Annotated in this window: 52 protein-coding genes (2 of these 52 running past the window's edge); 39 read left to right on the top strand and 13 right to left on the bottom strand. The window is 63.3% G+C overall.

The window, feature by feature from the left end:
- From AC1ROT_RS04695 to AC1ROT_RS04635, 13 genes are all read left to right on the top strand, one after another.
- Positions 1-75 carry the 3' portion of a hypothetical protein gene (locus AC1ROT_RS04695; RefSeq protein ID WP_492997464.1) on the top strand. The gene continues 492 nt to the left of window position 1, outside the view, so 75 of the gene's 567 nt are visible here — the last part of the coding sequence; the start codon falls outside the window, past its left edge; its stop codon occupies positions 73-75.
- The gene (locus AC1ROT_RS04690; protein ID WP_492997462.1) at positions 8-820 is read left to right on the top strand and encodes a response regulator transcription factor; all 813 of its coding nucleotides are present in this window, start codon (positions 8-10) and stop codon (positions 818-820) included. Before AC1ROT_RS04695 ends, AC1ROT_RS04690 begins: the two co-directional genes overlap by 68 nt.
- A gap of 1 nt (position 821) precedes the next feature.
- Positions 822-2324: a sensor histidine kinase gene (locus tag AC1ROT_RS04685; protein ID WP_492969794.1), complete on the top strand. Its 1503-nt coding sequence runs from the start codon at positions 822-824 to the stop codon at positions 2322-2324.
- A gap of 118 nt (positions 2325-2442) precedes the next feature.
- Positions 2443-3906 (top strand): mannose-1-phosphate guanylyltransferase/mannose-6-phosphate isomerase, encoded by a 1464-nt coding sequence (locus AC1ROT_RS04680; protein ID WP_492997459.1) that lies wholly within the window; start codon positions 2443-2445, stop codon positions 3904-3906.
- Positions 3893-4906 carry a UDP-glucose 4-epimerase GalE gene (galE, locus tag AC1ROT_RS04675; RefSeq protein ID WP_492997457.1) on the top strand — a complete coding sequence of 338 codons (1014 nt, stop codon included), beginning with the start codon at positions 3893-3895 and terminating at the stop codon, positions 4904-4906. The genes AC1ROT_RS04680 and galE overlap by 14 nt, the downstream gene beginning before the upstream one ends.
- Positions 4907-5090: 184 nt before the next feature.
- Positions 5091-6233 carry an outer membrane beta-barrel protein gene (locus tag AC1ROT_RS04670; RefSeq protein WP_492997456.1) on the top strand — a complete coding sequence of 381 codons (1143 nt, stop codon included), beginning with the start codon at positions 5091-5093 and terminating at the stop codon, positions 6231-6233.
- Between the two features lie 117 nt (positions 6234-6350).
- Positions 6351-7010, top strand: a complete 660-nt coding sequence (locus AC1ROT_RS04665; RefSeq protein ID WP_492969798.1) for a polysaccharide biosynthesis/export family protein — start codon at positions 6351-6353, stop codon at positions 7008-7010.
- Positions 7010-9307, top strand: coding sequence for a GumC family protein (locus AC1ROT_RS04660; RefSeq protein ID WP_492997454.1), 2298 nt, complete (start codon positions 7010-7012; stop codon positions 9305-9307). The genes AC1ROT_RS04665 and AC1ROT_RS04660 overlap by 1 nt, the downstream gene beginning before the upstream one ends.
- A gap of 4 nt (positions 9308-9311) precedes the next feature.
- Positions 9312-11771, top strand: coding sequence for a glycosyltransferase (locus tag AC1ROT_RS04655; RefSeq protein WP_492997453.1), 2460 nt, complete (start codon positions 9312-9314; stop codon positions 11769-11771).
- A 103-nt stretch (positions 11772-11874) separates the two neighbouring features.
- Positions 11875-13434, top strand: a complete 1560-nt coding sequence (locus AC1ROT_RS04650) for an undecaprenyl-phosphate glucose phosphotransferase (protein ID WP_492997451.1) — start codon at positions 11875-11877, stop codon at positions 13432-13434.
- Positions 13435-13453: 19 nt separating this feature from the next.
- The gene (locus AC1ROT_RS04645) at positions 13454-14644 is read left to right on the top strand and encodes a glycosyltransferase (protein ID WP_492997449.1); all 1191 of its coding nucleotides are present in this window, start codon (positions 13454-13456) and stop codon (positions 14642-14644) included.
- Positions 14641-16011, top strand: a complete 1371-nt coding sequence (locus AC1ROT_RS04640; protein WP_492997447.1) for a hypothetical protein — start codon at positions 14641-14643, stop codon at positions 16009-16011. Before AC1ROT_RS04645 ends, AC1ROT_RS04640 begins: the two co-directional genes overlap by 4 nt.
- 2 nt (positions 16012-16013) lie before the next feature.
- On the top strand, positions 16014-17258 hold the full coding sequence (locus tag AC1ROT_RS04635; protein WP_492997445.1) for a glycosyl hydrolase family 28-related protein: 1245 nt from the start codon (positions 16014-16016) through the stop codon (positions 17256-17258).
- A gap of 22 nt (positions 17259-17280) precedes the next feature.
- On the opposite strand, the gene AC1ROT_RS04630 is transcribed toward AC1ROT_RS04635, so the two are convergent.
- Genes AC1ROT_RS04630 through AC1ROT_RS04615 form a run of 4 tightly spaced genes read right to left on the bottom strand, consistent with a single transcriptional unit; the run spans position 17281 to position 22034 of the window.
- The gene (locus AC1ROT_RS04630) at positions 17281-18786 is read right to left on the bottom strand and encodes a lipopolysaccharide biosynthesis protein (RefSeq protein ID WP_492997443.1); all 1506 of its coding nucleotides are present in this window, start codon (positions 18784-18786) and stop codon (positions 17281-17283) included.
- Positions 18783-19754 (bottom strand): GDP-L-fucose synthase, encoded by a 972-nt coding sequence (fcl, locus tag AC1ROT_RS04625; RefSeq protein WP_492997441.1) that lies wholly within the window; start codon positions 19752-19754, stop codon positions 18783-18785. The genes AC1ROT_RS04630 and fcl overlap by 4 nt, the downstream gene beginning before the upstream one ends.
- Positions 19747-20823, bottom strand: a complete 1077-nt coding sequence (gene gmd, locus AC1ROT_RS04620; protein ID WP_492969807.1) for a GDP-mannose 4,6-dehydratase — start codon at positions 20821-20823, stop codon at positions 19747-19749. Before gmd ends, fcl begins: the two co-directional genes overlap by 8 nt.
- A 38-nt stretch (positions 20824-20861) precedes the next feature.
- A complete protein-coding gene (locus AC1ROT_RS04615; protein ID WP_492997439.1) occupies positions 20862-22034 on the bottom strand; it encodes a glycosyltransferase family 4 protein in 1173 nt (390 codons plus the stop codon).
- A 267-nt stretch (positions 22035-22301) separates the two neighbouring features.
- On the opposite strand from AC1ROT_RS04615, the gene AC1ROT_RS04610 reads away from it, so the two are divergent.
- A complete protein-coding gene (locus AC1ROT_RS04610) occupies positions 22302-23510 on the top strand; it encodes a glycosyltransferase family protein (protein WP_492997438.1) in 1209 nt (402 codons plus the stop codon).
- 9 nt (positions 23511-23519) lie between these two features.
- Here AC1ROT_RS04610 and AC1ROT_RS04605 read toward each other — a convergent pair whose 3' ends face one another.
- Positions 23520-24299 (bottom strand): FkbM family methyltransferase, encoded by a 780-nt coding sequence (locus AC1ROT_RS04605; protein WP_492997436.1) that lies wholly within the window; start codon positions 24297-24299, stop codon positions 23520-23522.
- Positions 24300-24520: 221 nt separating this feature from the next.
- Between AC1ROT_RS04605 and AC1ROT_RS04600 the strand changes: the two genes are divergently transcribed.
- The 9 genes from AC1ROT_RS04600 to AC1ROT_RS04560 all read left to right on the top strand — a co-directional run bounded on the left by AC1ROT_RS04600 (position 24521) and on the right by AC1ROT_RS04560 (position 33052).
- Positions 24521-25255, top strand: coding sequence for an IclR family transcriptional regulator (locus AC1ROT_RS04600; RefSeq protein WP_492997434.1), 735 nt, complete (start codon positions 24521-24523; stop codon positions 25253-25255).
- Complete coding sequence (locus tag AC1ROT_RS04595) at positions 25252-26994, top strand: hypothetical protein (protein WP_492997432.1); 1743 nt, start codon at positions 25252-25254, stop codon at positions 26992-26994. The genes AC1ROT_RS04600 and AC1ROT_RS04595 overlap by 4 nt, the downstream gene beginning before the upstream one ends.
- The gene (locus AC1ROT_RS04590; RefSeq protein WP_492997430.1) at positions 26991-27734 is read left to right on the top strand and encodes a hypothetical protein; all 744 of its coding nucleotides are present in this window, start codon (positions 26991-26993) and stop codon (positions 27732-27734) included. The genes AC1ROT_RS04595 and AC1ROT_RS04590 overlap by 4 nt, the downstream gene beginning before the upstream one ends.
- Positions 27735-27743: 9 nt before the next feature.
- Complete coding sequence (locus AC1ROT_RS04585; protein WP_492969814.1) at positions 27744-28727, top strand: membrane dipeptidase; 984 nt, start codon at positions 27744-27746, stop codon at positions 28725-28727.
- 68 nt (positions 28728-28795) lie between these two features.
- Entirely contained in the window at positions 28796-29872 is a 1077-nt protein-coding gene (locus AC1ROT_RS04580) for an ABC transporter substrate-binding protein (RefSeq protein WP_492969815.1), read from the top strand.
- 26 nt (positions 29873-29898) lie between these two features.
- The gene (locus tag AC1ROT_RS04575) at positions 29899-30771 is read left to right on the top strand and encodes an ABC transporter permease (protein WP_492969816.1); all 873 of its coding nucleotides are present in this window, start codon (positions 29899-29901) and stop codon (positions 30769-30771) included.
- A gap of 4 nt (positions 30772-30775) precedes the next feature.
- Entirely contained in the window at positions 30776-31549 is a 774-nt protein-coding gene (locus AC1ROT_RS04570; RefSeq protein ID WP_492997429.1) for an ABC transporter permease, read from the top strand.
- On the top strand, positions 31546-32664 hold the full coding sequence (locus tag AC1ROT_RS04565) for an ABC transporter ATP-binding protein (protein ID WP_492997427.1): 1119 nt from the start codon (positions 31546-31548) through the stop codon (positions 32662-32664). The genes AC1ROT_RS04570 and AC1ROT_RS04565 overlap by 4 nt, the downstream gene beginning before the upstream one ends.
- A gap of 4 nt (positions 32665-32668) precedes the next feature.
- On the top strand, positions 32669-33052 hold the full coding sequence (locus AC1ROT_RS04560) for a RidA family protein (RefSeq protein ID WP_492997425.1): 384 nt from the start codon (positions 32669-32671) through the stop codon (positions 33050-33052).
- A 6-nt stretch (positions 33053-33058) separates the two neighbouring features.
- Here AC1ROT_RS04560 and AC1ROT_RS04555 read toward each other — a convergent pair whose 3' ends face one another.
- Positions 33059-33733 (bottom strand): GntR family transcriptional regulator, encoded by a 675-nt coding sequence (locus tag AC1ROT_RS04555; protein WP_492997424.1) that lies wholly within the window; start codon positions 33731-33733, stop codon positions 33059-33061.
- A 201-nt stretch (positions 33734-33934) separates the two neighbouring features.
- Here AC1ROT_RS04555 and AC1ROT_RS04550 point away from each other — a divergent pair, with 201 nt between their 5' ends.
- Genes AC1ROT_RS04550 through AC1ROT_RS04525 form a run of 6 tightly spaced genes read left to right on the top strand, consistent with a single transcriptional unit; the run spans position 33935 to position 38973 of the window.
- Positions 33935-34954 (top strand): TRAP transporter substrate-binding protein, encoded by a 1020-nt coding sequence (locus AC1ROT_RS04550; protein WP_492969821.1) that lies wholly within the window; start codon positions 33935-33937, stop codon positions 34952-34954.
- A gap of 30 nt (positions 34955-34984) precedes the next feature.
- Positions 34985-35494: a TRAP transporter small permease gene (locus AC1ROT_RS04545; protein WP_492997422.1), complete on the top strand. Its 510-nt coding sequence runs from the start codon at positions 34985-34987 to the stop codon at positions 35492-35494.
- A gap of 11 nt (positions 35495-35505) precedes the next feature.
- The gene (locus tag AC1ROT_RS04540) at positions 35506-36783 is read left to right on the top strand and encodes a TRAP transporter large permease subunit (protein WP_492969823.1); all 1278 of its coding nucleotides are present in this window, start codon (positions 35506-35508) and stop codon (positions 36781-36783) included.
- Between the two features lie 32 nt (positions 36784-36815).
- Positions 36816-37298, top strand: coding sequence for a type II 3-dehydroquinate dehydratase (aroQ, locus tag AC1ROT_RS04535; RefSeq protein WP_492997421.1), 483 nt, complete (start codon positions 36816-36818; stop codon positions 37296-37298).
- Between the two features lie 11 nt (positions 37299-37309).
- A complete protein-coding gene (locus tag AC1ROT_RS04530) occupies positions 37310-37957 on the top strand; it encodes a hypothetical protein (RefSeq protein ID WP_492997419.1) in 648 nt (215 codons plus the stop codon).
- Positions 37954-38973: a Gfo/Idh/MocA family protein gene (locus AC1ROT_RS04525; protein WP_492997417.1), complete on the top strand. Its 1020-nt coding sequence runs from the start codon at positions 37954-37956 to the stop codon at positions 38971-38973. Before AC1ROT_RS04530 ends, AC1ROT_RS04525 begins: the two co-directional genes overlap by 4 nt.
- A gap of 13 nt (positions 38974-38986) precedes the next feature.
- On the opposite strand, the gene AC1ROT_RS04520 is transcribed toward AC1ROT_RS04525, so the two are convergent.
- The 3 genes from AC1ROT_RS04520 to AC1ROT_RS04510 form a co-directional block, all read right to left on the bottom strand.
- Positions 38987-39475, bottom strand: coding sequence for a helix-turn-helix domain-containing protein (locus tag AC1ROT_RS04520; protein ID WP_492997415.1), 489 nt, complete (start codon positions 39473-39475; stop codon positions 38987-38989).
- A 10-nt stretch (positions 39476-39485) separates the two neighbouring features.
- Entirely contained in the window at positions 39486-40187 is a 702-nt protein-coding gene (locus AC1ROT_RS04515; protein ID WP_492997413.1) for a hypothetical protein, read from the bottom strand.
- 83 nt (positions 40188-40270) lie between these two features.
- A complete protein-coding gene (locus AC1ROT_RS04510; RefSeq protein ID WP_492969829.1) occupies positions 40271-41032 on the bottom strand; it encodes a hypothetical protein in 762 nt (253 codons plus the stop codon).
- A 297-nt stretch (positions 41033-41329) separates the two neighbouring features.
- Here AC1ROT_RS04510 and AC1ROT_RS04505 point away from each other — a divergent pair, with 297 nt between their 5' ends.
- A complete protein-coding gene (locus AC1ROT_RS04505; RefSeq protein ID WP_492997412.1) occupies positions 41330-42301 on the top strand; it encodes a magnesium and cobalt transport protein CorA in 972 nt (323 codons plus the stop codon).
- 168 nt (positions 42302-42469) lie between these two features.
- On the top strand, positions 42470-42739 hold the full coding sequence (locus AC1ROT_RS04500) for a hypothetical protein (RefSeq protein WP_492969831.1): 270 nt from the start codon (positions 42470-42472) through the stop codon (positions 42737-42739).
- A 123-nt stretch (positions 42740-42862) separates the two neighbouring features.
- On the opposite strand, the gene AC1ROT_RS04495 is transcribed toward AC1ROT_RS04500, so the two are convergent.
- Positions 42863-44815 (bottom strand): methyl-accepting chemotaxis protein, encoded by a 1953-nt coding sequence (locus tag AC1ROT_RS04495; RefSeq protein WP_492969832.1) that lies wholly within the window; start codon positions 44813-44815, stop codon positions 42863-42865.
- Positions 44816-44959: 144 nt separating this feature from the next.
- Positions 44960-45787, bottom strand: a complete 828-nt coding sequence (locus AC1ROT_RS04490; protein ID WP_492969833.1) for an SDR family NAD(P)-dependent oxidoreductase — start codon at positions 45785-45787, stop codon at positions 44960-44962.
- A gap of 186 nt (positions 45788-45973) precedes the next feature.
- Here AC1ROT_RS04490 and AC1ROT_RS04485 point away from each other — a divergent pair, with 186 nt between their 5' ends.
- From AC1ROT_RS04485 to AC1ROT_RS04475, 3 genes are all read left to right on the top strand, one after another.
- Positions 45974-46645: a hypothetical protein gene (locus AC1ROT_RS04485; RefSeq protein ID WP_492997410.1), complete on the top strand. Its 672-nt coding sequence runs from the start codon at positions 45974-45976 to the stop codon at positions 46643-46645.
- A gap of 236 nt (positions 46646-46881) precedes the next feature.
- Positions 46882-49125: a hypothetical protein gene (locus tag AC1ROT_RS04480; protein ID WP_492997409.1), complete on the top strand. Its 2244-nt coding sequence runs from the start codon at positions 46882-46884 to the stop codon at positions 49123-49125.
- Positions 49126-49175: 50 nt separating this feature from the next.
- A complete protein-coding gene (locus AC1ROT_RS04475; protein WP_492997407.1) occupies positions 49176-49880 on the top strand; it encodes a hypothetical protein in 705 nt (234 codons plus the stop codon).
- On the opposite strand, the gene AC1ROT_RS04470 is transcribed toward AC1ROT_RS04475, so the two are convergent.
- Both AC1ROT_RS04470 and AC1ROT_RS04465 read right to left on the bottom strand, forming a co-directional pair.
- The gene (locus tag AC1ROT_RS04470; RefSeq protein ID WP_492997405.1) at positions 49871-50371 is read right to left on the bottom strand and encodes a flavin reductase family protein; all 501 of its coding nucleotides are present in this window, start codon (positions 50369-50371) and stop codon (positions 49871-49873) included. The genes AC1ROT_RS04475 and AC1ROT_RS04470 overlap by 10 nt on opposite strands.
- 32 nt (positions 50372-50403) lie before the next feature.
- Positions 50404-52098 (bottom strand): tetratricopeptide repeat protein, encoded by a 1695-nt coding sequence (locus AC1ROT_RS04465; protein WP_492997403.1) that lies wholly within the window; start codon positions 52096-52098, stop codon positions 50404-50406.
- A gap of 179 nt (positions 52099-52277) precedes the next feature.
- On the opposite strand from AC1ROT_RS04465, the gene AC1ROT_RS04460 reads away from it, so the two are divergent.
- The 5 genes in view from AC1ROT_RS04460 to AC1ROT_RS04440 are tightly spaced (at most 24 nt apart) and all read left to right on the top strand, a layout consistent with a single transcriptional unit that may run on beyond the window.
- Entirely contained in the window at positions 52278-52742 is a 465-nt protein-coding gene (locus AC1ROT_RS04460) for an SUF system Fe-S cluster assembly regulator (protein ID WP_492969839.1), read from the top strand.
- Positions 52743-52760: 18 nt separating this feature from the next.
- Positions 52761-54221, top strand: coding sequence for a Fe-S cluster assembly protein SufB (sufB, locus tag AC1ROT_RS04455; RefSeq protein ID WP_492969840.1), 1461 nt, complete (start codon positions 52761-52763; stop codon positions 54219-54221).
- 24 nt (positions 54222-54245) lie between these two features.
- The gene (gene sufC, locus AC1ROT_RS04450) at positions 54246-54995 is read left to right on the top strand and encodes a Fe-S cluster assembly ATPase SufC (protein ID WP_492997401.1); all 750 of its coding nucleotides are present in this window, start codon (positions 54246-54248) and stop codon (positions 54993-54995) included.
- 10 nt (positions 54996-55005) lie between these two features.
- Positions 55006-56307, top strand: a complete 1302-nt coding sequence (sufD, locus tag AC1ROT_RS04445; RefSeq protein ID WP_492997400.1) for a Fe-S cluster assembly protein SufD — start codon at positions 55006-55008, stop codon at positions 56305-56307.
- On the top strand, positions 56304-56606 hold the start of the coding sequence (locus AC1ROT_RS04440; protein WP_492997398.1) for a SufS family cysteine desulfurase. The gene runs 942 nt beyond the window's last position; only the first 303 of its 1245 coding nucleotides appear in the window; it begins with the start codon at positions 56304-56306; its stop codon lies beyond the right edge, outside the window. The genes sufD and AC1ROT_RS04440 overlap by 4 nt, the downstream gene beginning before the upstream one ends.

Raw genomic sequence — 56606 nt, 5'->3', positions numbered from 1 at the left:
AATGGCCATGACGGCACTGAACAGGGAAGACGTAATTGCAGCGCCGATCTGCGATCCCGCACCGGCAGCAAATGAGCTCGCCCAGCAGGGTGATGGCGCACGCATCGTTCTGGTCGACGACGATGACGACTTTCGAGAGGCCATCGGCGGCGAGCTGAGGGATATTGGCTTCAACGTCGTGGATTTCCGCGACGGTGCCGGCATGTTCGAATACTTCGCCAGTGGCAAGACCAGCGATGTTCTGGTGCTGGACTGGCGTATGCCGGGTGTCACCGGGCTGGAACTACTCGGGCAGGCGCGGCGACGCGGTGTCAATGTACCGGTGATCTTCCTCACCGGCATGCTGGCAGCGACCTATGAAAATGCCGCGCTGGAAAACGGAGCGATGGACTTTGTCAACAAATCGCGTGGCGCAGCAATCCTAGCCAAGCGCGTGAACCTGATCGTTCGTGCCGGCAAGATTCCGGCCGAACAGCGGCAGGAGGAAAATATAGAATGCGGCGCGCTCACTTTGCGTCCGCAGATCAGTCGGGCCTGGTGGCGCGGCACCGATGTCAACCTTACTGTGGTGGAGTTCAATATCGTCCACATGCTGGTCAGAAATGCCGGCGAATATGCAACCTATCGTGCGATTTATGATTGCGTGCACCATGCCGGATTCATCGCCGGCGCGGGGGAAGATGGCTATCGCACCAATGTGCGTTCGTCGATTAAGCGTATTCGCAACAAATTCCGGTCCATCGATGTCGACTTTGCTGAAATCGAGAACTTTCTCGCCTTCGGATACCGCTGGCGCACCATCCCGGCCGAGTCAGCCTGATATGCTGCAGCGGGTGCGCCGGCTTGGCGCCTCGCTGACGCTCAAGCTTGTTCTGCTGATTGCGGTGTTTGTCGCCCTGCCGATCGTGCTCTACGGCCAGTTCGAGGGTGCCGACAAGCAGCGGCGCGAGCTGGTGAGCCGTGGCATCCAGCAACGCAGCTGGCTGATCGCACAGGCCCTGGTGCCGATCCTGAACCGGCCCGAGGGCGTGCCGCATAAGACGCTGAATGCCGAGCTGCAACGGTTCAACGACGGCCGCACGCTGCTGAAACTGATGTTCCGCCCGGCCAGTGGTGGCGACAGCGGCAATTTCTATTTCATTGCCTCGACCCCGGAAGTGCGGCCGGACCGGATCGGCACCGAGCTGGAAAGCCTGGCCGAACGGGGGATTCTGCGCCAGCTCTCGGATCGTTGCGCCTGGGACGAACCCATCGATATCCGCTACCGCCAGCCCGACGGCCATGAGGAAATCATGACGTCGCTGCTGCCGATCCAGTCGCGCTGGGGCTGCTGGATTCTGATCTCGGCCCATCCAACCACTGAATTCCTCAACATTTCGATTGGCCGTTCTTACTGGCAGACGCGCGAAGTGCGCATCGCCGCGGCGATTTATTTCGCCTTTGCTCTTCTGGCGATCCTGATTGCCCTCAGTGTCTGGCGCAGCCTGCATCACTTTCGCAAGGTGGCGCGCGAGGTGCGGCAGGGACGCACGGCAGATTACTCCTTCACCGACCGCAATGTGGTACCTGAGCTGACCAGTGTGGCGATGGATTTCGATCATCTGGTGCATGACCTGCGCAATATCGCCCAGGATATCCGCCAGACCGCCGAAGATAATGCGCATTCTTTCAAGGGGCCGCTCAGTACGATCCAGGCCTCCCTCGATCCCATCCGTCGCGTACTGCCTGCTGATAATGTTCGTGCCGGCCGGGCCGTCAGCCTGATTGAGTCCTCGCTGGGGCGCCTCAACGCCCTGGTCAATGCCACCCAGCGGCTGGATCACAATACTGCCGATCTGATCGACGCACCGCGACCACGGGTCGATCTTACCCGCATAGTGGCCGATATCCTGCTGCGGTATCGCGATGTCATGGGAGAGCGCCACATCCGCCTGATCCGCACCCTAGAAGAGGACATGATCGTGCGTGCCGGTCTCGGCGTGATCGATATCGCATTCGAGAATGTACTGGACAACGCCATCAGCTTCTCTTCCTCCGGGGGGACCGTGGCGGTCTATCTGTTCCGCGAGAACAGCACGATACATTTGCATGTTGACGATGAGGGACCTGGCATCGATCCGCGCAAGGTGGAGCATATTTTTGATCGCTACTTCTCCTTGCGTCCGAAAACCGCTGTTCTGACGGCCGAGAATGGCGGCGCTGGACATGCTGGACTCGGCCTGTGGATCGTTCGCCGCAACATCGAGGCGGTGGGCGGCAGCATCAGTGCAGTCAACCGCATCGGCGGTGGCCTGAGCGTGCGTATCGCTTTGCCGGCTGCGTAAAGAATTCTGTCATTTCTGTGTCTGCTGTCTGCGCCGCAGAACCACAGTTTGATCACTGGTCGCTTCACGGGTGCATCGACATAGTCGCAGCATCCTAGTCATCCCCGTGAGGTCGACCATGAATGCCGCGATTGAAGCCAGCGCTACGCTGGACCAGGCCGCTTTCCGGATTCACCCTGTTGTGCTTGCGGGCGGTTCGGGCACCCGGTTGTGGCCGATGTCACGTGCCGCTTACCCCAAGCAACTGCTGCCGCTCATGTCGCAGCGCAGCCTGCTGCAGGAAACGGTGTTGCGAAATTCGTCGGATCTGGGCTTTGCGGCGCCGATCCTGATCTGCAATGACGAGCACCGTTTTCTGATCGACGATCATCTGCGCGAACTCGGGATTGAGGCGCGAAAAATTCTGCTGGAACCGAAGGCGCGTAATACGGCTCCGGCTCTTGCTGCCGTCGCGCTCTGGCTAACTCGCGAAGATCCCAATGCGATCATGCTGGTGCAGCCCGCGGACCATGCCATTGGCATGCCGGAAGAATTGCATCGTGCTGTGCAAGCCGGCCTTGGTGCGGCTGTCGATGGCCGCATGGTGACCTTTGGCATCCGTCCGACGCGGCCGGAACCGGGCTATGGCTATATCAAAACCGGCCCGCTGCTGGAGGGTTCGGACCATGTCCGCGGTGTCGACCGCTTTGTCGAAAAGCCCGATGTCGCCACCGCCGAGCGCTATCTGCAGAGCGGCAGCTATGTTTGGAATAGCGGTATCTTCCTTCTGTCGGCGCGGCATTTCCTTGACGAGGTGCGGCGTCTCCATCCGGAAATGTACGCGGCCTGCGAACGTGCAGTGGCTGATGGCCGTGAGGACCTCGGTTTCTTCCGCCTAGATGAGGACGCCTTTGGCGCCGCGCCGGCCCTTTCCATCGATCATGCGGTGATGGAGCATGCCAGACAGGTGGCGGTGGTGCCGGTTGACATGGCCTGGAGCGATCTGGGCTCGTGGCAGGCGCTGCGCGAAAGCGGTGCGGCCGATCAGGAGGGCAATGTCACCATCGGCGATGTGGTCAGTCGCGATGTGCATAATTCCTATCTGCGCACCGAGGACAAATTGGTCGTGGTGATTGGCCTGGATGACGTGGTGGTGGTCTCCACCGACGACGCCGTGCTGGTCGCAGCGGCGAATCGCGTCGACGAAGTCAGCCGTGTGGTCGATCAGCTCAAGAAGGGCAACCGATCCGAACCGCAGTCGCACAGCACCTGCTATCGGCCCTGGGGTTCGTATCGTTCGGTCGACACCGGCGAGCGGTTCCAGGTCAAACGCCTGACAGTGAAGCCGGGTGCCAAGCTGAGCCTGCAGAAGCATTACCATCGCGCCGAACACTGGGTGGTGGTACATGGCACGGCGCTGGTGCAGCGTGACGAGGAAAGCATCCTGCTGCGCGAGAACGAGTCGGTCTATATCCCGATCGGTGCGGCGCATCGGCTGGAGAATCCCGGCAAGCTGCCGCTGCATCTGATCGAGGTGCAGTCGGGCTCCTATCTGGGCGAAGACGATATCGTGCGCCTGGTGGACTCCTATGGTCGCTGCTGATCCCAGGCCGGCACTTTTGATTACCGGAGGCGCCGGTTATATCGGCAGCCATGTCTGCAAGGCGGTGGCCGAAGCCGGCTACTTGCCGGTCGCCTATGACAGCCTGGTTTCCGGCCATGCCTGGGCGGTGCAGTGGGGGCCGCTGGAAGGCGGTGATCTGATCGACAGCGTGCGGCTGGACGAGGTGATCCGCAAATACAATCCCGTTGCTGTGATCCATCTAGCCGGCCTGATCGTGGTTGGCGAATCGGTCACCGATCCGGCGCAGTATTACGCCAGCAATGTCTGCGGCAGCATCGCGTTGCTGGATGCCATGCGGCGCAATGGCATCGAACGCATCGTCTTTTCCTCCAGTGCTGCAGTTTATGGCGAGCCGGAAACCACGCCGATGCCGGAAAGCCATCCCACCCAGCCGCTCAATCCCTATGGTACCAGCAAGCTGATTATCGAGCGTGCCCTGCAGGATTATGCCCGGGCCTATGGGCTGCATTCGGTGTCTTTACGGTATTTCAATGCCGCCGGGGCCGATGCGGATGCGGGGATCGGCGAGGCCCATCCGGTGGAGACTCATCTGATCCCGCTGGTGCTGGAGGTGGCTGCAGGTCGTCGCCACCAGATAGCGATCTATGGCGATGACTACCCAACTCGTGATGGTACGTGCATCCGCGATTATATCCATGTCTCTGACCTGGCAGATGCCCATGTCCTGGCCCTCCGGTATCTCACCAGCGCCGTTGGCGCCCATGCCTTCAATCTTGGCAACGGGGCCGGTACGACTGTGCGGGAGGTGATCGCCGTAGCCCGTCAGATCACCGGTCACAGTATCCCGGTCCGTATCGAACCGCGGCGGCCCGGCGATCCAGCGATTCTGCTGGCTGATGCTGGCCGCGCCATACGACAACTCGGATGGCAGCCGGGCCTGTCCGGCCTGGAAAGCATGGTGACAACCGCCTGGGACTGGCATCGCCGGGTTCCATCCGCGCGTCAGGTTGTGTTATAAGCGTCGGGATTCCATAGCTTTAGTGGGGGCCCGGCCTATGCGGCGGTTTTCTGGTTCGGTCAGCGCGCTGACGCTCTATGCTTTTGTTGTCGGAGTGATGCCGGCATCAGCTATCGCCCAGCAGCCGGTACGCGCATCGCAGGATGTGCAAAGCCCGGCCGAGCCACAGCGCGGTGAAACAGTCATGAATCGGCCGCGGCCGGACTACGATCCGGTCGGTGTGCGGCTGGGCGGCTTTATGCTGTTCCCCGATCTGGCGCTGCAGGAAAGCTACAACAGCAATATCTTCGCCACGGCGACGAACGAGAAGAGCGACTTCATCACCAGCATCGAGCCGACGCTCGACCTGCGCTCGAACTGGAACAATCATGCGCTGAACCTGCATGCCGATTCCCGTGTCGTGCGGTATGCCGATAACAACGACGAGGATTACACCGACTATACGCTTTCGACCGATGGCCGCATCGATGTGCTACGCGATTTCCGCCTGTTCGCCGGTGCGGGCTATCAGGTGCGCCATGAACCGCGTTCTTCACCGGACAATCAGGGCGGTACCGAACCGACCGAATATTCTGTCTATGGCGGCAATGCCGGCGCCGAGAAGGAGTTCAACCGCTTCTCGCTGCGTGCCGACGGCAAGGCCGAGCGCTATCGCTATGACAATGTGCGCAATGCTGCCGGCGCCGTGCTGGACCAGAGCGGTCGCGATCGCGATCAGTATGAAGCAGGCCTGAAGGCCGGTTACGAGATCGCACCATTGCGCAAGGTCTATCTGCTCAGCACTTACAACACCCGCGAATATGAGCGCCTGACTGGCGGTTTTAACCGTGACTCCGATGGCTACCTGATCGGTGCCGGTACGCAATACGATCTGACCGGCCTGATCTTCCTCGATGCCTATGCCGGCTATCGCCGCCAGGAATACCGCGATGCCCGGCTCGGATCGATCGACGGTTGGGCCAGCGGAATCAAACTCACCTGGAACGTGACGCGCCTGACCACCATCACCGGTACGCTCGACCGCGACATCCAGGAAACCACACTTGCGAACTCGCCCGGCTATTTCCAGACCCGGGGCGAAGTGCGGGCCGATCACGAGTTGCTCCGCAACCTGATCCTCAATGCCTCGCTGGGCTATCAGAATGACAGCTTCGAACGTATCACCCGTGACGATGATTATTATCTGGCCGGCGTTGGTGCCAAGTATCTCATCAACCGCAATTTCTCGCTGTCGGGCGGCTATACCTACCGTACCCGCGAGTCCAATGTGGCCGGTAGTGATTTCGACGAAAATGTGGTGATGCTGCGGCTCAGCAGTCATCTTTGAGCCCTGGATAAAACCCCGTTTGGTCACACCGGTGCGGGGCCTTTGTTGCTAGCGTGATGTGAATGGTTGCCCTCAGGCGGCCATGTCTGATCCCGCCACCAGCAGAGGTGCCCGGCCATGTGGACCGTCTCTGGCATCACAGCCATTCGTTCGTCTGTCTCGCCTGCGCCTGCCCTTGCGGTCGTGGCGCTTGGTTTCATTCTTGTTGCCTTGCCAGCCATGGCGCAGAGCCAGCAAACGGCTGCCCAGCCGGTGCGGCAGATGCAGCCCGATGCGCAAACCGCGTCGCGCGGTCCCGGCCCCCTGCCGGCTACTGATGGCTATCGTCTCGGTTCGGGCGACCGTGTGCGCATCACCGTCTTCGGTCAGCAGGAGTTGACGGGCGAATACGCCGTTGACGGCGGCGGCCAGCTGTCTTTCCCGCTGATCGGGCAGGTGAAGGCTGGCGGCATGAGCGCCTCCGACCTGGAGCGCGAGCTGGTCTCGAAGCTTTCTCCTGACTACCTGAAAAATCCGAGCGTCAGCGTCGAAGTGCTCACTTACCGACCCTTCTATATCGTTGGCGAGGTCCGCACCCCTGGCAGTTATCCCTTTGTCAGCGGCATGACCGTTCTCAATGCCATCGCGTTGGCTGGCGGTTTCACCTATCGCGCCCGCGAAAGCTCGTTTTATGTCACGCGCCCGGCAGAGGGGGGCGGCAAGTCCAAGCTCGATGCAAACGCCGATACCCAGATTCTGCCCGGTGACATCATCACTGTCCGAGAGCGGTATTTCTGATGGCTTTGCCCGATCGCTATAATCCCGCCACCCGCCTGCAGCCTGCCGCGCCGATGGCGCCGGTTTATGCGGCGCCGCCGATCTACGCGCCGGCGCCGCAGGACGGCGGCGATTTCATCGAAACGCTGCGCAAGCTGTGGCGCAATCGCGGTCTGATCGCGCTGTGCACACTTGTCTGCGCGGTTATCGCCCTGCTGGTCGCCAGGCAGATTCCGGCCCACTATGTGGCCGATACGCGCGTGCTGGTCGGTGTGCCGGCCACCCGCGCCCTGAATATCGAAGCGATCATTGCCGATATCAGCCCCGACGCCGAGCGCATCCAGAACGAGGCCTATATCGTGCAGTCGCGCGAAGTGGCACAACAGGTCGTGGACAGGCTGAAGCTTGCGCAGAATCCGGAATTCAATCCGGCGCTGCGTCCCGAATCGGGCTGGACAGGCTATCTCAATCCGCTGCGCTACCTCCCCGAAACCGCACGAGCCTATATTCCCGGTTTGGGTAATCCGACACCGGCCGAAGATCTGCCGCCGCAGGTCAAGGCCGAGCGCGAAATGAATGCGGTGATCGACACCGTTTTGGCCAAGATCGAGACGACGACCCTTGGCCGCTCGCATGTTCTCAATATCCAGGCTCGTGCCCTGACCCCGGATATGGCGGCTGGCCTCGCCAACGGCTTTGCCGATGCCTATCTGGCGCGGCAGCGCAGCGACAAGATGGAGGCGAGTGCCGAGGTTGAGAAATTCCTCTCTGACCGCATCGCCGTCTTGCGCGACCAGGTGGAGAAATCCGATCAGGCGGTGGAAACCTATCGCCGACAGAATAACCTGTATCGAGGCACTAGTGCAGGCATCAATGCCCAGCAGCTGACCGAACTGAACACCCAGCTGATCACCGCGCAGACCGCCAAGGCCGAAGCCGATTCCCGTCTGGGCGAAGCGCAAACCCTGCGTCGCACCGGGGTGGATAACCAGAGCGTGCCCGAAGTGCTGCGCTCCCCGCTGATCCAGTCTCTGAAGACCCAGCAGGCCGAAGCCGACCGGCGCCTGGCCGAACTGTCCGGCAGCTTTGGTCCTCAGCATCCGCGCGTGCTGGCGGCGCGGGCCGAGGTGAATGATATCCGCAACAAGGTGAATGCCGAGGTTGGCCGCACCATCGAAAGCCTGCGCCACGAGGCGCGCACCGCCGCCGCGCGTTATGAAGCGCTGCGGCAGAATTTCGACCGTCTGCAGAACCAGACCGGCAATGTGAATGACAAGTCGATCCGGCTGGATGCGCTGGAGCGCGAGGCGACGGTCAATCGCAACCTGCTGGAACAGATGATGAGCCGCTCGAAGGAGACCATCGGACAGGACCAGTTGCAGAAGCCGAATGCCAAGCTGATTTCTTCGGCGGCTCCGCCCAGCAAGCCGAGCTTCCCGCCGAAGACCCTGCTGGTCTTCCTGGGCGCGGTTGGCGGCATCCTGCTGGGTATCGTTGTGGCGCTGCTGCGCGACAGCGCGGATCGCACCTTCCGTCGCGCCGACCAACTGGAGACGCTCACCGGTCTGCCGGTGCTCTCCCTGGTGCCGGTTCTGCGCGGTGGCATGACGCCACTGGCTCATGTCCTGCGCAAACCGGTTTCGCCATACAGCGAAGCGCTGCGCAAATTGCATATCGGCCTTGAGCTTTCCGAAGCGGCCCAGTCTCCGAAGACCGTGCTGTTCGGCTCGGCCGTGCCGGGGGAGGGCAAGTCGGTTCTGGTCGGCTCGCTCGGGCGTCTGCTGGCCAGCCATGGCCGGCGCGTGTTGCTGATCGACTGCGACTGGCGCAATCCACGCCTGCACAAGCTGTTCCAGTGCCAGAACCGTAACGGCCTGGCCGAACTGCTTTGCGATGAACCCGAGACCATAGATCAATGCATCTATACCGATACCCTGTCGGGAGTTGACATCATTCCGGCCGGAGTCTTCACGCCGCAGGCGATGCGACATCTGACATCCGATCGCATGCGACTGATCCTGCAGGCGCTGGCCCCGCGCTACGACATGATTCTGCTCGACAGCGCCCCGGTCCTGGTTGGCGCGGAGGTGCTCACATTGTCGCGTATGGTCGAGAAGGTGGCCTTCCTGGTGCGCTGGGGCGATACCAAGCGCGACGCCGTGATGGAAGCCTTGAAGGATCTGCTCGAAGTGCAGGCTGACATCGCCGGTCTGGTGATGACCCGCGTCGATCCGAAGGGCTATCGTAATTACGGCTATGGCCAGATGAGCTACGGATACGACCGTGCAGTCTTGGCCAAACCCGCCGAATGGAACTGATCGCATGGCTAGGATCGACGACCGCGATGCGGTTTTGCGCGAATCCGTGCTCTTCGTTACCCAGAATTATGCGCCCGAGGTCATCGGCTCGGCGCCCTATTGCGTCGATCTGGCTGAAGGTCTGGTGCGACACGGACGCAATGTCACCGTCCTGACCGGCCTGCCGCATTACCCGGACCCGGCGGATTTCGCAGCGTTCAACCATGCTGCGCCCCGTCATGGCCTTGCAAACGGCGTAACAGTCGAGCGTCTGCATAGCTGGTTGCCGAAGCGACGCTCGGCCATGATGCGGATTGCCAGTGAGCTGATGTTCCTGCTGGCCGGACTCCGGGCCTTGCTGACCCAGCGGATCGTCCGCCATGAGCTGGTGATCTCGCTCTGCCCCTCGATCTTCTGCGTGCTATTGGGGGTGTTTGCGACACGACGCGGCGGGCGCCATGTCGCCCTGGTGCATGATATCCAGTCCGGCCTGGCCCGCGGGCTTGGCATGGTGAAGTCCGGCCTGCTGATCCGTCTGATGCGGCTGTGTGAACGGATCACCCTCAACCGGCTCGATACGATATTTGTCCTGTCCGAGGAGATGGCGGCGGAGTTGCGCGCCATCGGTGTATCGGCTCCGATCGAGCTGTTGCCAATCTGGGTCGATATCGCAGCCATCACGCCACGTCCGGCGCCGCCGGGACGGCCGCCGACCTTGCTCTACAGCGGCAATTTCGGACGCAAGCAGGGGTTGGAGCAGATCATCGCCCTGGCGGCCGAACTGCAGAATCTGCGGCCTGAGGTGCGTATCCTGCTGCGCGGTGCCGGTGGCGAGGCTGCCGGACTGGCGACCGAAATCGCCAGCCGCGGCCTGAACAATCTGCAGATGGAGGGACTGCTGCCGCGCGAGCGGCTGGCCGAAGGCCTGGCCGCCGGCGATGCCCATCTGGTGCCGCAGAAGCCCGATGGGGCCAATTTCGCGGTTCCGTCGAAAATCTACAGCATCATGGCGGCAGGACGCAGTTTTGTTACCACGGCTCTGCCCGGCGGCGCTTTGTGGAATCTGCAGGCTGAAACCGGAGCGTTTCTCTGCGTGCCGCCAAACGATGCACCGGCCTTGGCTGCTGCCGCCTTGCGGCTGCTGGACGATGAGACCTTGCGCAATCAGATGGCTGAGCAGGGCCGCCGCCATGTCGAGCGGCATCATGCCCGGGACCGGCTGATCGACCGCGTGGATGCGACGCTCACGATGTTGTGCCGCGAAGGCCAGCCACAGGCGCGACGGCAGGATATTCTGGTCTTCGAACCGGACCCGCATGGCCATGCGGAGGAATGGCTCGGCCATCTTCTGGCCTGCGTCGACCGCCAGACCGCTGTTGATCGCATCTGGCTTGCGGTGGCGCCGGAATTGCAGGTGGCTCTGGATGTGGCCTTGCCGGCAGCCCTGCGCGGCCGTGTGCGGTTGCTCGCACTGACGCCCTCCGAGCAGAAATACTGCACGCACCGCATTCTGGTGGTCAGTGGCTTTGCCCGCTGGTGGGTGATGCGGCGCTACCTGCGTCGCACCGGTGCGGGCATCGGCCATTTCCTTGCGCTCGACCATCTGACCCTGCCGTTGGCCTGCGGGCTTGGGGCAGGCAAGGCGGTGCTGGGCGGCATCCTGTTCCGGCCCTCGGTGCATTACCATGCCATCGGCCCTTACAAGCCCGACTGGAAGGAAAAGCTGCGCGACCTGCGCAAGGATCTGCTCTATCGCCTGATGTTGTGCAATCCAGCCGTCGGCGCGGTGCTGACGCTGGATCCGTTCTTCCCTGAATATGCCGTGCAGCGCTATGACCGCGGCGACAAGGTCAGTGCCGTACCGGATCCGGCCTTTCCGCCACCACCGGCCAATGATGCGGGACTACCCGTGGCCCTGCCGCCAGGCCGCATCATGCTGCTGCTGTTCGGGATGCTGACCGAACGCAAGGGCGTCCTGCAGCTGGTCGATGCCCTGCATCTGCTGCGGCCCGAAACGGCGGCGCAGATTGCCGTAGTGGTGGCCGGGCAGGTGGCACCCGACATCCTGCGCGAGGTCACCCTGCGGCGGCAGCGTCTGGCGAAAGATCAGCCAGCGCTGTGGATGCATATCGAGAACCGCCGGCTCGCCAGTGCCGAGATCGCTGCCCTGGTGCAACAGGCTGGTGTGGTACTGGCGCCGTATCAGCGGTTTGTTGGCTCCAGCGGCGTGCTGTTGTGGGCGGCGCGCGCCGGCAAGCCGTTGCTGACCCAGGATTACGGCCTGCTTGGCCGCCTCGTGCGGGACAATCGTCTCGGTCTGGTTGCCGATGTGACAGATCCGCGGCAACTGGCGAAGGCGATCGCACGGATGGTGGAGATCGATCCGCAGCGCTTTCGCGATCCAGTTGCATCGGCGGCTTTCATTGCCGGCCGTACGCCAGAAGCCTTCGCCGATCAGGTCTTCGGTAGTCTGCGTCAATCCTAGGCACGGCGGCGGCGATATTGCGCCGCAGCAACCCCGGCATGGTCACAAGCGCCTGCACAGGTCGCATGCCATATCAGAGGTCCCCAGAATTGGAGCTGCTAGCATGTCACTCGACGTCCTCCCAGGCTCTCGCTCATCTCGTTCTTCTGCTGCCGTGCAGTCGGCTGTTGCCTATGCGCCGATGCGGCCCGAGATTCGCCACCGCGGCCGGCCGGCCGAGCCGGTTGCGCATCTGCGTCATATCGAAAAAGGCGTGACGCCGCCGGTTTCGCTCGAAATCGTCAGCGGTATTCTGCGTGGCTTCGATGCCATCGTTGCCCTGGCCTCAGGGCTGGTGGCGCTGCTGCTGGCAGCGCCCGACCTGCCGATGTCGGCTTCCTACTATGTGGCGATGTCGATGTTCGGCGCCTTGGTTGCCGTCAATGCGCTGCATCTGGCCGGCGCCTATGACATCGGCCGTCTGCGCCACGGCCATGTGCATCTGCTGCGCATGCTGATGGCCTGGTGTGCCACCGGCGTGGCCATGGCGCTGGCCATGGCCGTCAGCGGTGCGGATCTGCTGCAAAACTGGAGTTGGCTGGGCCTGTGGTTCACCATTGGCCTGTTTCTACCTTCGGTGGCTCGGGTCGGCTTGACCCTGCGCATCGATCACTGGCGTCAGAATGGGCGTCTGCGCCGCCGGGTCGCCATTCTCGGCGCCGGGCCGGATGCCCAGACGCTGCTGCGGCATTTCCGCGATCGTGCCGATGCGGATGCGGTGGTGGTTGGCCTCTATGACGAGCGGGCCGGCGACCGCCCCAGCGGCTGGCGTGGCCATAGCGTGCGCGGCAACTGCGACGACCTGGTGGAGGATGTGCGCCGCCAGCGTGTGGATGCCGTGATTGTGGCGTTGCCCTATGCGGCTCAGGGCCAGCTGGATGGCATCCTGGCCAAGCTGCGCTGTGTGGCCGTTGATATCTGCCTCTGTCCCGATCCTTATGGCCTGCGGCTGGGCGAGGGCGTGGCCGACCGCATCGGCGATGTGCCGCTTCTGATGGTCGACCGGCGGCCCTATCGCGACTGGAACGGTGTGGCGAAGATGCTGGAAGACCGGCTATTCGCCGCCGCCATCCTGTTGCTGATCTCGCCGGTTCTGGCTGTGATCGCCTTGGCCATCCGGCTCGATTCGCCGGGACCGGTGATGTTCAAGCAGAAGCGCTATGGCCGGAACAACCAGCTGATCGAGGTGCTTAAATTCCGCACCATGTATCACCATGCCCGTGACCCGAATGCCGAGACGCTGACTAAGCGTAACGACCCGCGCGTCACCCGCGTGGGGGCTTTCCTGCGCCGCACCAGCATGGATGAGCTGCCGCAGTTCATCAACGTGCTGCGTGGCGAGATGTCGGTCGTGGGTCCGCGGCCTCATGCCCTGCTGTGCAAGGCTGGCGGCGTGCTCTACCACGACGCGGTGGAAAACTATCACTGGCGCCATCGGGTCAAGCCGGGAATCACCGGATGGGCCCAGGTAAACGGGTGGCGTGGCGAGACCGAAACCGTCGAGCAGATCCAGAAACGCGTCGAGCACGATATTTATTACATACAGAACTGGTCGCTGCTGCTGGACGTTCAGATTATAGCCCGCACGATTTTCGGCGGGTTCACCGGACGGAATGCATTTTGATCAGTAGGCGAAACCCCTGATGCGCTGCCTCTGGCTCACGCTTGCCGACCCCGACCCGCGCCATAACGGCCAGTTCATCTATTCCGGTGGACTGATCGATGCGATGGTGGCCGGCGGCGCAGACATGCATGTGCTTGGCCTGACCAGACCCGACTCGCCGTCGCGCCCCCCGGGTCGCGACGGCGAGGTTCACTGGTGGCTCAGCGAGCACCGGCCGCGCTCGAATCTGGTCAGCCTGGCCTCGACGTTGCCCCATATCGCCGACCGCAGTCGCACCCCGGCGCTGCAGCGTCTGTTGGAGCAACGACTTGAACAGGAACGCTGGGATGCCATCGTTTTCGACGGTATCTCGGCCGGCTGGGCGCTCGGTCCGGTGCTGCGGCGCCTGCCGCGGGGCAGCAATCGTCCACGGCTGGTCTATGTGTCGCATAATCACGAGGCCAGCCTGCGGCGCGAGATCGCCAGCGGCCATGAGAATTTTCTCAAGCGCCAGGTGCTGCATTATGATGCCCTGAAGGCTGCATGGCTGGAAAATGCTATGGTCGACGCCGTCGACCTAGTCACAGCCATCACGCCAGAAGACGCCGAGCGCTATCAGACGTATCGCCCGGGGTGCCGCATCGAAGTGCTGACGCCGGGTTATGGCGGCGATCATGCCGAGAGCAGCCGCAGGATCACGGCAGCCCTGCCGCGCCGCGCCATCATCGTCGGCAGCTTTGACTGGATTGCCAAGCGGATGAATCTGGAACAGTTTGTCGCCGTCGCCGATCCGCTCTTTGCCGCGCAGAGCGCCGAGCTGCAGGTGGTGGGCAGCGCGGAGGCGTCTTTCCTCGATCATATGCGCAAAAAAGCCGTGGCCACCCAGTTCACCGGGCCGGTCGATGGCATACCGGAATTCATGCGTCAGGCCCGCATTGCCCTGGTGGCCGAACGCCATGGCGGCGGTTTTAAGCTGAAGGTGCTGGACTATATCTTCAATCGCATGCCGATCTTGGCTCTGGACGGTTCTGTGGCGGGCGTGCCCCTGCGTCACGACGACAGTATCCTTCTTTATGCCGATTACGAGAAACTGGCGCGCGGCGTGTTGCAGGTGATTGATGACTGCGACCGTCTCAACGGACTGCAGGATCGCGCCTATGACGTCTGCCGCGACCATTTTCACTGGGCCAGCCGCGGGCAGAGCCTGTTGGCCGCCATGGCAACGCCATGAAGTTGCAGCTGATCGCCGAGCCGAAACTGAACGGCACCGACATGGCGCTGATGGTGGTCTTCTTCATCGGTATCTATCTCGGGGTTTCGATCCAGGTGACGCCTACGGTGCCGTTTCCCGCAGCGCCATCGGGTGTGGTCGGTGTCGTATTGCTTTGGCGTCGTCGGAACGACATACAGCCCCGGCATCTCGCCGGCCTGCTCGGTATTGTGCTGCTTTATCTCTGTGCCAGCCTCTCGGCCGCCAATCTGGATTATCTGGGCAAGCGTTTCACGGGTCTGATTCAGTTGAGCTACTCGCTGATCATTGCCTATGCGATGTTTCTCACCCTGTTGCAGGCCAGTCGGAATCAGCTAGCAACCCTCTTCCTCGGCTTTACTATGTTTATCCTGATCGGCAGTCTGCTGGAAAGCTATGCCGGACTGAGCAGCATCAGCGACGCGGTACGCAACGCAATCTACGATTCCGGCATCTACGACGCCGATAAACGTGACGAGATTCTGTATGGCAAGGTGCGGCCCAAACTGTTCACCTCCGAGCCTTCGGCGGTGACGTTCGGGTATACGCTGTTCATATTCTCCTGGTTTGTGGTTTCGCAGCATCCTCGCAAGCTGATGATCTACCTTGTTCTGCTCGGACTTGGACTTCTGGTGATGCCGGGGCCAACCCTGCTGCTCGCCCTGCTGCTGATCGTGCCCTATTACTTCTGCGTCCTTCCGGCCACGCCGCCAATCGGGCGGCTCGGCCACAGCTATCGGCTTGCGATCTTCGCAGCCGGTGTGATTGTCGCTGTTATCTTTACTGTTCTGGGCACCACCGTTTATGCCGAGCGATTCAGCAATATCAGTGCCGGCAACGATCCCAGCTTCTTCTACCGCGTGATCGGTCCGGCTCTGGTCGCCATCGAAGTGATGCAGCAGCATCCCTGGGCCGGTGCAGGACTGACCGGCGAGAATTATATCGCCGACCTGGTGATCAATGTCTTCGTGCAGTCTTCGCAATTCTCGGCCGGCTGGAAAATCAACAAGATCTCCGAAGTGCTGACCAATTATTTCTGGCTGCACTGGATCTATCTCGGCCTGGTCTGGGGCAGCATCATCCTGGTTGGCCTGTCTTTCTGGTTGCGGACATTGGGCGCATCGAGCGTCCTGTTCTGCTTGGCGGTTTGGCTGGTCTTCGGCCAGGCTTCGGGTGCCTATGTCAGCCCGAAGACCTGGGTCGTGCTGCTGCTGGCCGCCGCCCTGTCGGTGGTACACCAGCGTATCGCCGCGCCCGTCGCCGGCTGGCAGCCGGTAATGCCGGCTATGCCACAACTGCGCCGCCATCTGCGTGCGCACGCTCCATCCGCCCCCCTGCTGCAGGAATGAGTATGCAGCGTCGCGACCTGCTTGCTCTGGGCGGCGGTCTGGCCGTCGGGGCCGCCTTGGGCATCGACGCCCATGCGGCAGCCCAGGAGCCCTCATCGCCTGCCGCGGCTCTTTCCGCTGCCGCTTTTGGTATCCGTGGTGATGGCAAGGCTGATGATACGAATGCCCTCCAGGCGGCATTGGATGCCACCTTCGCCCGGCCGGATGGCGGTCTGCTGACCATTCCGCCCGGGCAATACCGCATCACCCGCAGTCTGCGTATTGCGCCGACGGTCAACATCACGCGGCAGTCTGGCATCTTTGCGCCGGGTGCACGGCTGATATCGGCCATCACCGATGGCAGTCCCGTTCTGGACGTCGTCAGCCGCTCAACCTTCCGCTTCCTGCTGATCCAGGGCCTGGATATCCACGGCAGCGGACAGGATGGCGACGGCATCCGCCTGATCTGCCGCGGCAACGCGCATTTCCTCTATAACTTCTGCCTGCGTGACCTGGTCGTGCAGAATTGCGGCCGCGACGGCGCCCATCTGTTCGGCAATGTCTTTGAAGGCCAGATCGCCAACTGCTTCTTCCGCAACAATCGTGGCAACGGCGCCAGTTTCCATCACGATAAGGCCGGGGGCATCCTGTCGGCCGTGCGTGTCGTGGGCGGCGTGTTCGGCGAGAATGGCGACAATGGCGCGGCGCTTCGCGACGGCTGCTACGATATCAGCTTCCATGGCAGCTATTTCCTGCTCAACAAGCGTCATGGCCTGGTGGCAGAAAATGGCTGCACGCTGCTGTCTAGCTGCGGCTTCGAAAACAATCATGAAGGCGCGCCGGATTTCTCCAAGGGTGGTCCCGGCATCAAGCTGCAGGGATTCGCCACGCTGGTTGGCTGCACGGCGTACTCGATGTTCAAGCAGACCCATCTTCTGGACGCCTATCTGACCGGGCAGCTTGCCATGGTCGGCTGCAGCGGCAGCGGCGATGCCAAGGCTGACAGGGCCGGGCTGGCGCGCCTGGGCGGCAGCGCCAAGGGCCAGGCTAGTGTGATCGGCAGCAGTGGTGCGATCGAATACAGGGATGGCTTCGAGGCCGTAGAGATCGGTGGCGGCCGGGGTGGCCTGCGTCTGGGGTCAGACTGGCAGAGCCGCAATCTGGCGCGGCTCGGGGATTATGCGCTCTGGGTCGATCGCCAGGGCCGGCTGCGCATCAAGAACGGCAATCCACAGCACGATGCGGATGGTGCCCCGGTCGGAGTCTGAAGCTTCTCTGCGTTCAGTTTAATCAGGCTGTCCGGTTGATGAGCTGGCGCGGCAGCAGCCAGAGACGCTCCAGTGCCCGGCGGCTGCGCGGAATAAGGGCAAAGACCGCGAGGGCTATCGCGCCGCCGGTAACCGTCATAACGGCGAGCGCCTGTATCGGTGTCAGCGCCATCACCGCAGGCAGGTGACGCAGGCCCCAGATGCCACCTGCCACAGCGGCCGATACCGCCAGCGACGGCGTTGCCGCGCTCCACAGGTCGGCAAGGCCGACCGGGCCCCGGCGGCTGGCCAGCCAGAAGGCGGCCGGCAGGCGCAGGCACAGGCCGCCGGCGGCATAGCCCACAGCAATGCCGATCGCACCGAAGGGCAGGCCAGCCACAATGGCAATGCCGACCAGCACGGAGTCCGCCAGGGCGGCACGCAGCAATTCGCGTGGCCGGTTCTGGCTCTGATAGAGCAGGCCGACGGCCAGCATGGTGGGCAGCGAAATGGCGGCGAAGGAGAAAGACGCCACGAAAGGCGTGGCCGCCGTCCATTGTGGTCCGAACAGCATGTCCACCACCCAGTCGGCGCAGACGAAGGCCAGGGCTGCCGGCGGCATGGTGATCATGGCGAATTTCTCGAACATCAGCAGGAAAGCGCTGCGGTAACGTTCTGGGCGCGCGTCAAGGCGGCTCAAGGCCGGCATGGCCACGGCATAGAGCGGCGCGTTGATGTTATTGACCGGCACCAGCACCAACTTGGCGGCACGTTCATACAGGCCCAGGGTCGCCGGCCCCCAGAGCCAGCCGATCAGCATCTGGTCCAGGCTGCGCGCGGCGGCCGTCGCCAGGTTGTAGCCGGTCACGGATGCGCCGAAGCCGATCAGGCTGCCCAGGCCCGCATCGCGGCGCGGTAGTCCGGGACGCCAGGGGCAGAGCAGCCAGCTGCCGACAAAAGCGATAGCCGGTACGGCCAGGCGCTGCGCGACCAGGGCCCAGTAGCCGTCACCGCGCAGGGCCATCACGACGGCCAGGATCATGGCGATGAGTTCAGCGCCGGTTTCCAGCAGCGCGATGGCGCCAAAGCGCATCTGCCGGCGCAGCAAGGCCCAATGCTGGATGGTGAGGCCGCTGACGGCAAAGCCGGCCGCCAGCCATTGCGTCACGGCGGTCAGTTCCGGCTCGCCGTAGAAGCGCGCGATCGCCGGTGCCGACACCAGCAGCAGGCCGGCGATCGCGCAGCCGACGGCCGTGTTGATCCAGAACAGGGTGGAAATCTGGTTCTGCGTAATATCGGGCCGCTGGATGGTCGCAGCGGAGAGGCCCAGCTCCTTGACCAGATCGAGCAGCACGGTCAGCGCCGCGATCATGGCGATCAGGCCGAAGGCATGCGGTGGCAGCAGGCGGGCCAGGACGATGGTGGAGCCGAACTGGATAATAACCCGGAGTGCCTGGCTGCCGAAGGCGATTGCGCCGCCGCGGAGGGTGCGGCGGCGCAGATCGTCCTGCAGATGTCCGGTTGCCAGCGGATCCGTCGTGTCGCTCAAGCGCTGGCCCGCAGGTCTGACAACTGGTGTTCGAGAAACCAGCGGTAGGTGCGCTGCAGTCCGTCTTCCAGCCGGGTTTCGGCCTGCCAGCCGAGCGCACGCAGGCGACCGGTATCCACCACCTTGCGCGGCGTGCCATCCGGTTTGCTGGTGTCGAAATCCAGCCGGCCGCGGAAGCCGATGACCCGGCACATCAGTCCGGCGAGGTCGCGGATCGAGATTTCACCACCGGTGCCGAGATTGAGGATGTCTTCGCCAGAGTGAAATTTCAGCGCATGCACGATGCCGTCGGCAGCATCGTCCACGAACAGGAATTCCCGCAGCGCCCGTCCGGTACCCCACACCTTCACGGCGTCCTGACCGGACTCCTTGGCATGGTGGATTTTTGCCATCAGGGCTGGAATGACATGGCCCTGCATCACATCGAAATTGTCACCTGGGCCATAGAGGTTGGTCGGCATGATCGAAATGAAATCGCAGCCATACTGGCGGCGATAAGCTTGGCACAGTTTGATGCCGGCGATCTTGGCGATGGCATACCATTCGTTGGTGGGTTCCAGCGGTCCGGTAAGCAACGCGGTTTCCGGGATCGGCTGCGGGGCCATCTTCGGATAGATGCAGCTGGAGCCAAGGAAAGCCAGTTTTTCGACATGATGCTGGCGGGCGGCCTCCACGATATTGGCTTCGATCATCAGGTTGTCGTAGAGGAATTCCGCCGGTCGCGTGTCATTGGCATGAATGCCGCCGACTTTCGCAGCCGCCACGATCACAGCCTGCGGCTGGGTCTCGCGCAGCCAGAACTGCACCTGCTCCGGGCTGCGCAAATCCAGTTGCTGGCGCGGTGCGGTGAGAATCTGACAATCCTCGCTTTGCAGCCGCCGCACCAGCGCCGAGCCAACCAGCCCGCGATGGCCGGCGACCCAGACGCGCTTGCCCGCAAGGGAGTAGACTGGGCGTTGCTCAGGCATGGCTGTACACGCTGTGATCGTTGTGGTTCTGCTTCAGGTTGGCGCGATCGGCATCCACCATCTCGGTCACCAGTTGCTCGAAGCTGGTGCGATGCTGCCAGCCGACCTGGCGCCAGGCCTTGTCCGGACTGCCAAGCAGGAACTCTACCTCGGTCGGGCGGTAATATTCCGGATCGACGGCAACCAGGATATCGCCTGACTTGCTGCAAAAGCCTTTTTCATCGGCGCCCTTGCCATCCCATTCGATCGGGCGATTGATGTGACGGAAAGCTAGTTCGACGAATTCGCGCACACTGTGCACCTCGCCGGTGGCCAGGACGTAATCGTCGGGCTTGTCCTGCTGCATGATCATCCACATACCTTCGACATAATCGCGGGCATGGCCCCAGTCGCGCTTGGCATCGATGTTGCCCAGGTAGAGGCATTTCTGCAGGCCATGCTCGATGGCGGCCACGGCGCGGGTGATCTTGCGGGTGACGAAGGTCTCGCCGCGGATCGGGCTTTCGTGGTTGAACAGGATGCCATTCGAGGCGTGCATGTTATATGCCTCGCGGTAATTCACGGTGATCCAGTAGGCATACAGCTTGGCCACGGCATAGGGACTGCGCGGATAGAAGGGCGTGGTTTCCCGCTGGGGGATTTCCTGCACCTTGCCGAAGAGTTCAGAGGTGGAAGCCTGATAGAAGCGGGCTCGGTCTTCCATTTTCAGGATACGGATCGCCTCCAGTAGGCGCAGCGTGCCGAGAGCATCGGTATTGGCGGTATATTCCGGCGTCTCGAAGCTGACCTGCACATGGCTCTGGGCGGCCAGGTTGTAGATTTCGTCCGGCTGAGTCTCCTGGATCAGACGGATCAGGTTCGACGTATCGGTCATGTCGCCGTAATGCAGGAAATAGCGCACGTCTTCTTCGTGCCGGTCGCGATACAGATGGTCGACGCGCCGGGTATTGATCGAAGAGGAGCGGCGCTTGATGCCGTGCACGACATAGCCCTTCTCCAGCAGAAGTTCCGCCAGATAGGCGCCATCCTGCCCGGTGGCTCCGGTGATCAATGCTACCTTGTCGGCCATGGTGGGTTCCTTTGCGTTTGGGGAGGTTTTGTTTCGGGTCAGACCAGGGCGATGCGTTGCGCCACGGCATTCCAGGAGTAGGAGTTCAGAACATGCTGCTGGCCGCTCCAGGCCATATGCGCCAGGCGGTCATGGTCGCTCAGCGCATCGAGAATGGTGGCGGCGAGGACTTCCGGATCGGCCCGCTCGACCAGGAAGCCATGCTGGCCATTTTCCAGAATCTCGGGCAGGCCGTTGCGCTGCAGGCCGATCACCGGGGTGCGCGACAGCATCGCTTCCAAATACACCTGGCCCCAGGGATCGTTCAGCATCGGCTGCACCAGCAGGGTCGACATGCGATACAGCCGCTGCAGTTCGCGCCAGGGCAGATGCGCATGGAAATGGATGCCGGGATGTTCGGGCACATGCTTGCGGCTGCGTTCGTCGCCGACGATGGATAGCGTCAGGTCGGGCCGCTGGCGATGGGCCAGCCTGAATGCGTCGACCAGCAGATGGCCGCCCTTGGCGGCAAAGATATGCTTGGCGACGAATAGCAGATTCGGCCGGCTGAAATCCTTGGGCTGCTCATAGGGCTCGATCTGGCCCATGCCGGAACCGACGGCGGTGACGCGATCCGGCGGTAGGCCGTAATGCTGGATGATGTGGTCGCGCACATAAGTGCCGAAGGTGAAGACATGCTCCACCGAGCCCAGCGCCTCGCCCTCCTGCTGTTCGAACAGGTCGAGCGCGCGTTTGCTGTAACCGGTCAGGTCGGTGCGGTGGCGCAGCGACAGCGCCCAGTCATGGTCGCAATAGAGGTAATGCTTCACGCCATCGGACAGGTCGGCCGGCGGCAGATCCAGCGTGCCGAAATGCAGCACATGACGGATATGGCGGCGGCGCGCGATCTCGGCCAGTCTGGCGGCAGCCTGACGGCGGGCGGCTGGCATACGCAGGGCGGCTTCGCTGGTGCGTGGCAGGCCATAGCCCTTCAGCATATAGCGTAGCGCCAGCATGGCCCGTTCGCCCTTGCTGCTGCCGGAATCGATGCCTTCCACCGCGATGCCCAGTTCCTGCAGGTCGCGGCCCACATTATAGGGCGCGCCCGACCAGGTTCGGCGATCGAGCGGATTGCCGAACACACTGCTCAGCGCCACGCGGTCGAAGCGCTTGGGCAGGTCTGTGAGGCTGGCATGGGACGGGCTGGCCTGTCGTGCCGGAGCGGCAATCATGGTCACGGTGATCCTGTCTTGGACTGGGTGGAACAAGTCTCATGGAAACCCAGCACGCGTCGGATCGCCAGTGATTAGACTGTGACCGCAAATGCATGGCGCACATGCTGAAAATACAGGCCCTGCGCGGCTTTAGGCGATTTTGTGGCGAAGGTTTTCAGGCACAGATTAATCACAACGGCCGACAGCCATCGGACCTTAAGTTGCCATTGGAAACGCGCCGAATCCGTAGGCCATGCGCTTGCGGCCGTAACCCAGGAGCGAGAGATGCACAGTCCCGTCCGGCAGAAGAAGACCGCTGTGTTCTTCGCGCCCGATGTCAGTGACGCCACCACGATCAAGCGTGCCGAGTCTTTTCTCAGTCACGGCTATCACCTGCTGATGTTCGGTTTCCGCCGCGATCACTACAACGCCGACTTCCATCCCAGCTGGCCCTGCATCCTGCTCGGCCGTACCCATGACCGTCGTTACGGCCAGCGCGCACTGGCGCTGCTGAAGGCCGTTCCGCGGCTGTTCAGCCAGCGGCGCGCTTTGCGTGAGGCTGGATTTTTCTATGCCCGCAATATCGACCAGTTGCTGCTGGCGCTGATCGCCCGCCTGCTGGCGCGACGGGACACTCGAATCGTCTACGAAGTGCTGGATGTGCAGCCAGCCTTTGTCGGAGCTGGCTGGAAGGCGCGATTGCTGCGGGCTATCGAGCGGTTCGGCCTGCGCCGCGCCGATCTCCTTGTCCTGTCTTCGCCCGGGTTTCTGCGCAATTACTTCGCGCCGATCCAGGGCTACCGTCGCCGCTGGTTCCTGATGGAAAACAAGCTACCGGCGCATTTCCCGCAATCCCTGGCCGCATCGCGGCCTGCCTCGGATGCGGCACCGGCACCACGCGGGGCCTATCGCTGGGTGGTCGGCTATTGTGGCCTGATCCGCGGTCAGGAGACTTTCGACCTGATCGTGCGCTTGGCCGAGCGCCTGCAGGGCCTGGTGCTGTTCAAGTTCCACGGCGTGCTGACCACGGTGGATCGTCAGAGCTTTGCGGCGGCGCTGGCCCGGCTGGATAACCTGGTCTATGAGGGCTCGTATGTTAGCCCGCGCGACCTACCCGAAATTTATCGCGAACTGGATTTCGCCTGGGCCATCGACCTGGAGAATACCGAGCATAATTCACGCTGGCTGCTGCCCTGCCGTTATTACGAGGCCGGCTATTTTGGCGTGCCCTGTCTGGCCGCCAACGGATTCGAGGTCGGCGCGATGGTGCAGGAGCGCGGCCTGGGCTGGACCTTCGATGCGCCTTATGAAGACGCACTGGTGCGCTTTTTTATCACCCTGACGCAGACAGATTACGATGCCACGCGGGAGCGGTTGCTCAGCCAGCCCAACAGCCGCTTTGTTGGCGGCGAGGACACAGCCGAACTGCTGCATATGATCGACCCGACGGCGACGCCAGCCGTGGGGCAGCCGGTGCTGGACGCCGCACAGTAGCGGCGCAGGTCAGGCTGCGCGCCGGGCGGCCCCGTTGCCCGTGGCGATGGTGCGATTGATCATCACGCAATCAAACTCGATCAGGCGCATGCCGGGATCGCGGCTGATCGGATAGAGCCCGGAAATGTCGAAGCCTCGTTGGTTCAGCACGCGGATGGTTTCCACGTAATCGGGCATACCTTCATAGATTCCGATGATCGAGGCCTCGGTCTGCAGCGCCTTGATGCCGGGCAGGCTGGCCTGCGCGCCCGCCAGCACTTCAAGGTCGAAGCCCTGAGTATCCAGTTTCAGGTAGACATTGCGGAAACCGTAGTGCTGCTGCAGTGCCGGCAGCACGTCATCCAGCCGGTGCACCGCCACGGTTTCTGTATGCGCCGCCTCGTTCAGGCCGTTGAAGTCCGGCACGGCGCTGTTGTCGGGCGTCAGGAAGGAACTGAACTGATCCGACTTCATCACATGGATCGGCAGGGTTGACTCCGCGCGGCCGAGGGCATGGCCCAGAATATGCCAGCGACTGTCGGAGGCGCGGCGGCGCTCCAGGATTTCGATGTTGTGGCGCACCGGTTCGACGGAGACGATCAGACCGCCAAAGCCGACCTTGTCGCGCAGGAAGTCGTGATACTGGCCGGTATTGGCGCCGACATCGATCACGCAGTCGATCTCGAGAAAGCGGAACAGCTGTCCGAGATGGATAGCGAAGTCGCGGTCTTTCATCTCGCGTAGCGGCACGATGTCGTAGCCGAGGCTGCGCGAGGTGTTGCGGATCCAGGATTTCAGCGGTCGAAGCATTACGGTCCCGGTCTGTTGTGAATGGGAGGAGAGCGCCCAGCATCGCGTGCACCGCGGCGGATCGGAAGTGACCATTCGGTGGTCCCCGGCTGCGGACATCCAAGGTGCTAGGCGCAGGGGATAGCGGCTCGCTGATTTAGCGAGACGAAAGAATCCGCTTGACCGGGAGCCGAGTCCGGAGGGAGTATATAAATAACATACAACGTATTCATATAGAAGACATGAGCGAGCCGCAACGGGGCGTCAGGCCCCTCACTTCTGTCCTGAAGACCTTGGCCGTGCTCGACGCCTTGGCCGATGCGCGCAAGAGCGTGCGGCTGGTCGAACTGACCCGGGCCATCGGCGGCGAACGCGGCACCGTCTACCAGCGCCTGGTCACCCTGATCGAGGCCGGTTGGGTCGAGCAGATCGAGGACGGCAGCTTCCGCCTCACCATGCATGCCGCCCGGCTCGCCAATGCCGCACTGGAGCAGGCCAATCTGGGCGACCGCACCGTGCCGATCCTGCAGAAACTGGTGGACGACACCGCTGAAACCGCCTCGCTGGCGGTGCTGGACGGACCCGAAGCCCGCATTGTGCAGCGTGTGGAATCCCAGGGCGTGCTGCGGGCCGAACTGAAAGTCGGCGCCCGCCTGTCGCTGGACAACTCGGCCTCTGGCCGCGTGCTGGCCGCATTCGTGCCGGCGGAAAAGCTGCAGCGCTGGGTCGATGGCGGCATCACCGTGCCGTCGACCGCCATGCTGGAACAGGTGCGGCGCGAACGCTTCGCCGTCTCGGGCGACCGCATGGAAGGCATCATGGCTTCGGCTGCGCCGGTGTTCGAGGCCAGTGGCCGTATTCTGGCCGCGCTGTCGCTGGTCGGTCCGCAGCAGCGTTTCCAGGCCGAGAAGAGCCGTGCGCGCCTGATAGCGGCCGCCGACCAGATCACCCAACTGCTGCGAGGCCAGAGTTCATGAGCGCCACCAGTCGCAAGATCAGCCCCGCGCTAGAGAACCCGCTGAGCCAAGCGCCGCAGGTGGCGCTGCGCGCGCCCGAACACTTGATGCGCCCAGAAGCGCTGGCGGCATTCCAGCCAAGCCGGATCAGCGTTTCACGCGCCTTTGTCGCCCGTGCCGCGCGCGAGCGCTGGAATATCCAGAAGCTCAGCTTCGAGATTGACGAGCGCGCCAAGGGCCGTGCGCTCTACCGCATCGAGGCGCCGAGCGGCGTTTTCGATTTCCCGGTCTTTTCCAATGAGTTCAATCCGCAGGGCCGCACCGGCCGCATCATCGGTCGCAACTGGGACATGATGGGCGCCCTGGTCGAAGGGCCGATGTCGCAGGCCGATGTCGATTTCACCCAGGCCGAGCTGCCCAAGCTTTATGCCGGCCGTGCCACCGAGCGCACACTGGTCTGGGCCCGCTCGAACCGCTCCTCGCGTGTCTTCGATCATACGGTCGACAGTCTGGCGGCTGGTCGCCAGCCGGAAATCGCCAAGCTGGCGCAGGTCTGCTACCTGATGCGCAACACCGGGCTGGATGGCAACGGCACCTTCGGCACGCGTTCCTTCCGCGCGCTGGAAGACGATCATGCCCTGCGCCAGCCGCTGGCTGCCCAGATGCTCAGCGCCTATATGATGCGCCAGTTCGCCACCGATCTGGTGACCCAGCTGGCGCGTCACCGGTCGGACAAGGCGATCGAACTGGCTCCGGAAATCCGCCGCTTCCTTGGTGTCGGCAACGGCTCGGCGCTTGGCCTGATCCTGTTTGCCAACAACCACCCCAAGCTGATCGACCGTTTCATCACCGCGCGCGAGACCGCTCTGGCGCATGGCAAGTCGCTGCGTGTTGCCGCCGATGCGGCGGAAGTGAAGCGGCTGCAGACGCTGCTGGAACGTGCCGTCCGCTTCCGTCTGGAAGACCGCATGGTCTATGACGCCCTGGTGCCGAGCGAACGGGTGGCGGCCGAGCTGCGTAATGTCCTGGCGCTGGTGGCGGAATTCATGCGCTCGGGCACCGTGTCAGGTGTCGTGCCGGCTTTCCCGTTTGCCGCCATCTGCGATGCTGTGGAAGCCACCGCGCTGCCCGAAACCCTGGAAACCCTGCATTCCCTGCTGATCGAACTGGTGCCCGAGATCGCCGATGCGCTCTGCGAGACCCTGGTGGTCAGCGAGGAGATGACCACACAGCCGCAGATGAGCGTCGACACGCTGCGCCAGATCCTGCATGGCGACTACGCCTGGTGCTTCGCCATGGATCTGAGCACCGAGGCCTCGCAACGGTATATCTGGTACAAGTCGGCGACCGCCGAGGAGCCGCGCCGCGGCCCGCATGAAGAGGTTGACCAGGCCTACAATCTCGGCCTCGACCTGCCGCGGCTGGTGCAGAAGCTGGATGCGGCCCTGAGTCAGCAGCCGGGCAATCTGTCGACGGCCTGGTTCCTGCTGCGCCATCCGGAATTCCGCAGCATTACGGCACGGGTGCAGACCTTGCGCGGCCTGCAATACCACTCGCCGCATATGAACATCATGGGCGAGGAGTTCATCCCGATCCAGATGGTGCGGCTGCTCAACATCGGTCTGCACGGCATCGACAAGACGCGCGACTTCCTCAATCGCAACCTGCGCGGCGTGATCTACCACGGCGCGCCGTTGCCCGAGGACCTGCGCGCCGGCGCCCATGCCGACTGGATCTATCCCGCGGAGCCTGTCGTATGACTGCCCATGCCACCATGACTGCCGGCCCCGGCGACATCCTGCTGTCGGTGCGCGAGACACGCCTGATTGTTGAACGCATCCTGCTGCTGACCGACCTGCCATCCGGCACCGTCTCGGCAGTGCGCGAACTGGTGATTGCCGCGGAAGCTATCGGCAAACAGGGCCTGAAGCATCTGTTCAGCCATTTCGAGGCCCTGCGCGGCATGTCGCCGACGCGCCTCAAGATCACGCAGGGTGACAGCGGCTGCCTGCTGGCCGATGCCGATGGCGAGCATGCCTGGGCGGTCGGTCCGGTGCTGCTGGAACTGGCCGTGGATCTCTGCCGGCAACGCGACAAAGGCGTTCTCGTGGTCAATAAACTGCGCGAACCCTGCTTGCTCGAGGCCCTGGCGCCGTTGGCGCTGCGCTATCACACGGAGCTGACGGTGACGGCTGGCAGCGAAAGCGGCTCGGTCTCGATCGCGGCGATCGACCGCCGCGAACCCGACGCTGTATCGGATAACGACATCGATGTCTTCCTCACCGGCATGCTGCGTCGTGGCTTCACCGTGTCGCGCGCCCTGTGGTCAGACATCTACCATCTGTCGAACCAGTCGCTGACACCGGATTCGGTGGTGTCGCGCCGTCACGCCGGTCCGATCATCGTCGACGAGAATGGCCGCATCATCGGCCGCACCGACGATGACGAAACTGACTTCTCGCTTCTGTCCAAACCCGCCGATACCACTGCAGCCGCCTGAGGACATGCCATGACCACCAACGCCCCGATGATCTACGATGGCCTGCAGTGCGGCCATTTCGACCGCGCGGTCTTCGAATCCCTGCTGAAAGGCACCGTGCGCTGCGTTACCGTCACGCTCGGCTTCTGGGAAAACGCCATCGAATCGATGGACTCCATTGCGCGCTGGCGCAACATGGAGCGCGCCAACGCCGATATCATCATGATCGCGCGCACCGCCGCCGATGTGGATCGCGCGGTGAAGGAGGGCAAGCTCGCCATCCTGCTTGGCTTCCAGAATGCCGTGCTGTTCGAGAGCCGTATCGCCTTCGTCGAACTGTTCGCCGATATGGGCGTGCGCGTCGTGCAGCTCACCTACAACAACCAGAACGACCTCGGCGGCAGTTGCTACGAGGACCGCGATTCCGGCCTGGCTCGTTACGGCAAGGAAGTGATCCGCGAGATGAACCGCACCGGCATCCTGGTCGACCTGTCGCATGTCGGCAACCAGACCACGCTGGAAGCCGTGCAGCATTCGCAGAAGCCGGTGGCGATCAGCCATGCCAATGCCGACTCGCTTTATCCGCACAAGCGCAACAAGACCGACGATGTTCTGAAAGCGCTGCGTGACAACGGCGGCGTCATCGGCTGCGCCACCTATCGCAACATCACCGGCACCCATTACTGCGCCTCGGTCGACAACTGGTGCGAGATGGTCGCCCGCACGGTTGATATCGCCGGCATCGACCATGTCGGCATTGGCACCGACCGCAGCCATAACACCACCCAGAAGGATCTCGACTGGATGCGTGCCGGCCGCTGGACCCGCGGCGTCGATTATGGCGCCGGCTCGGCCACCAATGCCGGTAAGGCGCCGCCGGCCGACTGGTTCAGGGATGTGCAGAATATCGGCGAGATCACCGGTGGCTTGCAGCGTCGCGGCTTCAATCCCGAGGAAGTCGCCAAGATCACCCATGGCAACTGGCAGCGCGTCTACGCCGCCTCGCTGGGCTGAGCAGTATTACCTGAGTATTTCAGTGCACTGAACGCCTGGACGCAGGCGCAATGGAGGAGGGGATTACGATGACCAAGAGCATCAAGACCGGTAAAGGGTTACAGATCAATCGTCGTTCGGCGCTGAAGCTGGCCGGCGCGACGGCCGCGCTGACCTTCCCGGGTCCGTTCATCAACCGGGCCTATGCCCGCGATGTGCTGTATGTGAACACCTGGGGCGGCCCATGGGAGGAATCGGCCAAGGTCAACTGGTTCGAGCCCTTCATGCGCGAGAACAACGTCGAGATCAAAACCGTCTCGCCGGTATCCTTTGCCAAGCTGGCGGCGCAGGTGAAGACCGGCGTCTATGAATTCGACTGCACCACCCTGGGCGATGCCGATATCGTGCGTGCCAACGAAGCCGGCATTATCGAGGATATCAAGCAGTCGCCGATCGATACCTCCAAACTGTGGTCGGATGCGGTGTTCCAGAACGGTGTCGGCTCGCATGCTTTCGCCACGCTGATCTCCTACCGCAAGGACAAGTTCCCCAATGGCGGGCCGACCACCTGGGCCGAATTCTTCGATGTGAAGAAGTATCCTGGCGCCCGCTGTCTACAGCGCCATGCCGGCCGCGTTCTGGCCATCGCCCTGCTTGCCGATGGCGTACCGGCCGACAAGCTGTTCCCGATGGACCTAGATCGCGCTTTCGCTAAGCTGGAGACGATCAAGTCCTCGGTGCGCGTCTGGTGGACGCAGGGCCCGCAGTCGGGCCAGCTGCTGCGCGATGGCGAAGTGGATCTGATCGGCATCTGGCAGACCTATCCGGTGCGCCTGATCCGCGAGAACATCCCGGTCGAGATGGTCTGGAACCAGGCCCTGCTCGACAAGGCCTACTGGGTCGTTTCCAAGGGCTCGCCGCGCAAGGAGCTGGCCTGGAAGTTCATCCAGTCGGCCGTGCAACCCGAGCGTATCGCTAAGTTCAGCCTGGCCAATGTCTACGGCCCGCTGAACCCCAAGGCCTTCGACCATATCTCCGCCGAAGACGCAAAGCTGACTCCCACCTCGCCGGAAAACATCAAGAAGGTGGTGGTGCAGGATACCAGCAAGGCCGGAGACCAGCTGGCCGAGGCGAACAAGCAGTTCGAACGCTGGATTTCGCGGTAACGGAACGGCGGACCAGGACGATGCCAGTGGGAAAAGTCAGTGCCATGATTCCGTCGGTGCCGGCGGCATTCGCCAAAGGCGGCAGCAATGCCGCCTCCTGGCTGCTACTGTTGCCGGTGGTGGCTTTTCTCGCCATCTTCTTCCTGGTCCCGCTGGGACAGGTGGTGTTCTTCAGCGTGATGGACCCCGGCTTCACGTTGAAGCACTACATGTCCTTCTTCAATGATGCCTTCTACTGGCGTGTGCTCTGGGGCACGTTCCAGACTGCCGGCATCGTCACCATTTTCGCCCTGCTGATGAGTTATCCGCTCGCCTATATGATCGTGCGGATCGGCGGCAGCTTTGCCACCGTCATGCTGCTGATCGTGGCGATGAGTTTCTGGACCAGCTTCCTGGTCCGCACCTTTGCCTGGATGGTGATCCTGGGCAATAACGGGCCGCTGCGTGCCATCATGGCCTTTCTTGGCTGGGATCCGGCGCCGCAGCTGCTGTTCACCCGTTTCAGTTCGACTCTGGCCATGGTGCACCTGCTGATCCCCTTCATGGTGCTGGCGCTGTATTCGGTGATGAAGAAGATCGACATGAATTTCGTGCGCGCCGCCCGCAGTCTGGGCGCCACGCCGTTCGAAGCCTTCCGCCGCGTCTTTCTCCCCTTGAGCGCGCCCGGCATCGTCAACGGCTGTACACTGGTCTTCATCATGTGCCTGGGTTTCTATGTGACGCCGGTGCTGCTCGGCAGTCCGCGCGAACAGATGATCGCCGGCCTGATCGGCACCCAGATCGAGGAATTTCTCGAATTCGGCGAGGCCTCGGCCACCTCCGTCATCCTCCTGCTCGTGACCCTGGCGATCTTTGCGATCTACAATCGCTTCGTCGGTCTCGACAAGCTCTGGGGCTGACAGCATGCCTTACGTCCTTGCTGCCGCGCTGGTTGTCGCCCTCTTCGTGGTCGGGCCGCTGCTGATTGTCGTGCCAATGTCCTTCAGCACGGCGAATTCCTTCGAATTTCCGCCGCCGGGCTACTGGTTCGGCTATTACCGCGCCTTCTTCGCCGATGCGCGCTGGACCCAGCCGGTGATCAACAGCATCGGCATCGGCCTCGCCACCATGCTGCTGACCATGGTGCTGGTGATCCCGGCCTCGTTTGCCATGGTGCGGCAGCGTTTCTTCGGCCGTTCGGCGGTCAACCTGCTGCTGATGATGCCAATGATCGTGCCGCATATCGTCATGGCGCTCGGCTACTACTCCTATTTCAGCCATCTGAAGATCATTCATTCGCCGCTTGGCGTGGTACTGGCCCATACCTGCCTGTCGGTGCCGGTCAGCTATCTGATCATTGCGGCGGCTTTGAAGGGCTTCGACCGCAACCTGGAACGCGCCGCCATGAATCTCGGCGCCGGCCCCCTGCGCACCTTCTGGGAAATCACCTTCCCGGTTCTGCGGCCTGGCTTCCTGATTGGTGGCTTGTTCGCCTTCATCCATTCCTTCGATGAAGCCGTGGTAGCGATCTTCATTTCCGGCCAGGCGGCGTCCACGCTGCCGCGCAAGATGTTCGACAGCATCCGCATCGAGGCCGACCCGATCATTTCGGTGGTGTCGACGCTGCTGTTCGGCGTGGTGCTTCTCGCAGTTTTGAGTCCGCTGGTCTGGCGGACCGTGGTAAGGAGGCAGGCATGACCATCTTCGATCCGCGCACCAACAGCGCCGCGATGGGCATGCCGGCAGGGGAAAATGCAATGACCGAAACCTATCTCGAGATCCGCGATCTCGTTAAATCCTATGACGGCAAGCAGAACGCCGTGCGCGGCATTTCGCTGGACATCCAGAAGGGCGAGTTCGTCTCGTTCCTGGGGCCGAGTGGCTCAGGCAAGACCACCACGCTGATGATGGTTGCCGGTTTCGAGAAGCCGACCTCGGGCAGCATCCGGCTCGGTGGCCGTGAGATCGGTCCAGTGCCGCCGCACAAGCGCAACATCGGTATGGTGTTCCAGAATTACGCGCTGTTCCCGCATATGACGGCGGCCGAGAATGTCGGTTTCCCGCTGCGCATGCGCAAACGTCCCGCTGCTGAGATCGCGAAGAAAAGCGCCGAGGCATTGGCCATGGTCGGTCTGGCCGATTTTGCCGGCCGCCAGCCGCGCGAGCTGTCGGGTGGCCAGCAGCAGCGCGTCGCGCTGGCCCGCGCGTTGGTCTTCGAACCCGATGTGCTGCTGCTGGATGAGCCGCTCGGCGCACTCGACAAGAACCTGCGCGAGCATATGCAGGTCGAGATCAAGCGCATTCACCGCGATCTGGGCATCACCACCATCTACGTCACCCATGACCAGACCGAGGCGATGACCATGTCGGATCGCATCGCGGTGTTCAGCCAGGGCGATGTGGAGCAGTTCGCGCCGCCGCTGGATGTCTACCTGCGTCCGGCCACGCGCTTCGTCGGCGGCTTCGTCGGCGACAGCAATTTCCTCGATGTCACCCGCGACGGCTCCGGCGCGCTTACGGCCGCCGCCATCGGCCGGCTCGACCTGCCTGCGCCGGCCGGCGACCGCTTCCATGGCCTGATCCGGCCGGAAGCCATCGGTGTCTGGCAGGGTGCAGCCTCGGTCGAGCATTGCATTGTGCCGTTCAAGGTGGAGGCGCTGGTCAATTACGGCGACAGCGTGCTGCTGATTGGCGGCAGCGACGGGCTGGCGCTTCGTGCCCGCATTCCCTTCGTGCAGGCCACCGGCATCCGCGAGGGCGATGCCCTGCAGCTCGCCTGGCGCCGCAGCGACATGCACCTGATCCCGGCCTGATCCGATGACCGATATTGCAGACCTGATCCAGCGGCTGAATCCCACCGCCCGCTCCAGCCTGGCCGTCACCCATAACGGCACCACCTATTTCGCGGTGACGCCGAAAGCCCCCTATGACGGCGGCCTGAGTGCTGCCGAACAGATGGCCCAGGCGCTGGAGAAGGCGGAAGAGCGGCTGCAGCTCAGCGGCAGCAGCAAGGCGCGGCTGCTGTTCACTGCCATCATCCTGGCCGATATGGCCGACTATGCCGCGGTGAATGCGGTCTGGGACGGCTGGCTGGCGCCCGGTGCGCCGCCGGCACGTGCCTGCTGGCAGGCAGTGCTGGCCAATCCGGCGCTGAAAGTCGAAATGATTATGGTGGCGGCCTCGGAACCGGCCGCCGGCTGATCCGGCCTAGCGGAGCTTGCCGGACGTGATGGCATGCTCGACGCAGTTGGTGACATGTTCCATCAGCGTCTGCTTGGCCATGGCGACGTCGCGCTTGAGTGCGCAGCGCAGCAGCGTCTCGTGCTGGTGCACCGGTTCGTCGCCGCGATAGTCCAGCACGATCATCTGGTAACGGAAATACTTGTCGAAAGCGGCCGCATGGGCCTCCATCAGCGTACGTGAGCCGCAGTTGGAGATCAGGGCCCGGTGGAATTCGCTGTCATAGCGCTTCCATTTCTCGGCATCGCCGTTGCGGTCGGTCAGGCTGCGCTCGGTCTGCGCCAGCTTGTGATGGGCGGCGACGACCCGGCCCTCCCATTCCACATCGGCCTGGGCGAACGACTGCTCGATGGCATGGGCTTCCAGCAGGATGCGCAGGTCGGCCAGTTCGCGCAGGTTGTCGATCGAGGCGGGCGCCACCTCGAAGCCGCGGCGGCCCTCGGCGACCACGAGGCCTTCGGCCGACAGGCGGCACAGGATTTCGCGTAGCGTGCTGACGCTGATGCCATAGGCCTCCTTCAGGGCCTCCAGCTTCAGCTTCTGCTCCGGCTTGAACCGGTTCAGCACGATATCGGTGCGGATGCGGCGATAGCCGTCCTCACCGATGGTCTCCATGTCGTCGATGCGTTCAATCAGGCTCATGGCTGGTCTTCATACCTTAAGCAGCGCGAGTCGTACGAGGGGCCTCGTATTGTCGCTCCGTCCCAATAGCATCATTAAATTCTCATATCATCATATAAAATAGAAATCATATGTTGACTCAATAAAACTCCTATGGTCTACCGAACGCCGGTATCAAGGGCCAACAAGGCTCGATTCAATATCCTTGGGAGGATAATTCTTATGAAAATTCATGCTCTTACTGTGTCTGCTGTGGCCCTGACGGCGCTGCTGGCCGTGTCCGTGGCACCCGCGCAGGCGCAGATTCAGGACCGCACCATCCGGTGGGGCCATCTGAATAACACCGACCATCCGATCAGCTTCGGCGTGCAGAAAACTGCTGAAGTGCTGGCCGCCAAGAGCGGCGGCAAGATGAAAATCCGCGAATTCGCGGCGTCCCAGCTCGGCAACGAAATGCAGATGCAGTCGGCCGTGCGCGGCGGCACCCAGGAAATGCTGTCGGCCTCCACCACGTCGCTGACCGGCGTGATCAAGGAACTCGGCCTGCTCGACTTCCCGTTCCTGACCAGCACGCCCGAACAGGCCGATGCCCTGGTCGCGGGTCCGTTCGGCAAAGTGCTGCTCGACATGCTGCCCGAGAAGGACATGATCGGCCTCGGCTTCTGGGGCCTGGGCTTCCGCAACGCCACCAACAGCACGCGTCCGATCACCAAGGTCGAGGATTTCCGCGGCCTGAAGCTGCGCGTCATCCCCAATCCGGTCTATCTGGAAACCTTCAAGGCCTTCGGCGCCAACCCGGTGCCGCTGAACTTCGGCGAGCTGTACACCGCGCTGGAAACCAAGACCGTGGACGGCCAGGAAAACCCCTATTCGGTGATCCTGTCGAACAAGTTCTTCGAGGTGCAGAAATTCGTTTCCGCCACCAACCATACCTACACGCAGAACATTATCACGATCAGCAAGAAGGTCTGGGATCGCATGTCGGCGGAAGAGCAGAAGCTGCTGCGCGACTCCTTCACCGAGACCCTGGCCTACCAGCGTGAGGTGACCAAGGTCGCCGCCGACAAGGCGTTGGGCGAGCTGAAAGCCAAGGGCATGCAGTTCAACGAAATCTCGCCGGTTGAATATGCCCGCCTGCAGGATACCGTGAAGCCGGTGACTGAGAAGTTCTCCGCCGATCTCAACCCGGCCGTGGTCAAGCTCTTCAATGAGGAGCTGGAGCGCGTGCGGAAGCTGAAGTAACGGCTGCGCAGGTTCGGTAAAGGCCAGACCATGGCAAAAGCCATCGATCTCTACTGTCACGTCCTCAAATACGTGATTGCGGCATTTCTCGCCGTGATGGTGGTGCTGGTGTTCGGAAACGTAGTGCTGCGCTACGGCTTCAACTCCGGTATCGCCTTCTCGGAAGAACTGTCTCGATGGCTCATGGTCTGGCTTACCTTCCTCGGTGCCGTGGTGGCGCTGCGGGAGCGGGCGCATCTCGGTGTGGATACGCTCGTCATCCTGCTGCCGCCGCTGGGCAAGCGGATATGCTTCATTGTCAGCTACGGGCTGATGCTGTTCGCCGATTGGCTGCTGCTGTCGGGGAGCTGGACGCAGGTGCTGATCACCCTGGGTGACCGTGCCCCGGCGACCAACCTGTCTGTCGGTGTCTTCTATGCCTCCGGCCTGGTCTTCGGTATCTCGGCCGGAATTATCCTGATCTACGACATTGTGCGTGTGCTGAGGGGCCGCCTGACCGAGGACGAACTTGTCTCGGTCAAAGAGTCCGAAGAACTTTAAGGCGCGCATCCATGACCATTACGGTTTTCACCCTGTCATTGCTGGGCGCCATGGCGCTTGGCATGCCGATTGCCTTCGCGCTCGTGATCTGCGGCGTCGCGCTGATGTATCAGCTCGATATCTTCGATGCCCAGATCGTCGCCCAGAATATCATCAATGGTGCCGACAGCTTCCCGCTGATGGCGGTGCCGTTCTTCATGCTGGCCGGCGAGGTGATGAACAGCGGCGGCCTGTCCAAGCGCATCGTCAATGTCGCCATGGCCTTCGTCGGTCATATCAAGGGCGGGCTCGGTTATGTCGCCATCTTGGCGGCCTGCATCCTGTCGGCGCTGTCCGGCTCGGCGGTGGCCGATGCCGCGGCGCTCTCGGCTTTGCTCATTCCCATGATGACCAGGGCTGGTCATGACAAGGCCACGTCCGGTGGCCTGATCGCGGCCTCGGGCATCATCGGGCCGATCATTCCACCCAGCATCGGTTTCGTTATCTTCGGCGTGGTCGGCGGCGTCTCCATCACCAAGCTGTTCCTGGCCGGCATCTTTCCCGGCCTGATGATCGCCATGGCACTCTGCGTGACCTGGTGGTGGAAGGTGCGCAACGAAGACATCACCATGCCGGCGCGCCTGCCCTGGCGTGAAAAACTGCATGCGGTGGTCGACGGCGTCTGGGCGCTAGGCCTGCCCTTCATCATCATTTTCGGCCTGAAATTCGGCGTCTTCACGCCCACCGAGGCGGCCGTTGTCGTGGCGGTCTATGCCCTGTTCGTGGCGACCTGCATCTATCGTGAGCTGAAATGGAACCAGCTGCTGCCGGTGTTCATCAAGGCGGCTCTCACCACCAGCGTGGTGATGTTCCTGGTGGCGGCGGCGCTGGTGTCGTCCTGGCTGATCACGGTGTCGGAAATCTCCGCCCAGATCGTTGATCTTCTGCGGCCCTTCATGGGCAATCAGACGCTGTTGCTGATCGCCATCATGGTCATCGTGGTGATTGTCGGCACCGCACTCGACATGACGCCGACCATCCTGATCCTGACGCCGATCCTGATGCCCATCATCAAGCAGGCCGGGATCGATCCGGTCTATTTCGGCGTGCTGTTCATCATCAACAACTCCATCGGCCTGATCACGCCACCGGTGGGTGTGGTTCTGAACGTGGTGGCGGGCGTTGCCCGCATTCCGATGGCCGACCTTATCAAGGCCGCATGGCCGTTCATGTGGGCCGAAATCGTCATCCTCTTCCTGCTGGTGCTGTTCCCGTCGCTGGTGATGGTGCCGGCCAAGTGGTTCAGCTGACGATGTACGCGTTTTGACAACTGGGTAATGCCATGACCGCTCGACTCCTGATCCTGAACGGGCCCAACCTCAACATGCTGGGCATCCGCGAGCCGCATATCTATGGCTCCACCACGCTGGCCGAGATCCAGCAGGACTGCGAGGCCTTCGCCGCCAGCGCCGGTGCGCGGCTGACCTTCCTGCAGTCCAACCATGAAGGCGTTCTGGTCGACCATATCCAGCAGGCGCGCGGCGTGGCCGATGCCATCATCATCAATCCCGCCGCCTATTCCTTCACCTCGGTGGCCATGTACGACGCGCTGAAGATTTTCGAAGGGCCGATCATTGAGGTGCATATTTCCAACATCCACGCCCGCGACGAGATGCACCGCCATTCCAAGCTGTCGGCGGCGGTCAAAGCCGTCATCTGCGGCCTTGGCCCCTATGGCTATATTGTGGCCATGCAGGCCGCGCTGCAGAGTCTTGGCAAGCTGCCGGCCCGGCTCCAGCCGCCGGTCGGCGCGGCGGCCCAGTAAGCGGGGAAACCATGCAGGGCGAGGGATTTCTGGCGATCTGGAGCGATGTCGAGTCGGCACAGGAGACGGACTACCTGCACTGGCTCACCCGCGAGCACACGACCGAGCGCATGGGCGTCGAGGGCTTCCGGGCTGTTCGTGTTTTTCGTGCGCTGGACGACACCGTCCGCCGCTTTCTCATCGTCTACGAGCTGGAAACGCCGGAGGCCCTGGCCGGACAGTCCTATCTGGACCGCCTGAATGCACCAACGCCCTGGTCGCAGCGGATCATGCCGATCCTGGGCAATTTTGTGCGCGGCGGTGGCCGGCGGACTCTCTCGAAAGGCACCGGTAGCGGCGGCTATATCGCCGCGCTGCCGTTTGCAGAGGCGCTGACGGACAGCGACAAGATTGCTGACAGTCTTGTGGCGCAGGACCGGATCGCCGCCGTCCATCTGCTGGAGACCGACGCGGCCAGGACGTCGATCCAGACCAACGAGAAGAGCCTGCGGCCGAAGGATCAGTCGTTTCACAGCCTGCTGCTGCTCGAGGGACTGGACCAGGCCGCGATCCGCAAGGCACTCTCGGCCTGTCCGGCGGTGTTGCCGGTCGGCATGCCGGCACAGGATGTGCCGCTCTATGCCTGGATGTTTTCACTGGATGCCGAGGCGGTCCCATGAGCAGCTCATCACAGAAGCCCCTGCGCATCGGCGTGCTGGGGGCTGCCAATATCGCCCGCGCCTTTACCAATGGCTGTGCACCGTCGCAGACGGTGCAGGTCGTCGCGGTCGCCAGCCGCGGTCAGGCCAAGGCCGAGTCCATGGCGGCGGAGCTGGGCATCGGGCGCGCCATCGGTTCCTATGAAGCTCTGCTGGCCGATCCCGATATCGATGCCATCTATATTCCGTTGCCGAATGCGCTGCATGCTGAATGGGCCATCAGGGCCGTCGATGCCGGGAAGCATGTGCTCTGCGAGAAGCCGCTGGCGATGACGGCGACAGAGGCGAAAGCCATGTTCGCTGCGGCCAATCGCCGGGAGGTTTTCCTGCGCGAGGCTTATCCCTACATGGCGCAACAGCAGACCATCCAGATGCGCCGCCTGATCGGGGAGGGCGCCATCGGCGCATTGCAGCTGATCCGCTCAAGCTTCAGCGTGCTGTTCCGGGATCCGGCCAATATCCGACTCAGCCCCACGCTCGGTGGCGGTGCCCTGTATGACGCCGGCAGCTATGCCGTCAGCCTGGTCCGCATCGTGGCCGGGCGCCGGCCGCTGCGGGTGCAGGCGACCTCGGTGAACGACCACAACGGCGTCGACATGACCACGCTGGCCAATATCGAATTCTCCGATGGACTGGTGGCGCAGGCATCCTGCACTTTCGCCGCCGCCTATCACCGCAGCGCCTCGGTCTCCGGCGACAATGGCATCATCGAGACGAATTACCTGAACCATCCGCCGGTCGGCGGCCCGGCCGTGCTGCAGGTCCGCCGCGGCATCCCGATGACGGTGCCCTTCGAGGCGATCCCGGTGCCGGACGGCAACGGCTTCCGTCTGGAGGCGGAATCATTTGCGGATCTGGTGGCCGGCCGCGCGGCCTGGACCGGCGCGACGCCGGAAGAGTCGATCGATATCGCCCTGACCCTGGATGCGATCCGGGCCAGTGCGGCGTCCGGCCGCTGGGAAAACGTCGGGACGTAACGTCGGCGGGGTTTCAGTCAGCAGCGTCGACGGCTGGCAGGGCAAGCCCGGCGACCGGCAGTTCGCTCGCCGGCAGTTCGGCATCGTCAGCCTGGCCGCAGACCTTCACCAGCTTGAACAGCGCTTCCCGCATGTCGTCATCGGGGATCGACGAGAAGTAGCGCACCAGGTCCAGCGACTGGCGGCGCGAGACGGCGGCGGCATCCATGCTCTGGGTGCTGGCCGTGCTGCCGGCCTCGGGCGAATTATGATCGAAGAAATACGACGGCGGGATATTCAGCGCCTGGGCCAGCTGCTGCATGCGGCTGGCGCCGATGCGGTTATGGCCTTTTTCGTATTTCTGGATCTGCTGGAAGCTCAGGCCCACGGTGGCGCCCAGCTTTTCCTGGCTCATGCCTGCGAGCACGCGGGCCGCGCGCAGGCGCTGGCCGACATGGATATCGGTCGGATTGGGTTTGCGCTGCATGACGGTGGTTTCCTGTCGGCCGGGCTGGAAGTTCATGGCATGCGTCTCATTGCAGTGAGAAGGAAGGAGCGATGGCGAGGTCGTAGGGAATGGTGACGATGAAATGCGGGCCGACCGGCACGGCGAGGCGGCGATATTCCACCTGCGGTCCCTGCAGCGAACGGATCAGATGTACGCGCGGCGCCTGCATCTGGGCGATCTTCATCAGCTGGTCGTGCAGCATCAGGCCGAAATCGCGGTTGGCCAGCTCGCGTAGGTCGCGGCCCAGCACGCTCTGGCTCGGCCGGATCGGAATGGCGTCGCCCATATGGACCGGCCGCACCGCACCGCCATCGACATTGAGGATGTGGCAATGCTCGAACAGGCCGCGCTCGTTCAGGAAGCTGAGCGGCGCCCGGCCGCTCTGCTGCAGGCCGGCGGTCACCTCATGCAGGTTGCCCAGCGCCGGATCGTCGAACTGTGCGGCGGTATAGGATTCTTCGCTGAACTGCCAGTTGCGCGGCATGCCATGCTGGCGCAGCTCGTCCATCAGGCCGGGCAGGCCGCGGGTGGCGAAATAGCCGTCCAGCTGGTCGATATCTTCAAAGCTGAAACGGTTGGCGCCGCGGAACCAGGCCCGCAGGGTGGTGACGTCATGGCCCAGCTCGGCACCCAGCTCGGGCAGGGCCACGCGCAGCATGGCCATGCGGCGCCGGACCCCCTGTTCCAGGCGGGTCGCCAGGTCGGTATTGAGCGGGCGCTTCGACATACATCCCCCGGTAGTAGTCTGAAGTCTGAAGCGGGGAAACTTCCCCCGTGATGAGGATTATTCCCCCGCTCAGGCTCAGCTTGTCAACCAACTTTACGCATAGGCACCGTGTCCTCGTGTGAAAGTGGTGCATAAACCACTTTTTCCGGCAGTATGCCGGGCATTTCCCGCACATCTCCGCGCAGGGCATAGACCGGCTCGGCTGCATACCGGCGTAATAGTTGTGCCCGGCTGGCCTGCACAACATGTAGCGGCTCGTCGAATCCGGTGCCGGCGCAATAGGCTTGGAAGGCCTCGCCGGCCTCGGCGAACGCATAGCCATCGTCACCCAGTGCCAGCGGGATATGGTTGGGCCGCACGAAGCCGAAGTTATGGTCGGTGCGGTATTGCTCGACCATGTAGGCATGCACCAACTGGATCACGATGCCGATCAGGCCGTGGCGGCGCCAGGACGGCTTGATCCAGCCGCCGCCGACATAGCCGAGCCGGCCGGACAGGTCGGTCTCGGGCGGCGTGCCGGCCGACCACAGCGGGGCGGCGCGGTCGATGAACAGCGACTGGCTGGCCATCAGCTTGCGCAGGCCGCCGCGCCAGGCCGGTGCCAGCACCAGCCGGCCGGCGCCGCAGCCGATCGGGTTACGATGGCTGTCGAAGATCTGCAGCCAGAAGAACGAGCGGTCGTCGAGCCGCACGAAGGTGGCGTCCAGCGGGCTGGCCGGTTCGTGACCGGCCATGCGGCAGTAAAAGTCGCGGAACGAGGCGCCGTCGGAATTCAGCCGGATGCCCAGTCCGGCCGAGGTCAGCGCCGCGATCAGGGCGCCGATATGCTGCTTCGTCGAAGACATGGTGGTGTTTCCCCTTGGTTGAACCGCCACAACTGGCGGCAGACTATTGGGGCGGCGAGGGCGGCGCGTCACAAGCGGATTCGGCCGGATGGCCGACGATGCGGCGAAACCGGGTATGATGCCGCGCAGTATGTTCGGCAGGGTTGCGCAATGGACAGGAGTATGCGGTTTGGCTACCTCTTATGCGCATAGCCAACACAGTGGCACGCTGTGTTTAGCGGTCCCTGAAGGCTGGCGGCGGCCGGAAACGCATATCATTCCGGTGCCGGAACGTTGATTCGTCCCATGGAGATACCAATGAAAGGTCTGGTGGCCTGTGCGGCCTATGGCAAGGGCAGCCGCATCTGCGACGTGCCGCTGGATGAATCCGCCTTCCATCTGCCGGCGGGTGCGGATTTCGTCTGGATCGGTCTCCATGACCCCGATCCTGATGCCCTGGAAAACCTGCAGAAGCGTTTCGGCCTGCATCCGCTGGCGGTCGAGGATGCGGCCATGGCGCATCAGCGCCCGAAGCTGGAAGTCTATGGCGATGGCCTGTTCATCGTGTTGCGCACGGCGCGGCTGGTGAACGGCGATGTCGAATACGGCGAGACCCATATCTTCGCCGGCCAGGGCTATGTGATCTCGGTGCGCCATGGCGCCTCGTCCTCCTATGCCGAGGTGCGCAGCCGGCTCGAGCGCAAGCCGGCGATGCTGCAACTGGGCGAGCAGGCGGCGGTGCATGCCATCGTCGATTTCGTCGCCGACAATTTCTTCCCCGTCATCGACGACATCGCGGGAGAACTGCGCGAGATCGAGAATCGGGTGCTGGACGAGACGCTCGACCGCGTGATGATCGCCCGTATCTACGAACTGCGCCGCGAACTGCTGGGCATGCGCGGCATCGTGCTGCCGCTGCTGGAAGTGAGCGGCCGGCTCGAAAGGCTGGACCTGCCGCTGCTGACGCCGGATATCCGGCCCTATTTCCGCGACGTGCACGATCATGTGCAGCGCGTGGCCGACTCGATCGACGATCTGCGCGAGGGGCTGGCGGCGGCCTTCGAGACCGAAATCCTGCTGGCCGGTGTGCGGCAGAACGACATTGTGCGCCAGCTCGCCGCCTGGGCGGCGATCCTGGCGGTGCCGACGGCCATTGCCGGCATCTACGGCATGAATTTCGAGCATATGCCCGAACTGCATTGGCGCTACGGCTATGGCCTGGTGCTGGGGGCGGTGGCCGGCATCTGCGGCTGGCTGTTCTGGCGATTCCGCAAAAGCGGCTGGCTGTAAGAGGCTTTTCTGCCCGGCAACCGCCCGGTCACAGGGCTGTCGCCGAAACGGCATCTCGGTCACAGGCCGGTCACAGCGGTCGCTGAACTGTAGCAGCCAGATCACACCCGCTGCGCTGCGCTTTCGCCTAGGCTTTGTTCATCAAGACAAGCCCGAGCGGAGGTTCACATGACGACCACTCTGAAGATCGAAATCGAGGCCGCCCAGCGCCAGGCTCAGCAGTTGCGCCAGGAACGCGAGATTTGCGACCGCGAAATCAGCCTGATGAGCGGCCACTTCTCGCGCGCCTGCGGCACGCTGTCCGATATCGACAGCTTCTCGGCCAGTCTGCGCCGCCGTCGTCGCCTCGACGATGAGCTGAAGCTGACCACCCGTCAGGTGGTGGCGATGCGCCGCCAGCTCGTCGTGCAGAGTGGCTACAAGGCCGCCCATAGCTGACGCTGACCCATTCCTCGTCCGCCGTTTTGCAGAGCCGGCGGGCACCACGGGAACACGGCCGCAGGGAAGTCACCCCTGCGGCCGTGTTGCATTTCAAGCCCGTGAGCGTCAGGGGCGCGAGCGTCAGGCCCGCAGCGCCACCACATTGTCAGGCCGGACAGCACCGCCGCCGGTCCTGAAGAAGCTGACCAGATGGGCCAGCTGGGTTGCCTGCTGCGACAGGGCCTGGGCCGAGGCGCTGGTTTCTTCGACCAGGGCGCCGTTGCGCTGGGTCATTTCGTCCATGGTGCCCACCGCGGTGTTGATCTGATCCAGGCCGGTGGCCTGTTCGCGGCTGGCGCCGGCGATCTCGGCCACGATGTCCGATACCTTCTTGATGGCGGTGACGATCTCGGTCAGCGAGGCTCCGGTCTGATTGACCAGCGCCGCACCGGTTTTCACCTGCGCGTTCGATTCCGTGATCAGCGCCTTGATGTCTTTCGACGCGTTGGCCGAGCGCTGCGCCAGTGCGCGCACTTCCTGCGCGACGACGGCAAAGCCCTTGCCGGCCTCGCCGGCACGGGCGGCTTCCACAGACGCATTCAGCGCCAGCAGGTTGGTCTGGAAGGCGATCTCGTCGATCAGGCCGACGATATCGGCGATCTTGCGGGCACTGGCCTCGATCTGTGTCACGGCGGTGACGGCATTGGCGACGACGCTGCCGCCCTTTTCGGCGGTATCGCGCGCCACTGTCGCCAGCTGGTTGGCGGCCTGGGCGTTGTCGGCATTCTGCTTCACCGTCGCGGTGATCTCATGCATGGAGGCCGCCGTCTCTTCGATGCTGGCAGCCTGCGATTCCGTGCGGCTGGCCAGATCCTGGCTGCCAGTCGAGATTTCGGCGGCTGCTTCCTTGACGGCAACCGAGCTCTGGTTCAACTCGCCCGCAATCTCGCGCAGCTTGCCGGCCATCTCGTTGATGCCACCCTTCAGCTTGCCGAAGACCCCGTGATAATCGCCACGGATATCGTTGGTCAGGTCGCCCTGGGCCATGCCGGCCGTCACGGTGGCGATCTCACCGGTCACCTGCTGCAGCATCGAGGTCAGGCCGTTGAGGCGCTGGCTGATGGTCAGCAGGAAGCCTTCCTTGTCGCTTTCGTTCAGGCGGTTGTCGAGGTTGCCGGCGGCGGCCTTGTCGCACAGCGCTGAAATTTCCTCGATCGCTTTGCGCTCGCGGATTTCGCGGGCGCTGCGCTGTTCCTCGGTCACCCGACGCTGTTCGGCGATATCGGCTTCGGCCTTTTCGCGGGCAATCATATTGTCCTTGAATACCTGCACGGCGCGGGCCATCGCGCCGATTTCGTCCTTGCGGGCGGCACCGTCGACCATCGCACTGGTGTCGCCCTTGGCGAGCGTGCCCATGGTGTCGGTCATGCGGCGGATCGGGCGGGTGATGGTGCCGATCGCAATGAACCCGGCAATCAGCAGGGATATTATGATCGAACCGGCCACGGCGAGCAGCATGTTGATGCGCTCCTGGGCATACATGGCCGAGATTTCGTTATTGATGTCGTTGACGGCCTTTTCATTATTGTTGACCGATGTCTGGATGCGTTCGATCAGCTCGTCGCGCGCCTTGGCATTCTCCGGTGCCGTGGCAAAGGCCTGGGCCGCGACACCATCCTGTTTCTCGGCGATGTCGATAATGCGGCGGCGCGTGGCGATAAAGGCTTCGATCTGGCCGCGCAGTTCGGCGAAGGCCTGGCGGCGGTCGGCCGGCACCAGGCGTTCCCACTTGAGGGTCTCCTGCATGACCTTGTCGAAATTCTGTGCCGCCGTGGCGCCGAAGCGCTTCAGTTCATCGGCGTTGCGGGCGGAATAAATCGCGCGGCTGTCGGCGATCACGGTCTGCAGCAGCGCATAGACGCGCATGCCCTGCAGGGCGCGGCTCGAAATGGCGGTCATATCGTCGGTCTTCTGATCGGAGACATCAATGATGGAGCGGGCCATGATCCCGATGCCCAGCGTCGAGGCTGACAGCAGAAGGATGACGAAAAAGATTCGGGTCAGGATTTTTGTATCGGAGAGCAGGCGGGACATGGCGGCCTCAATGGGGTCAGCTTCTACCGCCCCCTCTTTAGGCCCGTATGGCGAGTATCAGAGCTAATTTTCCGTACATGTTTATGCAGAGTTTATGTGGCTGATGGCGCTATTTGCTCCGTATGCATCGAGGAGGCGGGCGACTTACGGTTGTTTGCCGGCTGTCCGCGCCGCGGCCACCGGATCGCTCAGCACCGACGGCATGGTCACCCGGGCCTTGTTCTTCCAGCCGACAAGGCTTTGATCGTCGCCGCGCAGCAACGCGCGGCAGGCCTTGGCCGCCACCTCGGCCGGATCGGTCTTGGCGCTGTGGTTCACCTTCGAGCGCTGCATGCCGGCGCGTTTGAAGAAGTTGGTATCCGTCGGGCCCGGCAGCAGGGCCGTGACCGAGACGCCGGTATCCTGCAGCGAATGCCGGATCGCCTCGGCGAAGGACAGCACGAAGGCCTTGGTGGCGGCATAGACCACCAGATAAGGGTCGGGTGTGGTGGACTCGGTCGATGCGGTGATCAGGATCTTGCCGCGATGGCGCTGCATCATGTCATGCAGGATCAGTTTGGTCAGATGCACCACCGACACGGCGTTGAGCTGGATGATGCGCAATTCAGCTTCCAGATCGGTTTCGGCGAAATCGCCATAGACGCCGGCGCCGGCGTTGCAGCACAGCACCTCCACCGGTCCTGCTTCGCGGGCGGCGGTATACAGCGTTTCCACGCCATCGCGGGTGGCGAGGTCGCAGACCACCGCCTCGACCTGAACGCCACAGGCACTGCTCAGGCCCTGGGCCGCCTCGCGCAGGGCGGCGGCGTTGTCGGCGGCGATCAGCAGGTCGTGGCCATGCTGGGCCAGCTCTCGTGCCAGTTCGTAACCGATGCCGCGCGAGGCACCGGTCACCAACGCCAGCGGCCGGCCGGATCGGCGGCGCGAATGGGTTTCGGTACCGGGAATACTGTGGATCAGTCGGTGGGCCATCACTGTGCTCCTGTCTCATGCCGTTGGGGGCTATGCCGGGGCAACCCGGGGCGCCGAGACAGGTTCCGTCGATGCCGGCCATGCCGCCTACCATATTATGCGGTTACGACCTGTGGAATTTGCTTGTCGCAAATAGAACAAATATGGTACAAGCGGAAGGGTTATATAACAATGGAGTGGGGCGGCATGGCGGGCGACTATACCTATCGGTGTCATGACGTTTGTCTGAGCATGTTGGACTGGGCGCGGTTCGCCGATGCACTTTATGACAATTTTCCCGAAGGCAGATATTTTAACAATCCGTCGATCTTGAGCCGCATGTGGAGGGAACCGCCGCCATGTATGCAGGGGGAACACATGCTGCGGCTTAGCGACGGCGCAGATTCGCTGAATCCTGATGATCACTCAGAGACCGAGATGCATTTCGATCCGGACTGGCGCCCGCAATGGTATGTGACAGGCGAACCGATCAACGACTTGCTGCCTGAACCGGGCTCTCACTGGGATCTGCGCCAGCCGCGCCTGCCGGCTTTCCGCTTCGAGTTCAGTTTCGTTAAACCTGCGGCAGACGGGCAGCCCGAGCATATGAGCGGGGATGGCAAGTACTGGTTCTTCTACGAGCCGGGCAATCGCGAGCATCTGGCGATCGGTCATCGGGCCTTCCGGTTGTTCCGCGAGGTCGCGACCAACCAGAACCAGCTCGTTGTCGCGACAGATGGCAGGGTGTTGCAGCGCCGGCGCATATCGGGACTTTGGCTCGGTCGCGATGCCATCCGCTGGGCCAAGGAAGACCCTGCCAGACTGCTGGCCTATTACGATGACGCAAGCGATCCGGTGGGGGTGCGGCCGTCGCTTTGAACGGGCTCCAATTGGCCAGAACTGGCCTCGAACTGGCCGGAACCGGCATCGAATTGGCTCTCAACGGGCCCGCATGGGTATCAAATTGGCATCGCATGGGCCCGGACTGGGCCTGAACTGGCCCGCTCATCATGGCGCGGGGACCTGTCAGGCCCTTGGAAAGGCTGGATTTCTCTGCCGCAATGGGCTGCAATCGGGTGTTTCATAACGCCGCCCGCAGTCTGAAGGGGGATTTCATGGCCGAGATGCAGACCGATGTCGCCGGAACCGAGTTGCAGGAGCGGCCCGTGAACGAGAATGCCCATCGCTGGCGCTTCTTCCGCGCCGGCGGTTTCGATCAGCTGCGCATCGAGACCGGCGAGGATCTGAAGCATCTCAGCCAGCTCGACCAGAAGCTCTGGCTGGCGCTGAGCTGTCCGGCCAAAGGCATCGATTTCGACCGTCGCACGCTCGAACTGATCGACGAGGACCATGACGGCCGCATCCGCGCCGTCGAACTGCTCAATGCCGTGCGCTGGACCTGCCGGCTGGTGCGCAACCCCGATGCGCTGTTCGCCGGCCATGCCGAACTGCCGCTCAACCAGATCGACGACAGCACGGCGGAGGGGGCACGCATCCTCGCCTCGGCCAGACGCATCCTCACCAATATCGGCAAGCCCGACGCCCATGCCATCGGGCCGGAAGATGCCGCCGATGTGGGCCGCATCTTCGCCAAGACCACGCTGAACGGCGATGGCGTGGTGCCGCCCTCGGCGGCGAAAGAGCCGGAAACGGCGGCGGTGATGCAGGCGATCATGAAACTGGTCGGCGAGAAGCCCGATCGCGGCGGCGAAACCGGACTCTCCAAGGACGAGGCCGATGTCTTCTTCGCTGCGGTGGATGCCTATATCGCCTGGTGGGACGAGGCCAAGGCGAAACCGGAGATCCTGCCGCTGGGCGAAGGCACCCTGCCGGCGGTCGAGGCCGTCCGCGCGCTGCAGTCCAAGCTCGACGATTATTTCTTCCGTTGCCGCCTCGCGGCTTTCGATCCGGTGGCCGGCGCCGCGCTGAATGCCGATGACAAGGATTTCGCCGCCATAGCCGATGGCGACCTGTCGGCCGGCACGCCGGCCGTGGCGGCTTTCCCGCTGGCGCGCATCGAGGCCGAACGGCCGCTGCCGCTGGGCCATGGTATCAACCCGGCCTGGGCCGCCGACGTGACGCGTCTGCGCGAGGCTGCGGTGCTGCCGTTGCTGGGCAGCGAAACCGGCACGCTGACCGAAGCCGACTGGCGCATGCTGCAGGAAAAACTCGAACCCGCCATGACCTGGCTGACACGCAAGGCCGGCGCCCTGGTCGAACCGCTCGGCATCGCCCGGGTGCGCGAGATCAAGGCGATGGATGCGCAGTCCAGGATCACCGCGCTGATCGCCGCGGATGCGGCGCTGGCGCCGGAATTCGAAGCCATTGCTTCGGTCGAGACGCTGGCGCGCTATGTGCGCGACCTCGTGCCGTTGCTCAACAACTTTGTCGCCTTCAAGGATTTCTACACCCGGCGCGGCAAGGCGATCTTCCAGGTTGGCACGCTGTATATCGACGGTCGCTCCTGCGATCTCTGTGTTGCCGTGGACGATCCGGCCAAGCATGCCACGCTGGCCTCGCTGAGTCGTATTTATCTGCTCTATTGCGACTGCACCCGGCGCGGTTCGGACGGCAAGCCGGCCCCAAATGCTACTGGTGAAAAGATGACGATTGCCGCCGCCGTTACGGCGGGCGATGCCGACCAGCTGATGGTCGGGCGCAACGGCGTGTTCTACGACCGCCAGGGCCGCGACTGGGATGCGGTGATCGTCAAGATCGTCAGCCATCCGATCTCGATCCGCGAGGCTTTCTGGCTGCCGTTCCGCAAGGTGGGAAAATTCGCCAACGAGCAGATCGAGAAATTCGCCACCGCGCGCTCCAAGGCCAACGAGCAGCAGATGACCAACAAGCTGCTGGAGACCGGCAGCCAGGCGATCTCGGGCGGCGCGCCGGCCGCACCGGCGGCAGCGCCGCCGCCGCCGGCATTCGACGCGGCGAAATTCGCCGGCATCTTCGCCGCCATCGGCCTGGCCATCGGTGCCATCGGCACGGCGCTGGCTTCGGTGGTCACCGGTTTCCTCAATCTGGCCTGGTGGCAGATTCCGCTCGCCATCTTCGGCGTGCTGCTGCTGATCTCCGGTCCGTCCATGATCATCGCGGCGATGAAGCTGCGGCAGCGCAATCTCGGCCCCCTGCTGGATGCCAATGGCTGGGCGGTGAATGCGCGGGCGCTGATCAACATCCCCTTCGGCAGCAGCCTGACCCAGCTGGCAAAGCTGCCGGCCGGCTCCGAACGGGCGCTGACCGATCCTTACGCGGAAAAGCAGCGGCCCTGGGGGCTGTATATCCTGCTGGCCCTGCTCGTGGCGGTCGGCATCGCCGGCTGGCGCTACGGCTGGTGGGCCCGGCTCCTCGGTTAACCAAGACGGCGATAGGGGAAAACCGCTAGAATGGCGGCCAGAGATCGACCATGAGCCTGCAACCGCGCTTCTTCAACGCCATCGGCACGCTGCGCCATGCCGACCGCCTCGGCTTCCTGACCCAGGATGTCCGTGCGGCTGGCACGGTGCTGGGGTTCTTCGGTGCCGCCGCGGCGCTGGGAGCGCGGCCTGACGAACTGGCGCTGATGGTCTGCCGTCGCCTCAGCCCGGCTGATCTGCATCGGCAGATCGTGCTGGTCTTCCATCAGAATGCGCCGTTTGCCGACAGCCTCGGCAAGCTCTATCGCGCCCATGGCCGGCCGCTCGGTTTCGAGGGCCAGAAGCGCTGGTGCGCGATCCCCGAGCCGGCGTTCCTCGGCGATGAAACCTTCGCGCTGCTGGCGGCGCGGTTCCCCAATCTGCTGCTGATCGACCAGGATGCCGACGGCAAATCGCATGTCGCTGTCTATGCCTCGATGGGCTTCAGCGAGCATCCGCAGCTCAAGCTCGCGCCGCTCGGCCGCTCGGCTGCGCCGCCGATGCAGCAGGGACCGGCCAAGGTGACGCCGCTGCCGCGCCGGGTCATTCCGGTGCCGCCGCGGCCGCAGCCGCGTGCGCTGTCATCGGTATCGGCGCCGGTGGTGCCGTTGCGGCCGCGGCGCCTGAAAAGCGTGGTGGCGCTGAACGAAACCGTCGAGCGCAAGGTTGTGAGCGAGTTCCGCCGCCTGTTGCAGGCAGTGGCGCATTATTCCTGAGTGATCGGGCCCGTGCACATATAGGCGCCGTCCTGGTAGACCAGCGGCGCCACGTCGCTGCGGCAGTTGGCCCGCACCACCCGGGCGATGCAGATCGAATGGCTGCCATAGGCATGCAGCGCCTCGACCTCGCAGAAGATATTGGCCTGGGCATCGGTGAGGAAGGGCACGCCGCTGGCATCGTTCTGCCAGTCGCCCTCGGTGAAGCGGATCTCGCCTTCCACCGCACCGCCGAAGACTTCCGACAGGCGCTGCTGGCTGCAATGCAGCAGATTGATGCAAAGCCGTTTGCCCAGCCCGAGCTGGGCATGCAGCGCCGCCGAGCGGTTGACGCAGGCCAGCACCGCCGGCGGATCGGCCGAGACCGACGTGACGGCGGTGGCGGTCATGCCGTGGCGCTGGCCATCGTCCGCCGTCGTGGAGATCACGGTGACGGTGGCGGCCAGCCGGCGCATGGCATTGCGGAAGGCGACGTTGAGCGGATCGGTCATCGCATTATGATGTAGCGGAGGGAAGCGGCCAGTTAAAGTGCCCCGGAAAGTGCCTTGGGCAATTCGCGGGCGACGCTTTCCGCCAGGCCGGTCCAGTCGTTGCGTGCCTGCTGGCGCCACAGCCGGGCGGTCGGATACCAGGGTGTGGTGTCGCTGCCCTGGGTCCAGTACCAGTGCGGCGAAATGCCCCGGTGCAGCAGCAGCCAGGTCGGCTTGCCCAGGGCAGCCGCCATATGGGCCGTGGTGTTGCTGGTGGAAATCACCATGTCCAGCGCGGCCACCTGGGCGGCGAATCCGTCCAGATCCTTCAACTGGTCGATGGCCGGATCGTAGAGCAAGTCGACGCCATGGGCAGCCAGCAGCGCCGCGCGGTCGTCGGCGCGGTTACCGTATTGCAGGTCGACGAAGCGGTAGCCGGGCAGGGTGAGGATCGGCGCCAGATCGGTCAGCTTCGCCGACTTTGGCGCGCCGAGCTTGATGTTGCCGCTATGCCAGGCCACGCCGATCAGCGGCCGCGGATCGGTGGCCTGATACTGCGCGCGGATTGCGGCGGCGCGTGCCATGTCGGCCCGGATCGGCAGGGCGCCGGTACAGTCAGCCGGGCTGGACCGGAACACGGCGGCGAGATCGAACAGCGTCGCCTGCACGGTGAGATCGGGTTCCAGCAGGCGCGGCTGCGGCGGGTTGGTGCGTGCGTGCAGTTCGATATCGGGGAAGCTGCGCGCCAGGATCGGGATCATGCGCGGGTCGCATTCGATCACCGGCGTGATGCCGCGTGCGAACAGTTCGGGCAGCAGGCTCCACAGCACCAGCGATTCTCCCACACCCTGCTCGGTGAACAGCAGCATATGCGCGCCGGGCGGCAGCGCCTCGCCCTTCCAGAAGGGCAGGGTGAAGGGCCGCTTGTCGCGGTCGGTGTCGGCCAGACTCCAGCGCGCCTCGAAATGCGGCCAGGCATTGCGGTAATCGCCTTTGACCATCAGGGCCGTGCCATAGCGCATATGGGCTTCGCCATGGCCGGGCTGCTGGCGCCAGGCGCGTTCATACCATTGCAGCGCGGCCTCCAGATCGTCACGGCCGCGGGCGAGGTCGCCGCGCGCCAGCGCCACGTCCAGGCCGGCCTGCAGTTTGACGGGCGCGCTGTCCATGGCGGCAAAAGCCGCTTCAGCGCTTTCATAGTCACCGCTGGCCAGCAGGGCGAGGCCGAGATTCTTGCGGAAGAAGCCCATCTGCGGCTTGAGCGCGATGGCGCGGTTCAGCGCCGTTATGGCGGCAGCATAGTCGCGCAGGTCCATGCGCGCCGTGGCCAGGTTGCTCCAGGCATCGGCCCAGTCGGGTTTCAGCGTCAGCGCCGTTTCGTAGGCGGCGGCGGCCTCTTCGGCCTGGCCCAGCTGGCGCAGCAGGTTGCCACGGTTGCTGTGTGCCTCGGCGGAACCGGGGTTGAGGCTGAGCGCGCGGTCCAGCGAGTCCATGGCGGCCTCGGCCTGGCCGGTCAGGCGCAGCAGTTCACCCAGGTTGCTGTGGAAGGGGGCATGGCCGGGACTGAGCCTCACGGCTTCCTGGAGCAGGGGAATGGCCTCGGCGGTGCGGCCGGCCCCGTGCAGCGCGATGGCCCGCTCGTTGAAGGGCGTGCCGGCCAGCACGATACCGGGTGCGACTCCGGGCGCCGAGGCGGTCGTGCCGCCTGTCGCTGCCTTCCCCTGGGCCCGCCGTTCCTTCCGATTCACGCCTTCCTCCATACTGAACCTTACCCCTTGCCCCGGGACCCCTTAAAAAACCCCTTTAATGCCCGTCTTGACTTCCGATTTTCGGAAATCATCTTGCAATCCAGACCAGATTGGTCTTATTTGCCGCCGTCCAACCGGACCAGCCCGGTATGGATTGCTAATTGCGAAGGATTTGCAACATGTTGCGCCTGAGCCGCCTGGCCGATTACGGCGTCATGGTGATGGCCCATATCGCCGCCGAACCTGCGGGCGTGCATAACGCACCCGATGCGGCGGCGGCTACGGGCCTGCCGGGACCGACAGTGGCCAAGATCATGGCCAAGCTCGGCCGCGCCGGTCTGCTGGTGTCCCATCGCGGCGCCCATGGCGGCTACCGCCTGGCGATGCAGCCGGAGCAGGTTTCCGTTGCCGCCATTGTGACGGCGCTGGATGGTCCGATCGCGCTGACCCAGTGCTCGGACCATCACACGCCGAGCGCCTGCGACCGCGAGAATCTCTGTGTTTCGCGCCGCGGCATCAACCGCATCAACACGGCGATCCGCAGCGCGCTGGAAGGCGTGACGCTGGCCGAGTTGGCGCGGCCTTCTTACGACTTCCTCAGTCCCCTGCCGCCGCGCGCCAATGCGCCGGCGCCCAACGCTTAAAATACGGAGCCACGCCCCATGGCTGCCAATGCCCAAACCATCGAAACCGTCGAAGGCCTGGCCGGTGACTATAAATACGGCTTCGTTACCGATATCGAGTCCGAGCTGCTGCCCAAGGGCCTGAGCGAAGACACCGTCCGCTTCATCTCGGCCAAGAAGGGCGAGCCGCAGTGGATGCTGGACTGGCGCCTGCGTGCCTATAAGGCGTGGCTGCGCATGGCCAAGGAAAAGGGCGAGCCGACCTGGGCCAAGGTCAGCTACCCGGAAATCGATTTCCAGGACATTCACTATTACTCGGCGCCGAAGAAAAACACGCTGAAGAGCCTGGATGAGGTCGATCCCGAGCTGCTGGCCACCTATGAGAAGCTCGGTATTCCCCTGAAGGAGCGCGAGATCCTGGCCGGCGTGGCGGTGGATGCCGTGTTCGACAGCGTCTCGGTCGCCACCACCTTCAAGGGCAAATTGAAGGATATGGGCATCATCTTCTGCTCGATGTCCGAAGCCGTGCGCGAATATCCCGAACTGGTGCAGAAGTATCTCGGCTCGGTTGTGCCGGTCACCGACAACTTCTATGCCACGCTGAATTCCGCCGTCTTCTCGGACGGCTCGTTCGTCTATGTACCGCCGGGCGTACGCTGCCCGATGGAGCTGAGCACCTATTTCCGCATCAACGAGGCCAAGACCGGCCAGTTCGAGCGCACGCTGCTGATCTGCGACAAGGGCGCCTACGTCTCCTATCTGGAAGGCTGCACCGCGCCGATGCGCGATGAAAACCAGCTGCATGCCGCCGTGGTCGAGCTGGTCTGCATGGAAGATGCCGAGATCCGCTATGCCACGGTGCAGAACTGGTATCCGGGCGACAAGAACGGCAAGGGCGGTATCTACAATTTCGTCACCAAGCGCGGCGCCTGCCGCGGCGCCCGCTCGAAGATCAGCTGGACTCAGGTGGAAACCGGTTCGGCCATCACCTGGAAATATCCGAGCGTGATCCTGCAGGGCGATGACTCGGTGGGTGAGTTCTATTCGGTGGCTGTGGCCAACAATGCCCAGCAGGCCGATACCGGCACGAAGATGATCCATATGGGCAAGAACACCAAGTCCACGATCATCTCCAAGGGTATCTCGGCCGGCAAGGCGCAGAACACCTATCGCGGCCTGGTGCGGGTGATGCCCGGCGCCACCGGCGCACGCAACTATTCTCAGTGCGACAGCCTGCTGATCGGCGACCGCTGCGGCGGCCATACCGTGCCCTATATCGAAGTGAAGAACCGCTCGGCCAAGGTCGAGCATGAAGCCACCACCTCGCGCATTTCCGACGACCAGCTCTTTTACTGCCGCCAGCGCGGTCTGTCCGAAGAGGATGCTGTATCGACAATCGTGAACGGTTTCTGCAAGGAAGTGCTGCAGAAGCTGCCGATGGAATTCGCCGTCGAAGCCCAGAAGCTGCTGGGTGTCAGCCTCGAAGGCTCGGTCGGTTAGAGATTACGCCCCAAGGATTGCCCCATGCTTGAGATCAAGAACCTGCACGCCAAAGTCGACGGTAAAGACATCCTGCGCGGCATCAACCTGGTGATCAATCCGGGTGAGGTGCATGCCATCATGGGCCCGAATGGGTCTGGCAAGTCGACGCTGTCCTATGTGATCGCCGGCCGCGACGGCTATGAGGTCACCGAGGGCGACATCCTTCTCAATGGCCAGAGCCTGCTGGTGATGGAACCGGAAGAGCGCGCCCGCGAAGGCCTGTTTTTGGCCTTCCAGTATCCGGTCGAGATTCCCGGCGTGGCCAATGCCACCTTCCTGAAATCCGCCGTCAATGCCGTACGCAAGCATCGCGGCCTGGCCGACCTGGATGCGATGAATTTCCTGAAAGTCGCCAAGGCCAAGATGAAGCAGCTGCAGATGGACGAGAAGTTCCTCTCGCGCCCGGTCAATGTCGGCTTCTCGGGCGGCGAGAAGAAGCGCAACGAGGTGTTCCAGATGCTGATGCTGGAGCCCAGCATGGCGATTCTGGATGAAACGGATTCAGGCCTGGATATCGATGCTCTGAAGGTCGTGGCCGAAGGCGTCAATGCCCTACGCAGCCCCGAGCGCTCAGCACTCGTGATTACCCATTACCAGCGCCTGCTGGACTATATCGTGCCGGACGTCGTGCATGTGCTGGCCGGCGGTCGCATCATCAAGACCGGCGGCAAGGAACTGGCGCTTGAGCTGGAAGCCAAGGGCTATGCCGATATCGTGGCGGACGCGGCCTGAGGACAGCATCATGGCCGCCTTGCCCCTGATCGATCATCTGGCCGGCGCTTATGAAGCGGCGGCCGCAGGCCTGCCCGGCGCCAGGACGCCGGCGGTGGCTGCGCGTCGCCAGGCGGCGCTGGAAACCTTCCGCCGTCTTGGCCTGCCGAACCAGAAGCTGGAAAGCTGGAAATTCACCGGCCTGAACGCGCTGGAGCGTCAGCAATGGGCCTTGCCGGCCAATGACGGAAGCGTCGATGCCGCACGCCTGAAGGCCACGGCCCTGGCTGCAGACAGTCACCGTCTCGTTTTCGTCAACGGCCGCTTCGATGCCGCCGCCTCGCGCATCGGCATCCTGCCGAAGGGCGTGACGCTGCTGCCGCTGAGCCAGGCCGGCGAGGCACTGCCGGCTGTTCTGGCTGCCGCCGGGGAAGACCGCACGGTATCGCTGAGCGAGCTGAATGCGGCCTTTGCCAGCGATGGTATGGTGCTGCAACTGGCGGACGATGCCGTGCTGGACCAGCCGGTCGAGATCGTCGCTTTCGGCGCCCCGGCTCTCGTCAACCTGCGTCACCTGGTTCGGCTAGGGAAAAACGCCAAGGCCACCCTGATCGAAAGCTATCGCGACGGCGGCACCGACGGCGCAGGCTGGAGCAATATCTTTGCCGGTATCGAACTCGGCGCCGGTGCACAGCTCACCCATATCCGCCTGCAGGGCGAAGCGGCGACCAGCTATCACGCGGCACTGGGCCGTGTCGCCGTGGGCGACGATGCCCGCTATGCCCATGTCTCGGTCCAGGCCGGCGGCGCCATGGCGCGGCACGAACTGCGCATCGAATATACCGGCCGCAATGCCGAAGTGGATGTGCGCGGCCTTGTGCTGGCGCGCGGCACGGCCCATCTGGACCACACCCTGTTCCTGCATCACGCCGCGCCCGACTGCCGCAGCAACCAGCTGTTCAAGCATGTGGTCGACGAGCAGGGCCATGCGGTGTTCCAGGGTGGCATCCGGGTTGCTCCGCACGCCCAGAAGACCGATGCACAGCAACTCAGCCGTACCCTGCTGCTGGCCGACCGCGCCCAGATCGATACCAAGCCGGAACTCGAAATCCTGGCCGATGATGTGAAATGCAGCCATGGCGCCTCGATCGGCGACGTGGATGCCCAGCAGCTCTTCTACATGCAGGCCCGCGGCATCAGTGCCGGCGAGGCTCGCCGCCTGCTGCTCAGCGGCTTTGCCTATGAGGTGGTGGAGGCCGTACCGGAGGGCGCGTTGCGCGACCATGCCGAGACGTTTGTCGAGGCCTGGCTGGCTGAAGGGGTGGTGCGATGAGCGCGCTGCCGAAAACCAGAACCGCCGCCTTCGATATCGAGCGCATCCGCGCCGATTTCCCGATCCTGTCGGAAAAGGTGCATGGCAGGCCGGTGGTCTTCCTCGACAGCGGTGCCAGCGCCCAGAAGCCGCGCGTGGTGATCGATGCCATGACCCGCATGTATGAGCGGGTCTATGCCAACGTGCATCGCGGCATCTACAGCCTGAGCCAGCAGGCCACCGACGAATACGAAAAATCCCGCGACATCATCGCCCGCTATATCGGCGCCGACAGCCGCGAGATCGTTTTTGCCCGCAAC

It is taken from the genome of Ferrovibrio sp. GW821-FHT12E11, from assembly GCF_058806975.1.
The sequence above is the reverse complement of the archived record's forward strand: the minus strand, read 5'-3'. Positions and strand labels throughout refer to the sequence as shown.

Coding starts and splice junctions, on each gene's coding strand:
- AC1ROT_RS04595 (WP_492997432.1), top strand. CDS start 25,252: ATGAGCGCCACCAGTCGCAAGATCAGCCCCGCGCTAGAGAACCCGCTG.
- AC1ROT_RS04560 (WP_492997425.1), top strand. CDS start 32,669: ATGACCGATATTGCAGACCTGATCCAGCGGCTGAATCCCACCGCCCGC.
- AC1ROT_RS04500 (WP_492969831.1), top strand. CDS start 42,470: ATGACGACCACTCTGAAGATCGAAATCGAGGCCGCCCAGCGCCAGGCT.
- AC1ROT_RS04640 (WP_492997447.1), top strand. CDS start 14,641: ATGAAGTTGCAGCTGATCGCCGAGCCGAAACTGAACGGCACCGACATG.
- AC1ROT_RS04655 (WP_492997453.1), top strand. CDS start 9,312: ATGGCTAGGATCGACGACCGCGATGCGGTTTTGCGCGAATCCGTGCTC.
- AC1ROT_RS04690 (WP_492997462.1), top strand. CDS start 8: ATGACGGCACTGAACAGGGAAGACGTAATTGCAGCGCCGATCTGCGAT.
- AC1ROT_RS04505 (WP_492997412.1), top strand. CDS start 41,330: ATGAAAGGTCTGGTGGCCTGTGCGGCCTATGGCAAGGGCAGCCGCATC.
- sufD (WP_492997400.1), top strand. CDS start 55,006: ATGGCCGCCTTGCCCCTGATCGATCATCTGGCCGGCGCTTATGAAGCG.
- AC1ROT_RS04520 (WP_492997415.1), bottom strand. CDS start 39,475: ATGAACTTCCAGCCCGGCCGACAGGAAACCACCGTCATGCAGCGCAAA.
- AC1ROT_RS04545 (WP_492997422.1), top strand. CDS start 34,985: ATGGCAAAAGCCATCGATCTCTACTGTCACGTCCTCAAATACGTGATT.
- AC1ROT_RS04510 (WP_492969829.1), bottom strand. CDS start 41,032: ATGTCTTCGACGAAGCAGCATATCGGCGCCCTGATCGCGGCGCTGACC.
- AC1ROT_RS04605 (WP_492997436.1), bottom strand. CDS start 24,299: ATGCTTCGACCGCTGAAATCCTGGATCCGCAACACCTCGCGCAGCCTC.
- AC1ROT_RS04670 (WP_492997456.1), top strand. CDS start 5,091: ATGAATCGGCCGCGGCCGGACTACGATCCGGTCGGTGTGCGGCTGGGC.
- AC1ROT_RS04480 (WP_492997409.1), top strand. CDS start 46,882: ATGGCCGAGATGCAGACCGATGTCGCCGGAACCGAGTTGCAGGAGCGG.
- galE (WP_492997457.1), top strand. CDS start 3,893: ATGGTCGCTGCTGATCCCAGGCCGGCACTTTTGATTACCGGAGGCGCC.
- AC1ROT_RS04565 (WP_492997427.1), top strand. CDS start 31,546: ATGACCATCTTCGATCCGCGCACCAACAGCGCCGCGATGGGCATGCCG.
- AC1ROT_RS04615 (WP_492997439.1), bottom strand. CDS start 22,034: ATGATTGCCGCTCCGGCACGACAGGCCAGCCCGTCCCATGCCAGCCTC.
- aroQ (WP_492997421.1), top strand. CDS start 36,816: ATGACCGCTCGACTCCTGATCCTGAACGGGCCCAACCTCAACATGCTG.
- AC1ROT_RS04475 (WP_492997407.1), top strand. CDS start 49,176: ATGAGCCTGCAACCGCGCTTCTTCAACGCCATCGGCACGCTGCGCCAT.
- AC1ROT_RS04650 (WP_492997451.1), top strand. CDS start 11,875: ATGTCACTCGACGTCCTCCCAGGCTCTCGCTCATCTCGTTCTTCTGCT.
- AC1ROT_RS04525 (WP_492997417.1), top strand. CDS start 37,954: ATGAGCAGCTCATCACAGAAGCCCCTGCGCATCGGCGTGCTGGGGGCT.
- AC1ROT_RS04515 (WP_492997413.1), bottom strand. CDS start 40,187: ATGTCGAAGCGCCCGCTCAATACCGACCTGGCGACCCGCCTGGAACAG.
- AC1ROT_RS04590 (WP_492997430.1), top strand. CDS start 26,991: ATGACTGCCCATGCCACCATGACTGCCGGCCCCGGCGACATCCTGCTG.
- sufB (WP_492969840.1), top strand. CDS start 52,761: ATGGCTGCCAATGCCCAAACCATCGAAACCGTCGAAGGCCTGGCCGGT.
- AC1ROT_RS04540 (WP_492969823.1), top strand. CDS start 35,506: ATGACCATTACGGTTTTCACCCTGTCATTGCTGGGCGCCATGGCGCTT.
- AC1ROT_RS04470 (WP_492997405.1), bottom strand. CDS start 50,371: ATGACCGATCCGCTCAACGTCGCCTTCCGCAATGCCATGCGCCGGCTG.
- fcl (WP_492997441.1), bottom strand. CDS start 19,754: ATGCCTGAGCAACGCCCAGTCTACTCCCTTGCGGGCAAGCGCGTCTGG.
- AC1ROT_RS04585 (WP_492969814.1), top strand. CDS start 27,744: ATGACCACCAACGCCCCGATGATCTACGATGGCCTGCAGTGCGGCCAT.
- AC1ROT_RS04580 (WP_492969815.1), top strand. CDS start 28,796: ATGACCAAGAGCATCAAGACCGGTAAAGGGTTACAGATCAATCGTCGT.
- AC1ROT_RS04635 (WP_492997445.1), top strand. CDS start 16,014: ATGCAGCGTCGCGACCTGCTTGCTCTGGGCGGCGGTCTGGCCGTCGGG.
- AC1ROT_RS04555 (WP_492997424.1), bottom strand. CDS start 33,733: ATGAGCCTGATTGAACGCATCGACGACATGGAGACCATCGGTGAGGAC.
- AC1ROT_RS04460 (WP_492969839.1), top strand. CDS start 52,278: ATGTTGCGCCTGAGCCGCCTGGCCGATTACGGCGTCATGGTGATGGCC.
- AC1ROT_RS04485 (WP_492997410.1), top strand. CDS start 45,974: ATGGCGGGCGACTATACCTATCGGTGTCATGACGTTTGTCTGAGCATG.
- AC1ROT_RS04685 (WP_492969794.1), top strand. CDS start 822: ATGCTGCAGCGGGTGCGCCGGCTTGGCGCCTCGCTGACGCTCAAGCTT.
- AC1ROT_RS04645 (WP_492997449.1), top strand. CDS start 13,454: ATGCGCTGCCTCTGGCTCACGCTTGCCGACCCCGACCCGCGCCATAAC.
- AC1ROT_RS04665 (WP_492969798.1), top strand. CDS start 6,351: ATGTGGACCGTCTCTGGCATCACAGCCATTCGTTCGTCTGTCTCGCCT.
- sufC (WP_492997401.1), top strand. CDS start 54,246: ATGCTTGAGATCAAGAACCTGCACGCCAAAGTCGACGGTAAAGACATC.
- gmd (WP_492969807.1), bottom strand. CDS start 20,823: ATGGCCGACAAGGTAGCATTGATCACCGGAGCCACCGGGCAGGATGGC.
- AC1ROT_RS04660 (WP_492997454.1), top strand. CDS start 7,010: ATGGCTTTGCCCGATCGCTATAATCCCGCCACCCGCCTGCAGCCTGCC.
- AC1ROT_RS04530 (WP_492997419.1), top strand. CDS start 37,310: ATGCAGGGCGAGGGATTTCTGGCGATCTGGAGCGATGTCGAGTCGGCA.
- AC1ROT_RS04680 (WP_492997459.1), top strand. CDS start 2,443: ATGAATGCCGCGATTGAAGCCAGCGCTACGCTGGACCAGGCCGCTTTC.
- AC1ROT_RS04610 (WP_492997438.1), top strand. CDS start 22,302: ATGCACAGTCCCGTCCGGCAGAAGAAGACCGCTGTGTTCTTCGCGCCC.
- AC1ROT_RS04550 (WP_492969821.1), top strand. CDS start 33,935: ATGAAAATTCATGCTCTTACTGTGTCTGCTGTGGCCCTGACGGCGCTG.
- AC1ROT_RS04600 (WP_492997434.1), top strand. CDS start 24,521: ATGAGCGAGCCGCAACGGGGCGTCAGGCCCCTCACTTCTGTCCTGAAG.
- AC1ROT_RS04495 (WP_492969832.1), bottom strand. CDS start 44,815: ATGTCCCGCCTGCTCTCCGATACAAAAATCCTGACCCGAATCTTTTTC.
- AC1ROT_RS04570 (WP_492997429.1), top strand. CDS start 30,776: ATGCCTTACGTCCTTGCTGCCGCGCTGGTTGTCGCCCTCTTCGTGGTC.
- AC1ROT_RS04490 (WP_492969833.1), bottom strand. CDS start 45,787: ATGGCCCACCGACTGATCCACAGTATTCCCGGTACCGAAACCCATTCG.